The organism is Nocardia sp. bgisy134 (assembly GCF_057708325.1).
The window spans coordinates 275,712-327,997 of record NZ_JBYIRW010000006.1; the positions used below are offsets into that span (position 1 = coordinate 275,712).

Consider the following 52,286-nt stretch of genomic DNA (forward strand, 5'->3'; position numbering starts at 1 on the left):
ACAGCGATCCGCACCGGCGCGGACACGTGGGCGGCGAGGAGCTTCTCGAGCCTGCCGGGAGCGGCGAGATCGGAGGCGTGCGCCGCGTCGTCGAGACCGGCCCACGCCCACATCCCGCTGGCCCCGGAGGGCACGGTGAGCAGTAGCGCGCTGCCGAGTTCGGCGGCCACCCGCGCGGCTGCGCGGTCGAGCAGCCCGGTCGACTCCCCGTCACCGCCGGGTTCGGATTCGTCGGTCCACAGCACGAAAGCGAGATGCTGCCTGCCGAGCCGGTAACCGAGCCGGATCGAGGCCTGGTCGGCGTCGATGTCCTCCCCGGACAGCAGCGCGTGCACGGTCTCGGTGCGCCGGTTCAGCGCCGCGCGCAGCACCCGCTCACGCTCCTCCATATAGGTGTCGGTGAGCAGTTCCACCGACATGCTGACCCATTTGGTCGACCGGTCGAACAGCCGCAGCATGACGGCGCGCTCGATCTCCTGCGGTACGTCGCGCTGCTCGACGGCGTCGGTCATGTAGTCGAGCACCGCCTCCATGCCCGCGTGGTAGGTGCGCAGCAGCAGTCGCAGGTCGAAGCCGCGGCGGGCGATGGTGCGCGCGAAGGCGTGCGCTTCCTCGGGTAACGCGAATTCGAATGTGTCGCTGGTCAACCCGCTCAGCATGGTCCTGGCGTGCGCCCTCGTGCTCGCGGCGAGGTCGCGGCTCATGTCGCGATCGGCCAGTTCCGGCACCCGCGCGACGATCGCGCCGTCGAGCCGGTCGACGACCTGATCGAGCGTGTCGGTCCGCATCGTCTCGTAGACGTAGTCGGCCAGCCAGTCGCGCACCACCGCGCTGTTCGGCCCGACGCGAACGCCCGGTCCCGAAGCGCCGGACGCACCTTCGACATTTTGTACTTTCGACACAATTCGACCCGTTCCGCTTGACAAGATGGGCCAAGAAACTCGCTCACCATTGTGTCACGATCATAGTTCAGTGAGCTGGTTCACAGCGCCGAGCGACTGGGCGCACACAACGTCAGTGGGAGACAGCAGTGACCAACACCGAGTCCTCGCCGAGCACGGCGAAGAAGGCGTCCGCGCGCAAACCTGTCGCGAAGAAGGACGCGCCCGCCGTCATCGAGGTACGCAATCCCGGCACCGGCCAGATCGTCGGCACGGTACCCGCGCAGAGCGCCGACGAGGTCGCGGCGAAGGTGCGCGAACTGCGGCTCTACCAGCCGGAGTGGGAGGCCATCGGCGCCGAGGGCCGCAAGGAATGGCTGCTGAAACTCCAGGACTGGCTGATCGACAACACCGAGCATCTCGCCGACGTGCTCCAGTCCGAGACCTCCAAGCCGCGCGCCGACGCCCTCATCGATCCGTCCTTCGGCGCCGACCTGATCGGCTACTACGCGCGCCGCGCAGGCAAGTTCCTCGCCGACGACCACCCGTCGCCGCACAGTCCGCTGGCCCGCGTCAAGAAGCTCACCACCGCCTACCGGCCGTACCCGGTGGTCGGCGTCATCACCCCGTGGAACTTCCCGCTGGCCATGCCGGTGATGGATGTGATCCCGGCGCTCGCCGCGGGCGCCGCGGTGATCCTCAAGCCGTCCGAGGTCACCCCGCTGTCCGCGCTCGAATTGGCAAGGGGCTGGGCGGAGATCGGCGCGCCGCCGGTGTTCACCGTGGTCACCGGCGCGGGCGAGACCGGAGCCGCCGTGGTCGGCAATGCCGATTACCTCCAGTTCACCGGCTCCACCGCTACCGGCCGCAAGATCGCGGCGGCGTGTGTGGAGCGGATGATTCCGTACAGCCTCGAACTCGGCGGCAAGGATCCGGCCATCGTGCTCGCCGACGCGGACCTCGATCGCGCGGCGCACGGCATCGCCTTCGGCGGCATGTTCAACGCGGGTCAGGTGTGCATCTCGGTCGAGCGCGTCTACGTCGAAGCGCCCGTCTACGACGAGTTCGTCGCCAAGCTGACCGCCAATGTGCAGGCGCTGCGCCAGGGCATCGACGGTCGCGAGCTGAAGCACGACGTGGGCGCGCTGGCCAACGAGAACCAGGTGAACATCGTGCAGCGCCACGTCGATGAGGCGGTCGCGGCGGGCGCGAAGGTGCTCACCGGCGGCAAGCGCACCGGCCAGGGCACCTTCTTCGAGCCGACGGTGCTCGTCGACGTGGATCACAGCATGTCGTGCGTGGCCGAGGAGACGTTCGGCCCGACGCTGCCGGTGATGAAGGTCGCCGACGAGGCCGAGGCGATCCGGCTGGCCAACGATTCCGTCTACGGCCTGTCGGCCTCGGTGTGGACCGGTGACAAGGAGCGCGGCGAGCGCATCGCCCGCCAGCTGAACGCGGGCGCGGTGAACATCAACGACGTCTTCGCCAACCTGTTCAGCTACGCGCTGCCGATGGGCGGCTGGGGGCTGTCCGGCGTCGGCGCGCGCTGGGGCGGTGCCAACGGCGTGCGCAAGTACTGCCGCCAGCAGGCGATCACCAAGCCGATCCTGCCCACCCAGCAGAAGGAACTGTTCTGGTACCCGTACCAGAACATCAAGCTGCTCACCGCGCTGGGCGCCATGCGTGCCGCGGGCGCGCGCGGCCTGCGCCGCATCGACATCCCCGCACTGCTGAAGCTCAAGGGAGACAACAAGTGACCGACCCGGCGAAGATCCGAGGCAAAGTCGTCGTCATCACCGGCGGCGCTCGCGGCATCGGCCTGGCCACCGCCAGCGCGTTGCAGGCGCTCGGCGCCAAGATCGCGATCGGCGATGTCGACGAGACCACCGTCAAGGAATCCGGCGTCGCGCGCGGCTTCGAGCTGTACGGCAAGCTCGACGTCACCGACGCGAACTCGTTCGAGTCGTTCCTGGACGAGGTCGAGCGCACCCTCGGCCCGATCGACGTGCTCATCAACAACGCGGGCATCATGCCGACCGGCAAGCTGGTCGACGAGCCGGATCAGATCACCCGCCGCATCCTGGACATCAACGTCTACGGGGTGATCCTCGGCTCCAAGCTGGCGCTGGCCAGGATGCTGCCGCGCCGCAGCGGGCACGTCATCAACGTCGCCTCGCTCGCGGGCGAGACGCACATCCCCGGGCTGGCCACCTACAACGCCAGCAAGCACGCGGTGCTCGGCTTCACCGACACTCTCCGCGAGGAGTACCGCGACACGGGCGTGCGTTTCTCCTCGGTGCTGCCGACGCTGACCAACACCGAGCTCGGCTCCGGTGTGTCCGCGCCGAAGCTGCTGCGGCCCGCCGAGCCGGAGGAGATCGCCGACGCGATCGTCGGGCTGATCGAGACGCCGCGGTCCAAGGTCAGGGTCACCGCGGTGGCCGGGATCATCTCCCAGGTCGTCGGCCTGCTGCCGGAAGCCGTCGGCGACGGTATCGCGCGGGCGCTGGGCTCGAGTCGCGCGTTCCTCGACGACGTGGACGCCGACAAGCGCAAGGCCTACGAGGAACGAGCACGGGGCGTGTAAAGCCACCCGGGCGGGTCGGAAGGCGCTGTGATCACGGTTTGCCGTCGATCACAGCGCCTTCGTCATGTGTGCCGGATGTCGCACCCGGCGGGGTGGCTGGTGGCAGCCGCCGTCACTCGTTCTATGCAACCATACGGTCAAATTGTGACCAATATCACTCATTTCGGCCGTAACAAGATCCACCCGGTCAGCGACTGGTTTCTGTTCGGTGACTGAGTTAGCGGATCGCGCGGGGCCGTCCACAACGCAGATCACGGATCTGTAACATAAGCGCTGGTCAAGCGACCAAGGTATGCGGGCGGCGCCAATGCCGAGGCGGGTGCCGGAAATTCGCCGAGCCGATGGTGCAGATGACCACGTCAGGCAATATGCTGTCCCTAACAAACCTGCCGACTGTTTCGGCACCCGTATCCAAACTTTTCGGCCTGATAAGGCTGGAAATTGAGGACTGATTCTGATAGCAAGGGGCTATGGACCCGCATTTGCGCGACCTGCGGTATTTCGTCGCCGTCGCTGAGGAACTTCATTTCACCAACGCCGCTCAGCGGCTGCATATCGCACAACCGACTCTGTCGCGTCAGATCCGTCAGCTGGAACGCCAGCTCGACGTGGTCCTGTTCGACCGCAACCAGCGCAGTGTCGCGCTGACCGTCGCAGGCAAGGAATTGCTCGAAGGCGCCCGCAAGATCCTCGAACTCTGGGAGGTCACCAACGTCTCCCTGCAAGAGGCGGGCGAGGTGCTGCGCGTCGGCATCCAGTCCGCGCTCGGCCGCGGACTCCTCAACGACCTGGAGAGCGCCAGCGGCCACCGGCTGGCGCTGCACGCCGCCTCCTGGACCGACCCGTCCAGCGGTCTGGCCGGTCGGCAGGCCGACCTGGCCCTGGTCTGGCTGCCGCTGCCGGACCCGAACCGGTACCGCTGGGAAGTCCTGCGCACCGAGCCGCGCTGGGTGCTGCTACCGGAGAACCACCCGCTGGCCGATCAGGAGGCCATCGACTTCGCCGACCTGCTCGACGAGCCGTTCATCGCGCTGCCCTCCGAGGCGGGCGCGGTGCGCGACTTCTGGCTGGGCAACGACGCGCGCAACGGCCGCCAGCCCAAGATCGGCGCCGAGGCGGCCACGCCCGAGGACAAGCTGGAGGCCGTGAGCCTCGGTCTCGGTGTCTGCCTGCTCGCCGAGAACAACGTGCCGATGTACCGCTGGCCGGGCCTCACCGCGCGGCCGCTGATCGGACTCGCCCCGTGCGAGCTCGCGGTCGCGTGGCGGGCCGACGACGCTCGTCCGACCATCCTGGAATTCGCGGCGCGCGCCGTCGAGGGTGGCTTCTCCACCCAGCAGCCACTGGCCAGCTGACGTTTCCCGGCGCACCGTCAGCGCACGGTGCGCCGCCAGGGGTGCAGCAGTTCGAGTTGGGCGGAAAGGCGCAGCACGGTGGCTTCGCTGCCGGGCGGACCGGCCAGCTGGGCGGCGACCGGCGTGCCGGAGTAGGGGTGCATGCCCATCGGCACGGAGGCGGCGGGCCAGCCGACCAGATTCCAGATCGGCGTGAACGGCGAGAAGCGGAAGCCGGTGAGCACATTGGCGAGCCAGCCTCTGCGGTGCCAGGCGCGCGCCCGCGGGGGCGCGGTGGCCAGCGTGGGAGTGATCACCACGTCGTAGTCTTCGAAGAATTCGAGCAGCCGGGCTTCGATGCGGTCGACCTGGGCGGCCCGCACCAGCCCGAGCCGCTGGACGAAGCGGCCGATCGCCAGATGACGGCGGGTGCGCGATTGCAGACGTTCGGGATGGGCGAGGGTGGCGGCCTCGGGCAGCGCCACCGTCAGCCAGCGGAGCAGCAGTGCGAGTACGGCGTCGCCGTAGGGCAGCGCGGTCGTCTCCACCCGGTGTCCCGCGGCCGCTGCGACGGCCGCGGCTTTGCGCGCGGCGGCGGCCCAGTGCGGGTCGACGCGGGCCAGCCGGGAGGGCGGTGTGACGACCAGCGCGATGCGTAGTCGGCCGGGCGGTTCCAGGTCGGCTAGGTCCGGACGGGCGGCCATGACCGATAGCGCGAGCGCGGCGTCGCCGACGGTCGTCGCGAGCACGCCGTTCTCCACCATGCCGGCCCACGAGTCGACGCCGACCTCCGCGGGCACGGTGTGCCTGCCCGGCTTGATTCCGTAGACGCCACAGCTGGCCGCGGGGATGCGCACCGAGCCGAGGCCGTCGTTGCCGTGCGCCACCGGAACGAATCCCGCCGCGACCGCCGCGGCCGCGCCGCCCGAGGACCCACCCGTGCTGCGCGTGATGTCCCACGGATTCCTGGCGGTCCGGTGCTGGTCGTCGGTGGTCGCCCAGAGCCCGAGCTCCGGGGTCGTGGTGAGTCCGACGACGACGGCGCCCGCGTCGCGCAGCCTGCGCACCACCGGGTGGTCGGCCGTGGCCTCGCCGGTGTCGGTCGCGGCCGAACCGCACAGCACCGTTTCGCCCGTCACCGGGATGTTGTGCTTGATCGCCACCGGCACGCCCGCCAGCGGCAGCACGTCCAGATCCTCGCGCTGCTCCAGCGCGATGGCCTCGGCGACGGCGCGCTTGGCGCGCACCACGCTGAACGCGCCCGTTGTCGCGTCCTCGGTGGTGATGAGCTCGATAGCCGCGTCGACGACCTCGGTGGGCCTCAGCGAGCCCTCCCGCACAGCCGCGGCGATGACCGCCGCAGGCCCCCGCGGCGCCTCTGCTTCCCCGCCGGAATGCGGCCCCCCTGGCTCGCTCTCGCCCATGCGTACCTCCTGGGCGGACGGTTTTTCCGTACTAGCGGTTTCGGTGATTGCAGCCAAGCCCTCCGCTACCGCCGTAGCCTTGTTGTGCATGTGCTGATTCGCCCCCGTCGCATCGTCGTCGAAATCGGGTGATCCGCTGTTGTGGCGCAAGTTATCATTCCCGATACCGCTCGGGGGACGATGACGTCGGGTGTGGCGGATTTTATCCGGTACACCCAGCGATCGACAGTGCGGATTTCCCGATCATCCGCCACAGCTAGCAGGTCCGAGAATGAGTGCCGACTCCGATAGAAATACCCGTCCGGACACGGCTTCCGACACCGAGGCCGACGGCCGGTTGCGCAGATCCGATCTCGTCGCGGTCGAGGCCTTCGCCGCGGCGTGGGCCGCCGTGCTCGGCATCGCCCCAGATGAGGGGCCCGGACTACTCCCCGAGATCAGCGCGTTCCTCCCCGACGCGCGGACCCTGCGCCGTCAGGCGCTGATCGAACTGATCCGGGTGGATATGCGGTACCGGTGGCTGCGCAAGGCCGCGGCAGGACCGCCTCGTCCGGAAACACCCCCGCCAACGCCGCGGCGCAAACGATTGGCCGAATACTGCGCCGAATTCCCCGAGCTCGAACCACAGAACATACCAGCCGGTTTGGTGTACGAGGAATTCGTCGTCCGCCGTCAGAGCGGCGAGCGCGTCGACCCGCGGGAATGTCTGCTCGAATATCCGTCCCAAGCGGCCGAGTTACGCGATCTTCTGAATGCCGACGACATCGACCAGAGCACCCGCTGGGCCCCGCTGGAGGAATCGTTGCGAGCGCCGGGCGAGGACTTCGGCAGCACCGGCGGTGACGCCACCCGCGCCGCGCTCGACGACGCCACCCGCACCGCGCTCGCGTCCACCACTCCGCCTGATCGCACCGACGCGCTGAACCAAAACACCGCATCGGTTCGTGGTAGAGGCGTGAATCCCACGGCGGAGGCAACGAGTACCGCCGATCTGACCGGAACCGCAACCGCGATCGGCACCACGATGGGTACCGGGCCGGGTCGTCTCGACCCCCTGGACCGCATCGAGGTCGGCCAGCGCGTCGACGACTTCGACCTGCTGACCGGTCTGGGCAGCGGTGCGTTCGCCCGGGTCTTCCTGGCCAGGCAGCGCTCCATGCAGCGGCTCGTCGCGGTGAAGATCTCCGCCGACCGCGGCACCGAGCCGCAGACCCTCGCCCAGCTCGACCACGACTACATCGTGCGGGTCTTCGACCAGCGGCTGCTCGACGCGGGCGAAACGAGCGGGACCGCGCGGCGGTTGCGCCTGCTCTACATGCAGTTCCTCCCCGGCGGCACGCTGCTCGGCGTGTTGCGTTGGGTGCGCGCCACCTCGCCGGAGGAACGCAGCGGCCGGCTGCTGCTCGACGCGGTGGACGCGGCGATGGAGGAGAAGGGCGAGATCCGCCCGACCGATTCCAGCGTGCGCGCCGAGATCGCCACACTGAGCTGGCCGGAGACCGTCGCCTGGCTGGGCCGCAGGCTGGCCGAGGCGCTCGACTACGCCTCCGCGCACGGCGTGCTGCACCGCGACGTGAAGCCGGCCAACGTGCTGCTCACCGCCGAGGCCGTGCCGAAGCTCGCCGACTTCAACATCAGCTTCAGCCGCAATGTGGAGGGCACCAGCCCGGTCGCCTACTTCGGCGGCTCGCTGGCCTACATGTCGCCCGAACAGCTGGAGGCCTGTCATCCCGGCCGCGAGCGTTCCGCCGCCGACCTCGACACCCGCTCGGATATCTTCTCGCTCGGCGTGGTGCTGTGGGAACTGCTCACCGGCGCGAAGCCCTTCGACGACACCACCGCCGGCGCGGGCACCCGCGGCGACGACACCACGCTGGAGGCGATGCTGGAGCGGCGCAGCGTCGGGGTGGACGCCGCGGCGCAGGAGCGGATACCGAAGGACTGTCCCGCGGCACTGCGCCGCGTGCTGATGACCTGCCTGCGACCCGAGCGCAGCGAACGCTGGTCCGACGGCGCGACGCTGGCCAAACAGCTCGACCTGTGCCTGGACGAACGCGCGCGCGACCTGGTCGACCCGAAGCCGGGCAGCTGGCGGCAGCGGTTGCAGCCCTACATCATCCCGGTGCTGATCGTGGCGATCGCGCTGCCGAACATGCTGGCCTCGCTCTACAACATCCAGCACAACCAGAACCTCATCGTGGACCGAATGCCCGAGGACGCTCAGAGCACCTTCCTGATCATCACCGGTGTGGTGAACGCGGTGTTCTTTCCGATCGGGTTCTTCACCATCATCTACTCGTCGCGCTACGTACTCTCGGTGACCAAGGGGCTGCGCAAAGGCAAACGCTACGACCCGGACACCTTGCGCCGCGCCAGAACCGACACGTTGCGGCTCGGCGAGACAGCGGTGCTCATCCCGTTCCTGCTGTGGCTGCTCGCCGCGTTCACCTTCCCGATCGCGATGCAGCTGTCCACCGGCGGCATTCCCGCCCGCGCGGTAGTGCACTTCATGGCCTCGCTGCTGGTCTGCGGCGCGATCGCGGCGTCGTACCCGTTCTTCCTCGCGACCTTCTACCTGATCCGCAGCATCTATCCGATCTTCCTGCGGCACGGGGACATCAGCGTCGAGGACGCGGACCGGCTGCGCGGACTCGACCGGCGGGCCAACGGCTACCTGGCGATCGCCGCCTCGGTGCCGCTGCTCGCGGTGGCCGGGGTGACCTTCCTGCCGCCCGAAGACATCCCCATGGTGATCTTCGCGGTGCGTGTGCTGTGCGCGGGCGCCATCGTCGCCTTCGTCGGGTCGTATCTGCTGTTCCGTGCCCTCGAGGCGGACCTGCGCGCGCTGGAGCGGGTGGTCGCCAGCGGCGAGACCGGCCCGCAGCAGGGTGCGCAACGTCGCGCGCGCCGGTACGACAGTCGGCCGCGCGCCGCCGCGGAGCGGCCGTGACCGTCGCGCCCGTGAACCCGGTCGCCCGCTTCACCGCCGATTGGCAGCGCTGCCTGCGCGGTGCGGGCGCGAACCCACCGCGCCTGGCCGACTACGTTCCCGACGGCACCGAGGTCAGGGTCGCGGTGCTCGCCGACCTGGTCCGCATCGACCTGCGGCACCGCTGGGGCGGCCGCGGGCCCGCGAAGCGCATCGAGGAGTACCGCAAGGAATTTCCCGAGGTCGGCAACAGTCCGGAGCTGGTCGACCTGGTGTGCGAGGAATTCATCGCCCGGCGCGGCCGCGGTCCGCTCCCGCTGGAGGAGTTCCTCGCGGAGTACCCCGAACTGGCCGACGCGGTGCGCGACCGGCTCACCGGCGACCACTATCACTCGGGAATGGTGCACGTCGATCGCGACCCCGGCGAACTCGCGCCAGGGCAGCGGATCGATGATTTCGACCTGCGGACCGAACTGGGCCGCGGCCGCGCCGGACGGGTGTTCCTGGCCAGGCAGCGGTCCATGCAGCGGGTGGTCGCGGTGCGGGTGGCCACGGCGGGCGGCGCGGACCCGCAGCCGATGGTCCAGCTCGATCACCCCCATATCGTCCGGGTATTCGACGAGCGGGTGCTCACCTCCGGCGGCGAGATCAGCAGCCTCGTCTACATGCAGTACCTGCCCGGCGGCACCGCGGCGGAGTTGTTGCGGCGTCGCCGCGCGGCCGACGCGGAGATGGGCGGCGCGCTGCTGCTCGGCGCGCTGGACGCGGCGATCGAGGCGAAGGGCGAGATCCGGCCCTCGGACTCCCTGGTGCGCGCCGAGCTCGCCACGCTCAGCTGGCCGGAAACGGTGGCCTGGATCGGCCGCCGCCTCGCCGACGCGGTGGGATACGCCGACCGTCACGGCATCGCCCACCACGCCATCGACCCGGCCAACGTGCTGTTCACCAGCGAGGGCATCCCCAAACTCGCCGACTTCACCCCCGGCGAAAGCACCGCCGCGCCGCCCGATTCCTCTGCCGCGCTGCGCGATTGGCTGGCCTATCGGTCTCCGGAACAGCTCGCCGCCGCGCTCGATCCCGACACCCCCGCGCCCGACACCCGCAGCGACCTCTACGCGCTCGGCGTCCTGCTGTGGGAATTGCTGACCGGAACACGACCTTTCGCCGACGAACCCGCCACCGTCGAGGCCGCCCTTCGCACGCGCCGAGCGGGGGTGCTCGCGGCGGCGCTGGCGCAGCTGCCCGCCGACTGCCCGCCCGCACTGCGCCGCGTCCTGCTGACCTGCCTGGAGCCCGATCCGCGGCGGCGCTGGCCGAGCGGCGCGGTGCTGGCCGAGCAGCTGGATCTGTGCCTCGACCCGCGGGCCCGCGACCTGGTCGACCCGCCCGAGCGCAGCTGGCGGGTGCGGCTGCGGGCCTGGCGCGTGGTGCTGGTCGGCCTGGCCATCGCGGTGCCCAACCTGCTGGCCTCGGCCTACAACATCGACCACAACAACATGCTCATGCACAGCAGGCAGTCCGCACAGGCGCAGCGGCAGTTCGAGATCTACTCGGTGATCGTCAACGGCCTCGGCTTCGCCATCAGCACGGTGCTGCTCGTCTACCTGGCCAGATACCTGATCACGGTGCCGCACGGGTTGGCAGCCGGCGTCCGCTACGACAAGGACGTGCTGCGCAAGGCACGCGCCGAGGCCGTGCGACTCGGGGACCGGGCCGCGCTGATCATCTTCACGCTGTGGCTGCTCTCCGGCCTCGTCTATCCGCTCGCCCTGCGCGGCACCACCGACCAGGTATCGGCCAGTGACTACACGCATTTCATGATCCTGCACACGGTCTCCGGCGTCATCGCGATGACGTATCCGTTCCTGCTGATGAACTTCTACATCGTTCGCTGCATCTACCCGATGTTCTTGGGTCAGGGCGGAATCGAACGAGCCGAGGCCGAGGATCTGCGCGCGCTGCGCCGCCGCAGTGGCTTGTATGTGCTGCTCGCCGCATCGGTTCCGCTCATCGCGGTCGCGGGGTCGACCCTGTTGAGCACCCCGGACCTGACCAAGATCATCGTCTCGCTGCGGATAATGTGCATCGCGAGCATCGTCACCTTCGTCGTGGTCTACCTGTTGTTCCGCGCCATGGAACGGGATCTGGACGCGCTGCGGCGCGTGACGGCGCCGGGTCTGTAGCCACGCACCCAGGAGCGCGATGAAGCCACCGTTCGACAGGCTGGTCAGCCTGTCGCATGTGCACGATCCGGCGACCGCGCCGATCTTTCCCGGCGATCCGGAATTCCGAATTGACGTCGTCGCCACCGTGGCCGACGACGGCTACTACCTGCGGTACATCCAGCAGGGCGAGCACACCGGGACCCATTGGGGCGCACCGATCCACTTCCATGCCGACGGGCTCGCCGCCGACGAACTGGAACCCGCCGACCTGCTGCTGCCCGCCGTGCGCATAGACGTGCGCGAGCAGTGCGCGGCGGACCGCGATTACGCCGTCACGGTGGACGATCTGCGGCGGTGGGAGTCGCAGCAAGGCCGCATCCCGGACGGCGCCGCGGTGATCGCGTGGACCGGATGGGACGCCAAATGGGGTGGGCCGGAATTCGTCGGCACCGGCGAATCGGCAGGTCGCCAGCCGGGTTTCGCGGTCGAGACGATGGAATGGCTGCTGCGCACCGGGCGGCTCGGCACACGCGGCGCACTCGGCATCGACACCTTCGGCCCCGACCTCGGCGCCGACGACTCCTACACCGTCTCCAAGCTGCTCTACCGCGAGCGCCGGATCAGCCTGGAGTGCCTGGCGAATCTGGCGGAACTGCCGACGACGGGCGCGTGGATCCTGGTCGGCGGCCCGCTCTACCGTGGCGGATCGGGCTCACCGGCAACGATTTTCGCGCTGCTGCCCTGAATCGACCAGGACCCGTCGACTCAGGACCCGCCGTACACCTTCGGGTCGAGCGTGCCGATGTAGGGCAGGTCGCGGTAGCGCTCGGCGTAGTCGAGGCCGTAGCCGACGACGAACTCGTTCGGGATGTCGAAGCCCACGTGGGCGACCTCGACGTGGGTGCGCAGCGCGTCCGGCTTGCGCAGCAGAGTGACCACCTCGAGCGAGGCCGGGTTGCGGGTGGACAGGTTGCGCTTGAGCCAGGACAGGGTCAGGCCGGAGTCGATGATGTCCTCGACGATCAGCACGTTGCGGCCCGCGATGTCCTTGTCCAGGTCCTTCATGATCCGCACCACGCCCGACGACGAGGTGGACGAGCCATAGGAGGAGACGGCCATGAATTCCATCTGGGTCGGAATGGGCAGCGCCTTGGCCAGATCGGTCATGAAGAAGATCGCACCCTTGAGCACGCCAACAAGCAGCAAATCGCCCTCGGGTGCGTCGGCCGGATAGCGCTTGGCGATGAGCTCGGCCAATTCCTGCGTCTTGGCGGCGATCTGTTCCTCGGTGATCAGCACCGACGCGATGTCGTCCCCGTACACGTCAGTTGGTTTCCCTTCCTGTGCGCCGCTGGTTTCGATCGATCCCGCTCGGCATCAGTCACTTGCGCGGGCATCGGTCGTGTCCACGCAATGTCAGCCTGCCATGTTCGCGCGCCGCAACCAACCTCGTGTCCGGTGACCCGCCGCCGACGGCGACGCCGCCCTGCCCGCGCCACGCCGTCACCAGGGCGTCCACCGCACGTAAATGCTTGTCGGTCAGGTTTTTCGCACCGCTGTCCAACAGCCAGGACCGGATCGCCCTGCGGCGCAGCGCGGCGGGGGCAGTGGCGAGCGTCTCGATGGACAACGCCACCTCATCACCGACGGTCCCGGGCACCCTGGCAGCCTCCAGCAACTCATCGGCAAGCACGTCGAGCAGCGCGCCGTCCTCGCGCAGCTGCTCGGCGGTGCGGGCCAGCGCGGCCGCGACACCGCCGCCGAGCACGTCCTCGAGCAGGGGCAACGCCTCCGTGCGCAGCCGGACCCTGGTGAACTCGGGCGACAGGTTGTGCGGGTCCTCGTGTGGTGTGCGACCGAGGTCGGCGCACATCTGCCTGGTCGTGGCCCGCCGGATGCCGAGCAGGGGCCTGCCCCACGGTTCCGCGTAGGCCGCCATGCCGTGAATCGAGCGTCCGCCGGAACCGCGCGCGAGGCCGAGCAGCACCGTCTCGGCCTGGTCGTCGAGGGTGTGGCCGAGCAGGACGGGCGCACCCTCGCGGGCGGCGTCCAACGCCCGGTACCTGGCCGTCCTAGCCGCCGCTTCCACACCGCCCTCGACGCCGACGTCCACCGCGAGCACCCGGGCCGACCGGCAGCCGAGCGCGAGCGCCGCCGCCGCGGCGTCCGCCGCCACCTGCCCCGAGCCGTCTTGCAGGCGATGGTCGACGATCAGCGCGTGGACGTCCCCGATCTCGACGACCGCCGCGGCCGTCAGCGCGAGCGAGTCCGCCCCACCGGACAGGCCGACCGCGACCGCCGCACCGGCGGCCAGGTACTCCCCCGCCCAGGCCCGCACCGCGCGCCTGACCTCGAGCACCGCCGCGGTTTCCGGCAGCCTGCGCGGCTCGCCCGAACCAGGGTTGCCCGCGGTCGACCCGGTCGCCTCGCGCGGCCCGGGCGTCGCTCGTACGGCACGGCCCATGCCGAGGACATTACCCATCCTCTGCTCGACACGATGCCGGGACCGAAGCGCGAATCCGGCCGTTCACCCCGCGAAAAGCAAGCAGCACCGAAGTTTCCGTTCGCCGGGCCCCGATCGCGCGGCCTGCCCGGCGAACGCTCAGCCCAGCACGCGGGCGATCCAGCGGTCCGGGTTCTCGATCTCGTCCGGCAGGGGCAGGGTCTCGGGGTTCGTCCACACGACGTTGAACCGCTCCATGCCGACGCGGTCGACGACGTGATCGACGAAAGCCTTGCCACGGACGTACTGGGCGACCTTGGCGTCCACGCCGAGCAGGGCGCGCAGCAGGCGTTGCAGCGGGTTGGTCGGGCGCTTGCGGCGCTTGTCGAAGGCCGCGCGGATCTGCCCGACCGACGGGATGACACTGGGGCCGACGGCGTCCATCACGTGGTCGGCGTGGCCTTCGAGCAGGGTGCCGAGCATGAGCAGCCGATCGAGCGCCTCGCGCTGCGGCGGCGCCTGGGTGGCGCGCAGCAGACCGACCACGCCGCGGGTGGCCGGGTCGTCGTGCGCGGTGCCGCGGCGGCGGTCGCGCAGTTCGTCGACCAGTCGGCCCAGCATGTCGGCCACCGGCTCGTCGCCCACCTCGGAGAGGACATCGACATTGGTCCGCATGTAACCGGCCAGCCAAGGGGCGGAGGAGAACTGCACCCGGTGGGTCACCTCGTGCAGGCACACCCAGAAGCGGAAATCGCTCGGCGGGACGCCGAGCGCGCGCTCGACGGCCATGATGTTCGGCGCGACCAGCAGCAGCGTGCCGTCCGGTCCGGTGAAGGGGTCGTACTGGCCGAGGATCGCCGTGGAGAGGAAGGCCAGCATGGCGCCCGCCTGCACGCCGGCGGGTTTGCCCGCGAGCAGGCCGCGGCCGTGCGGATCGCCGCCGGTGCCGGTGAGCTGGGCCATGGAGTCGGCGGCCGCGCCGATCCAGCCGGGCCGGTCGACGATGCGCGCCGCGGGCACAGGCTGGTCGTCGAGCAGGCCGCTCACCTGGCGGACCGGAATCTCGGCCCGCACGGACGCCTCGGCCAATTCGGCGACTACCTGTTCGGCCGAATACCGCGAGGTGCGCGGCCCCGGCGGAACCAGGGCCGATCCGGTGCGGGCGGCCAGCCGCCAGTCGACGGCGCCGGACAACCCGGAGTGACGCCGCTGCGCCTTGCCGTCCGATACCGAATCGGCGAGAGCGGATTCGCGAGTATTGTCAGCGCCTTCGAACATGGTCAACCACCCGTCACGAGCATCCACAGTTGCGCAGCGTGCCTGCGATGGCGTCCAACGCGGGCCTGCTCACCTCCGGCGGCCGATCGTTCGACATCAACGCGAAGGCCAGCACCCGGCCATCCCGGTCGAGCACATACCCGACCAACGTGCTGGCCACCGTGAGAGTTCCGGTCTTGGCGCGCACCCACCCGGCGCCGCCCCTGTTCTGGGTGACGTACCGGCTGGCCAGCGAGCCCGTCGCGCCCGCGACCGGCAGATCGTCGAGCATCGGCGCCAGCGTGGCGGAGAGCTTGTCGCCCGCGGGCCGTGCCTTGGTGCCCGCGGGCGTGTCACCGGCCGACTGGGCCGCGGTGGCGACGATCTTGCCGAGCAGGCGCGCGGGGATGCGGTCGTCCGTCGAGAGTCCGCTGGTGTCGTGCATCACCACCCCGTTCGTATCGAAGCCCGCCTTCACCAGTGTGGCGGCCACGGCGGCGACCGCGCCGTCGAACGACGGTTCGTACCCGGTCGCCAGGGCGATTTCCCGGCCGATGGTCTCGGCGAGCACGTTGTCGGAGTGGACCATCATGTCGCGCAGCCGGTCACGCAGCGGCGCGGACTGCACGCTCGCCACCTCGGCCGCGTCCGGCGCGGCCTTGCCCGGGCGCACCCGGCCGGGGTCGAGCCCGAGTTCGGCGGCCAGCCTGCGTCCGGCGTCCAGCGCGGGCGTCGCGGTGCGCGGGGAGTACTCGACGAGCGGGTCGAGGCGGCCGCCGTCGATCATCACCGATTCGATCGGCGCGATGGAGCCGCCGGGGATGTCGGCGTCCTCCCAGCCCTTGGCCATGGTCGCGCCCGCGAAGGCGGTGGTGTCGACGACGATGGTGTCCACCGCGCTTCCGGAGAAGCGGATCTGCGCGACCAGGTCAGCCAGGCGCGGCCCGTTCGGGTAGTAGCCCTTGCCGTCGGCCTGCGCAGTGAGCGTCGGATCGCCGCCGCCGACCAGAACCAGTTCGCCGGGCGCCGCACCGGCGACCACCCTGGTGGCGACCCGCTGGTCCGGGGGCAGCGCGAGCAGCGCGGCCGCGGTGGTGAGGATCTTGGCGGTGGACGACGGGATCATCGGCGTGCCGGGATCCTGGCTCCACAGCGTGGTCCCGCTGTCGGCGTCGGTGACGATGCCCGCGAACGCGCCCAGATCCGGATTGCCCAGCGCGGGCCCGAGTGCGGCGACGACCCCGGCCGGACTGGGCGCGGGCGCGTCCGACGGCGCGGGCGCCACCTGTGGGAACGGCTCGACAAGGGCGGGCGGCGCGGCGACGGTCAGCCCACCGTGCCGGAATTCCGGCGTCCACGGCTCGATGACGACCAGCGCGCCCGCGGCGGCGATCAGCAGCACCGCGAGGGTGACCCCGAATCCCATCCATGTCCTGCGGCGTCGCCGCGCGGCCAAGTCACCGATATTCCTCTTGTTCCCACCAAACACGTGCCCGTCGTCTCCCTGACTCGGCTGACGCGCACCACCGTGGCGCATGCCCTTCGAAACCTCGGCCCCACCGATCACACTATCCTCGTTTCGCTACCGTTCCCCCGAACAACCTGGCGAGTCGGCGGTCGTGCCTGCTCGAGCCACCGGATGCAGCACAGAAGGAGATGGCGTGGAGTTCGACGTCACCATCGAGATCCCCAAGGGTTCTCGCAACAAGTACGAGGTCGATCACGAGACCGGGCGGGTCCGCCTCGACCGATTCCTCTACACCTCCATGGCCTACCCGGCCGACTACGGCTTCATCGAGAACTCGCTCGGCGAGGACGGCGACCCGCTGGACGCGCTGGTCCTGCTGCCCGACTCGGTGTTCCCCGGCGTGATCGTCGAGGCGCGTCCGGTCGCGATGTACAAGATGGAGGACGAGGCGGGCGGCGACGCCAAGGTGCTGTGTGTGCCCGCGGGCGATCCGCGCTGGGACCACATCCAGGACCTGGCCGACGTGCCGGAGTACGAGCTCTCGGCGATCAAGCACTTCTTCGAGCGCTACAAGGACCTGGAGCCTGGCAAGTTCGTGAAGGGTTCGGAGTGGGTCGGTCGCGCCGAGGCCGAAGCCGAGGTGGCGGCCTCCTTCAAGCGCCTGGAGGAGAAGGGCGGCCACTGAGCCACACGACGAAGGCGGGAGGTCCGTACGGACCTCCCGCCTTTTTCGTTGTCCCGCATCGTGCCGCCCCCGAACGCGAAGGGGGACGCCCGGCTTGTGCCGGACGTCCCCAGGAATCCGATCACGGTGCGGCAGCGCCGTTTACGGATGGTCTCGTGAGCCGTCAGTAGTAGATGTAGAGGTCCCAGCCGTCCCAGGCCTCGACGCACTCCCAGTAGTAGCCGCCGGTGCTGGGCGAGACGCCGTCGGCGCGGCAGGCTTCGAAGGTGGCGTAGGTGCCGATGTAGGTGGCGCCGTAACCCGCGGCCTGGTAGGTCGGCGCGGCGTTCGCCGTGGCAGCCGTCGACACCCCGGCGACGGCTGCGGTGGCAAGAAGGCCAGCGGCGAGGAAGGACTTGATTCGCATTTCACTGCTCCTGGAAAGCGAGGTTTGAAGTTGACTCCTCAAAAGGTAGGCGGGAAAACGACCGCGAACAGCCACCCCTAGGGTTCGATCACCCCAGCCCTCGGGCGATTCCACCTTCTCTACCCTTCGCGGCGTTTCCCCCGCTACGGCCGACCGGAGACGTACGCGACCGGAGGCCGAGGTAGTGCTGGCACTACCTCGCGGATCCGGTACGCACCACCGCGAATACGGGTGCGCGCGTCATAGGCGCGCCGAGCTCGCGTTCCTATGCTCGGAAACGCAAGGCGCACAAGCGTTGCGCCGCGCACTGAGGAGAGGAACGCACAGCTCATGACCGTTTTTCGACACAACGGCCTGCGCGCGGCCGCGGCCGGGATCTGTCTCGGCGCGCTGTTCGCCGCCGCGGCGTGCGCCACCGACACCGTGCCGGCCGACGCCGACCGTACCGTGGCGATTCAGCGGGCGCTGGACGCGACGGTGCACGGTGGCTTCCCCGGCGCGCAGGCGGTGCTCACCACCGATGCGGGCGACCGCACGGTTACCGCGGGCGTCGGCGATATCGCCATGAGCGCACCGTTTCCCGGTGACGCACGCGTGCGAATCGGCAGCAACACAAAGACATTCGTCGCTACGGTCGTGCTGCAACTGGTCGCCGAGGGCAAGGTCGAACTCGACGCGCCCGTCGAGCGGTACCTGCCCGGCGTGGTGCACGGCAGCGGCAACGACGGAAACCGGATCACGGTGCGGCAGCTGCTTCAGCACACCAGCGGCCTGCCCGACTACCTGGCCGGAGGCGATCCCGAACTGCGCGCCGAGCGCGGCACCGCGCAGCTGGAGGTCGACACCGAGGCAGTGCGCCTGCGGCGATACGACCCGGCCGAACTGGTGCGCCTGGCGATGACCATGCCGCCGAACTACGAGCCCGGCGCTCGCGCGGTGTACACCAACACCAACTACGTGCTGCTCGGCATGCTGATCCAGCAAACGACCGGACGCAGCGCGTCCGCCGAGATCACCGCGCGGATCATCGAGCCGCTCGGCTTGCGCGACACCTGGTTCCCCGCGGTGGGTGAGACCGGAATCCGCGGACCGCATCCCGTCGGCTACCACGAGATCGACGGCGTGCGCGCGGATTTCACCGACCTCGACCCCTCCTGGGCCGACGCCGCGGGCGCGATGATCGCGACCGGCGCCGACCTGAACCGCTTCTTCCGCGCGCTGCTGAACGGCAGGCTGCTGCCCGCCGCGCAACTCGACGAGATGCGGCGCACCGTGCCCTTCGACCGGATGCCGGAGGCCGGCTACGGATTGGGGCTCATCCACCTGCCGAATTCCTGTGGCAAAGAGGTGTGGGGACACGGCGGCAGCATCCCGGGATTCGAGACCCGCAACGGCGTCACCGCCGACGGGCTCGCGGTGACCGTCACCGTGAATCAGCTGCCGACCAGCGAAGAGACCGCCGAGTTGGTGCAGCGAGCGTTCGACGCCGCCGTGTGCTCGCGGTGATCCACGCCCGACGCCCTACCCGCACCGCGCCGCTCCCGGCGCTGAACGAAATCGGAGACTCCACAGTGCATCCCACGAAGGCGATCGCGGCCGCGACGGCCGTCCTCGCCGGATTCCTCATCGCCGCACCGGCATCCGCCGACGAGCGACTCGACCGCTTCCACGACCAGCAACTGTCGTGGCAGTCCTGCGACGACCCGCGACTCGATCCGCTGGGCGCGCAGTGTGCCGAGGTCACCGTCCCGCTGGATTACGCCGCACCCCAAGGGCAGACACTCACCGTCGTCGTTTCGCGCATCCCCGCCGCGGACCCGGCGCAACGGCGCGGGATCATGCTCTCGAACCCCGGCGGTCCCGGCGGCGCGGGCCTGGACGCCATGGTCGACGTCCGCGAAGCGATGACCGAGGAGGTGCGCGCCCGCTACGACCTCATCGGCATGGATCCGCGCGGCGTCGGCCGCTCCACCCCGGTGAATTGCCGCTGGCCGCGCGGGTTCGGCCTGCAATCGGCGGGCCTCGACGCCGCGAGCTACGCGGAATCCGTTGCGCAGCAGGCCGAGCTCGCGGCGCGGTGCGCGGCGAACGAGGGCGAGCGGCTGCGCCACATCACCACCCGCAACACCGCACGCGACATGGACGTCGTCCGCGCCGCCCTCGGCGAGGACCGGATCAGCTACTTCGGCACCTCCTACGGCACCTACCTCGGCGCGGTCTACACCCAGATGTTCCCGGAGCGCGGTGACCGCATCGTGCTGGACAGCGTGGCGGACCCGCACCGGTACGGCCCGGTCGGCATGATCCAGGACATGGGCCCGGCCAACGAGGCGGCCTTCGACCGATGGGCCGACTGGGCTGCGGGCCACGACGCCGAATATCGCTTCGGCGCCGACCGCGCCACCGTCCGTGCCACCGTGCTCGAGCTGGTCCGCCGCGCGAACGAGCGGCCCGTCCGGCTCGGCGAGTTCGAGCTGGACGACCACAGCATTCCCATGGTGCTGTTCCTCGGCCTCGACGATCCGCGGCAGTACCCGCAGGTGGCGAACCAGCTGCGCAGCATCCTCGACGCGGCCGCGGGCATGCCCGCGGAGCCGAGTCCGGAACTCGCCACCGTCCTCGCCTTCATGCTCGCCGCCCGGCCGGGCGACAACTCGGCGCAGATGGCGATCATGTGCGGTGACGTGGACGCCCCGCGCGACCAGAACTGGTACTGGCGCAATATCGAGGCGAGCAGGGCGAGTCAGCCGTTGTTCGGCGCGTTCGCCGACAACATCACGCCCTGCGCGTTCTGGCCGACGCCGATCGAAAGTCCCACCGCCATCGGCAATTCCGTGCCGAGCCTGATCGTGCAGGCCACCGGCGACACCCGCACCACGCACGGCGGGGCGCTCGCCATGCACCGCGCGCTGACCGGCTCGCGCATGGTCACCCTGCGGGACGTGCCGATCCACTCGATCTTCGGGCGGTACCCGAACGCCTGCGTCTACGCGGCGGTCAACACCTACTTCCGCGACGGCACGCTGCCCGAGAGCGACCTGATCTGTCAGGACGATCCTGGGCGGGCGTTGAGGTAGGCGAGCACGGCAAGCACCCTGCGGTGCCCGGCCTCGTCGGCGGACAGGCCGAGCTTGGCGAAGATGTTCCGAATGTGTTTGTGCACCGCGCCTTCGGTGACGACGAGCCGTTCGGCGATGGCCGGATTGGCGTGGCCCTCGGCCATCAGCGCGAGCACCTCCCGCTCCCGCGCGGTGAGCGCGGCGAGCGGGTCGTCGGCCCGGCGACGTACCAGCAGTTGCGAGATCACCTCGGGGTCCATCGCGGTGCCGCCCGCGGCGACGCGGCGCAGCGATTCCAGGAACCGGTCCACCTTGCCGACCCGCTCCTTGAGCAGATATCCGATGCCGCCCGCGCCGTCGCCGAGCAGTTCGGCGGCGTAGCTGTCCTCCACGTAGGACGAGAGCACCAGCACCGGTAGCCCCGGATGGATCGCGCGGGCGCGCACCGCGGCGCGCAACCCGTCGTCGGTGTAGGTGGGCGGGAGCCGGACGTCGACCACCACCGCGTCGGGCCGGTCGGCGGCGACGGCGGCCAGGAAGTCGTCGGCGTTGTCGACGGCCGCGGCCACCTCGATGCCCGCGGTGTTCAGCAGCAGCGCCAGACCCTCGCGAAGGAGGGCGTCGTCCTCGGCGATCACGACCCGCACGGCAGCTCCACGCGCACCACAGTAGGCCCACCGGGCGGACTGTCCAGCGTCATCCGGCCGTCGAGCGCCTCGGCCCGGCGCCGGATGCCTGCGAGTCCGCCGCCCTCGGCCGGCTCCGCCCCACCCACGCCGTCGTCGCCGACCTCGATGACAAGCAGTGCGGCCGTGCCGCCGAGGGTGATCGAAAGGCGTTCGGCCCGTGAGTGTTTGGTGGCGTTGGTGAGGGCTTCGGCGATCACGAAGTAGGCCGCCGCCTCCACCGCCATCGGGCGGCGGCCCGCGGATCCCACCTCGACGACGCACGGGATCGGGCTGCGCGCGGCCAGCGCCGAGACGGCGCTGGCCAGGCCACGGTCGGAGAGCACCGGCGGGTAGACGCTGCGCACCACGTCGCGCAGTTCGGCCAGCGCCGCGGCGGCGGTGTCCTGCGCGGTGCGCACCATGCCCGCGGCGGCCTCGGGGTCCCGCTCGCGCAGCTGCTCGGCCAGACCTAGCTGCATGATCACCGCCGCGATCCTGGCCTGCGCGCCGTCGTGCAGGTCCCGTTCGATGCGGCGCAGTTCGGCGCCGTGCGCGTCCAGCGCGGCGGCCCTGGTCGCGGTCAGTTCGGCGACCCGGTGGGCGAGCACCGCGCCCTCGTCGGGGGCGAGCAGCGCCCTGGCCGCCCGCGCTTGCGCCTCGGCGACTGCCGGGATGCGCAGCGCCAGCGCGCCGACGGGAATCGCGATCAGCAGGCTGAGCACCGTCCTCGGCCAGGAGTCGACCACGAAGCCGTAACTGGTGAGGGCGCCTTCGGGAAGCAGCCGCCAATACGCCGGAATCAGCGCCTGATTCACCGCACTCACCGGCAGCACTACCGCCAACGCGGCCAGCGGGAACCCGGTCAGCGCGTGCACCACCAGCCAGGCGAGGTCGCGCCGGTTGGCCGGATCGGCGACGAGCGTGGCGAGCCGCTCCCGCAGGTCACCGGTCAGCGGACGGTAGACCTGCTCGATCGGCGTGCCGAGTCGCGCCGCCGCCCTTCGCCTTTCGAACGCGGCCAGCGGCCGCAGCACCCGCGCCGCCTCGGGCAGCGCGGGTATCCCCACCCCGATCAGGCTCAGCACCGCCACGAGGAACAACCCCATCGCCCCGAACAGCGCGAACAGGCCGGTGACGCCGCCGATCACCAAGTAGCCGACGGCCGCGGGCAGTCGCCGCAGCCGTTCCGCAAAGCGGCGCCACCGGCCGTCGTTCACGAATCGGGCCCGTCGACGCCGCGCCGCGCGGGCTCGGGCCGCGCGCTCTGCTCCAGCGGCGGCTCCACGGTGGCGCCGCCCGGCAGCGGCAGGCCCGCTTGCTCCACCACGCGCGTCTCGGCCTGCATCGCCGATTCGGCCTTGTCGTTCGCCGCCTGGATGCCGCCGACCGTGCGCAGCGGCACCTCCTTCCAGAACAGCACCAGCACCAGCGCGACCAGCGCGAGGCCGGTGACCGCGAGGAACACCGTCGACATGGAGTCGGCGAAGCCCACCTGGAAGGGCCTGGCCAGCTCCGGGCTCAGCTGCTGGACGATCGAGCTGTCCCGCAGCACCTCCCCGGCGGCCGAAGTGTCCTGGGCGAGCAGGCCTTTCGCCAGCGCCGCGTCGGCCGGGTCGGCGCTCTGCACACCGGCGAGCACCGCCTGCCCGAACTTCGGGTCGCTCGCGGCGCTGCGCAGTTCGTCGGTGATGTTCGGCGTCAGCTGCGCGAACAGGATGGAGAGGAACACCGCGACGCCCAGCGTGCCGCCGATCTGCCGGAAGAAGGTGGCGGCCGCCGTCGAGACGCCCATGTCCTTGGGCGGCAGCGCGTTCTGCAACGCCAAGGTGAGCGGCTGCATGAGGTTGCCGAGGCCGAAGCCGGTGCAGCCCATGTAGAGCATGGCCAGCCACAAGGGGGTGTCCGCGTCGAGGAAGTGCAGCAGGAACAGGCCGAGGGTGAGCGTGCTCGCCCCGATGATCGGGAAGATCCGGTAGCGCCCGGTCCGCGAGATCAACTGGCCCGAGACGACCGAACCGACCATCATCCCCAGCACCATCGGCAGCATCTGCAGACCGGCCAGCGTCGGGCTCGCCCCGCGCACCACCTGGAGGTACTGCGGCAGCAGCGAGATACCGCCGAACATGGCCGCGCCGACCACGAACGAGATGACGACGCCCAGTGCGAAGGTCCTGTTCGCGAAGATCCGCAGCGGGATCAGCGCCGCGTCCTTCAGTCCCTTCTCGACCACGACGAATCCGGCGATGCCGAGCGCCCCGATCACGTAGCAGGTGAGCGAAGCAGCGCTGCCCCAACCCCATTCGCGCCCCTGTTCGGCGACGACGAGCAACGGCACCAGCCCGACGGCCAGTACCAGCACGCCCAACCAGTCGATCCGATTGGTCGAGTGCGGCTTCTTCGGCAGGCGCAGCACCCGCGACACCACCGCCAGCGCGACCAGACCCAAAGGCACGTTGACCAGGAACACCCAGCGCCAGCCGCTGACGCCGAGGATGGTGTCCTCTCCGGCGAGCACGCCGCCGAGCACCGGGCCGATCACGCTGGACGTGCCGAACACCGCGAGGAAGTACCCCTGGTAGCGGGCGCGCTCACGCGGGCTGACGATATCGCCGAGGATGGCCAAGGCCAGCGACATCAGACCGCCCGCGCCCATGCCCTGCACGGCGCGGAAGGCGGCCAGCTGGTACATCGACTGCGCGAACGTGCACAGCAGCGAACCGGCCACGAAGATGCTGATGGCCGCCATGAAGAAGGGCTTGCGGCCGAACATGTCGGACAACTTCCCGTACAGCGGCGTGGCGAGGGTGGCCGTGATCAGGTAGGCGGTGGTGGCCCATGCCTGCAGCGCATAGCCGTCGAGGTCGTCGGCGATGGTGCGGATCGCCGTCGAGACGATCGTCTGGTCCAGCGAGGCGAGCAGCATCCCGAGCATGAGCCCGCTGAGGATGGTCATGATCTGCCGGTGGCTGAACCCAACGGGCGACGCCACGGCGGTCGGCGCTGTCACGAATCGTTCTCCGTTCCACTGACCTTCGCGCCCACGTGCGGCAGGCTCGCGACCATCGCGGGCCGCGCGCGTTCGAAATCGTCGACGAACTGGCTCAGCAGGCCCGCGAACAGCGCCCGGTTCTCCGGCGTCCATTCGGCCATCACACGGGTGAGATTGTCGTGGCGGCGCCTGCGGATCTGCTCGGCCACCTCGCAGCCGCGCTCGGTCACCTCGAGCACCGTGGCGCGTCCGTCGGCGGGGTCGGCCGTCCTGCGGACCAGCTCCCGCTCGACCAGCTGGGCGACCTGACGGCTGATCGTCGACGCGTCCGAGTACACCGCCTCGGCCAGCGCGCCGGAGCGCATCGGGCCATCGCAGAGCAGCCGGAACAGCACCGCGAACACGGCAGGGTCCACGCCGTCCTTGGTATGGATCTGCAGGGCGGTCCTGTCCCGGATGCGCTGCAGCCGGGTGAGTTGCACCGCGATGGTGTCGATCGACAGGTCGTCCGTGTCCACGCGCCGCCACCTTTACTTGCGTCAATCAATTAGTTGTTTATCGCAAGTATGTCGGTGCGTGGACGGTCGGGGCAAACGAAATTGCCGGCGCGGGCGACCTTCGAGTCACGCCGGCGACCTTCGAACTGCTTCAGCGACCCTTGAACTGCGGATCGCGCTTCTCGAAGACGGCCTGGATGGCCTCGGTCAGGTCCTCCGAGGGCAGGAAGGCCGCGTTCCACGCCGACACGTAGCGCAGGCCCTCGGCCACCTCCGAGGCGCGCTTCTGGTCGAGCACGTCCTTCACGCCCTGCACCACCAGCGGCGGGTTGGCGGCGATCTCGCGGGCCATGGCGTGCGCCGCGTCCAGCACCGCGTCCTGATCCGGGAACACCTCGTTGACCAGGCCGATCTTCTCGGCGCGCGCGGCGTCGATGTCCTTGCCGGTGTAGGCGAGCTCGCGCAGGTGCCCCTCGCCGATGATGCCGGGCAGCCGGTGCAGCGAACCGATGTCGGCGACGATCGCGACCTTGGCCTCACGCAGGCTGAACTTGGCATCCGCGCTGGCCAGGCGGATGTCGACGGCCGCGATCAGGTCGAGGCCGCCACCGATGCACCAGCCGGAGATCGCCGCGATGACGGGCTTGGTGCACTCGGCCACCGCGGTGACCGAAGCCTGCATCCGCCGGATCTCCTTGAGGAAATCGGTGCGCGGGGCGGCCAGCGCCTTGTCGGCGAGCAGCGGACCGAAGGTGCCCGCCATGGCGGGCAGGTCGAGCCCGTAGGAGAAGTGCTTGCCCGAGCCGGTGAGCACGATGGCGCGCACCTCGGGATCCGCGTCGAGCTCGCGGAAGATCTCGGGAAGTTCCCGCCAGAAGTCCGGGCCCATCGCATTGCCTTTGCCGGGACCGGTCAGCGTCACCTGCGCGACGTGGTCCTTGGTCTCGACGGTGAAAGCCTGCCAATCAGTCATTTGTACAGCGTATACGCTCCGCGCCCGTCCGCTCCGGCGGATCCGCGGCGGCAGTGGGACGAGGCCCGGCGCGGTCTGTAAATCCTGTGCAAAACATCTGCATCGCACTGGTTCCCGCCTCGAAGAGAGGCGGATCATTGTCACGTCAGCAAACCAACGCACCGGGTTGGGAGGCAATCATGCTGATGCATCATGGAATCGGCCTCGACCGCTTCAACACCCTGTCGCACAATCGCGCCGTACACGCCATGTTCGAATGCTGCGGCAATGTCACCTGGGCGGTCACGCTCGCCGACGCGCGTCCCTATCCGGATCGGGACGCGCTGCTGGCCAAGGCCGACGTCGAGCTGCTCGCGCTCTCCCCCGACGATCTGGATCGCGCGCTGGAAGCCGTTGTCCACGAGGGGATCTCGCCCGGCGATCCGCATTGCGTCACCGAGCTGGCGCGGATAACGAGGGAGCGGATCACCACCATGCTCGGACCCGCCGAGGGCTATCCGGAGTACTGACCGATGCGCCGGCCCCGCGTACCGCCCGCAATCGCGCCCCGGCCACGGCCGGACGAAGTCCGTCGAGAATTCGCGCATGGCCGGAACGGAGCCGCCGGTCCGCTTACCCTGGATCCATGAGCAGGGCCCAGCTACCTCCGGTCGCCTGCCGAGTCGCGGACACACTGATCGCGCGCGGCCATCACGGCGTCATCCTCAGCCAGCCGACACCCACCCCCACCGCCGCCGACGCGGCGCGCGCCCTCGGAGTCGAGGTGGGCGCGATCATCAAATCGCTGGTGTTCCTGCTCGACGAAGACCCGGTGCTGCTGCTGGTCTCCGGCGCGCACCAGGTGGATCTGGAGCAGACCGGCGCGCGGCTGGAAGGCACGCTCACCCGCGCGTCCGCCGAATTGGTGCGCCAGGTGACCGGACAGCCTCTCGGCGGCGTCGCGCCGGTCGGGCATCCGGCGAACCTGCCCACCTGGGTGGACAATGCGCTGGCCAGGCACCCGGAGGTGTGGGCGGCTGGCGGGCATCCGAACACGCTGTTCCGCACGTCGTTCCGCGAGCTGATCCGGATCACCGCGGGCCTGCCCATCGATGTGGACTGAGTCTCACATCCTCCCGCGACCTGCGGGTTTCCCGGGCGAACGGCAATCGAACAACAATTGCCCGGCCCGGCGCGGGCGGATCGGGCGTAGCTTCGTCATGTGACCGAAGCACCGCCCCCGCCCACCGGCGTCCGGATCCCCGACGATCTGAGCGGAATCACCGCCGAGCAGTACCGCGCGTCCATGCGCCACTACCCGGCGGGTGTCACCGTGGTCACGCTCTGCTCCGAGAAGGGACCGGTCGGCTTCACCGCCACCTCGTTCGCCTCGCTCTCGCTGGAACCGCCGCTGGTGTCGTTCAACATCGCGCACACCTCGTCCAGCATGGCCGCGATGCTCGACGCCGATTCGGTGGTCATCCACTTCCTCGGCGAACACCAGCAGCACATCGCCAAGCGCTTCGCCCGCTCCGCCGAGGAGCGCTTCACCGACCGCTCCCTGTGGACCACCCTGGACACCGGCGAACCCGTCCTGCACGGCACCCCGATCTGGATCCGCGCCCTGGTCCAGCAGCTCATCCCCATCGGCGACCACACCTTCGTCGTCGGCCTGGTCACCCGGGTCCACGACAACACCGACGAAAAACCGGCCGCCGCACCGCTGCTCTACTACAACGGCCGCTACCACCGCCCGTCCTCGCTGGAGGACTGAGCGGATTCAGTCACCGTCCAACTCCTTGAACGCGACCTCCATCGGGAACGGACCCGTCAGTCGCAAGGCGTCCTGATGCGTTTCGGCGAGCCGATAGGTGCGACTCGCCCAGTCCAGTCGGTACTCCTGAACGATCTTCACGCGACGCTCGGCGTCGAGGTGCACCACCAGATAGAGCGGAATCCCCTCGTGCGCGTACTCGGCCCGCTTGTCGACGGTGTCGGTGTACTCCGAACCCGGTGACACGACCTCGACGACCAGCAGCGCGTCGGCGGTGGTGAGCTTGCGGTCCTCCTCGACGCACCGGTGCAGTACCACATCGGGCCTGCGGAAGGAGAACCCAGGACTACCCGGCCTGCCGTTGACGTAGTGCATCTCGAAATCGGTGACGACTCCGGTGCACGGTTCGGCCGGGCGCGCCCGCTCCAAAGCGTTGGCCAGCCGCCGAGCCACATTGTTGTGCTGGAAACTGCCACTGCGGCAGAAGATGACATGACCGTCGAGCACTTCGATCTGACGCTGCACATCCTCCGGCAGCGCGTCGTAGCCCGCCTCGGTGATGAGCAACGCACCCGGATCGGTCGCCCACGCAGGCAGATTGCTCATGCCTGCGCCTCGCTGACGCTCGGCTCCGGCATGCGCATAGCGCGCTGGCACATGATTCGCTCACTCCGTTCGCTCAACGGCCAACCTCAGGTCGGGAAACGGTCTCGCCGATACTATCCCGCCGAGACCGCTCCCAACCGGCCGCGAAGCCGCGCCGCAGCGCCCCTAGGCGACGAGGCAGGGGGCGGCGCCGGTGGCGGGGTCGGCGGTGAAGGGTCGGGTTTCGGGGTCGGGGTTCCAGAGGCCGTCGGTCTGGGCGTAGTTCCAGGAGGGGCCGTGGTGGACGAGGGTGGCGACGGCGGCGACGAGGCGGTCGACGTCGGCGGAGGTGGTGCCGAGGCCGATGCTGGCGCGCAGCGCGCCGTCGAGGCCGAGGCGGGCGAGCAGCGGGTGCGCGCAGAAGCGACCGTCGCGCACGCCGATGGCGTGCTCGGCCGAGAGATAGGCGGCGACGTGACCGGGCGCGAAACCGGCGACGGTGAAGGCCACGATGCCGACCGAGTCGGGGCCGTCGGACCAGATGCGCAGCGTCTCGACGCCGGGGATGGCACACAATCCGTCGCGCAGACGGTCGGCGAGCAGGCGCTCGTGGGCGGTCAGCGTCTCCGGGCCGATCGCGGCGAGCGCGTCGCAGGCGGCGGCGAGCGCGGCCACGCCGAGCACGTTCGGCGAACCCGCCTCGTGGCGTTGCGGCGCGGGCGCCCACTCGGTGCGCTCGGCGCTCACCGCGCGGACCGCGCCGCCGCCCGCGAGATAGGGCTCGGCCTTGTCGAGCCAGTCGCGGCGGCCGACGAGCACGCCCGCACCGAACGGGGCGTACAGCTTGTGGCCCGAGAAGGCGAGGTAGTCGATCCCCTTTTCGCGCAGACTGATTCGCCGGTGGGGGGCGAGCTGGGCCGCGTCGACCAGAATGCGCGCGCCGCACTGGTGCGCGATGTCGGCCAGCCGCTCCAGCGGCAGCACCTCGCCGGTGACATTCGACGCCCCGGTGACCGCCAGCAGCGCAGCGGGCTTGCTGCACAGCTCGGCCACCAGCGACCGGATGGTCTCGGCGACGGTGTCGGCGGCGCGCACCACGCGGCGACCGTTTCGCGTCCAGGGCAGGAAGTTGGCGTGATGCTCGATATCGAGCACCACCGTGTCACCGGGCACACACGCGGCGAGCAGGTTCAGCGAGTCGGTGGTGTTGCGGGTGAACACCACCACCTGATCGTCGGCGGCGTCGAGGAAACGGGCGACCGAACCGCGCGCGGCCTCGTAGCACTCGGTGGAGATGCGGGAGGCGTAGCCCGCGCCGCGGTGCACGCTGGCGTAGTAAGGCAGCAGCCGCTGAATCCGGTCGGTGACCGGGGCCAGCGCGGGCGCGCTGGCGGCGTAGTCGAAGTTGGCGTAGGTGCGGGTTCCGCCCTGGACGAGCGGCACCGGCAGGTCGTCACCCGACACGCGGGCGAGGGCGGCACAGGTCTGGCCCACAACAGCAGTCATCACGTGATCCCGTCGGGTCAGGGACTCGCAATCGGGAGATTCGCCGAGTCCGCGCTTGCCGCGCCCGGTCGGACGGCGGCCAGGTCGTCACCCGGAGCACCCCACCGCGGAGGAGGGTTGCCGACCAGCTAGCCGGGGCTTTGCGCTGATACTCGTGACCTGTTCCGAGACTGACAGACCGCCCGCCGCTCTGTCAACCGCCGGATTTCGCGGCCGAAAGTCGGTTGCGCCGGGCAGCGAACTGCGTTCCACTCGAGGGGTGACGCCCTCCCTGCTGATCGGCTTCGTCGGCTTGTGCGTCCTGCTGTCGCTCACGCCGGGGCCGGATTCGTTTCTGGTGCTACGCTTTTCGATCGTGGACGCCCGTCCCGGCATCGCCGCGGCGGTGGGTTCGGCGCTCGGTGGCCTGGTGTGGGCGGTGATGGTGGCCGCGGGGGTCGCCGCACTGCTGGAGCAGTCCGCGACGGCATATCGCGCGCTGAAAGTCGTCGGCGGAATCTATTTGGTGTACTTGGGAATTCGCACGCTGGTGGAGTTGCGCAAGCGACGGGCGCGCTCCGATGCCGAGCTCGATTCCGGCGCGTCGGCAGGCGGCGCGAAAGCCGGTGCGCCGACGGTTCGCTCGGCGTTCACGGCGGGCGTCGTCTCGTGTCTGTTCAATCCCAAGGTCGGCCTGTTCTACCTGGCCGTGCTGCCCCAGTTCATGACCGAAGTCACGTTCCTGAACACCCTCGCGCTCGGCGCGGTCGAATGCACCGTCGCCGCCGTCGAAATGATCCTGCTCGCCCTGCTCGCCTCCCGCGCGGTGGCGTTCTTGCGCAGCCCGAAGGTCAGCGATCGGCTCGAGCAGGCCAGCGCGGGCATTCTGACCGCGCTCGGTCTCGGGACCGCGGCCTCGGCGGCCTAGCGACGTGCCGATCGCAGGCACACCGCGCGCCGCTGCCGCGCCCGGGGATTCACCGATACCGCGGGTACCGTGGTCAGTTGGTCACCGTGGCGTTTGCCAATCGGTAACCCTCATGTGAAACAACCGTCGGGAAATGCAAGGCAGGTCTATGAGAGGTGGGCCGGACGTGATGCTCCAGCCGCAGGTAGAAGCCGCGGCGGGCGAGAGCCCGACGACCGGAAGGTCGCAGTCCGACCCCCTGCTGCGTGGCGCGGCAACGCCCCCGCCGCGGACTCTCGTCGACATCCTGACGGCGACCGCGCACACCCATCCCGACGCGCACGCCCTCGACGACGGCGAGATCCTGATCACGTATCGCGAACTGCTCGCCGCGATCGAGGCCCGCGCGGCCGAGCTGTCCGCGGCAGGCGTGCGCGCCGGCGACCGAGTCGGCGTCCGAATGCCCTCGGGCAGCAGCGATCTCTACGTCACGATCCTGGCCGTGCTGTGGGTGGGCGCGGCGTACGTCCCCGTCGACGCCGACGATCCCGACGAGCGGGCCCGGCTGGTCTTCGGCGAGGCGCGAGTCAGCGCCGTCGCCACCGCCGACGGTATTCGCTCCGGCACCGAAACAACTACCACCGCAAAGCAATCCGATATCGCGCCACCCAGCCCCGAAGACGACGCCTGGATCATCTTCACCTCCGGCTCCACCGGCACTCCGAAGGGCGTGGCGATCACCCACCGCAGCGCCGCCGCCTTCGTCGACGCCGAGGCGCGACTGTTCCTGCGGGACGCGCCGATCGGGCCCGGCGACCGGGTGCTCGCCGGTCTCTCGGTCGCCTTCGACGCCTCCTGCGAGGAGATGTGGCTGGCCTGGCGGCACGGCGCCTGCCTGGTGCCCGCGCCGCGCGCGCTGGTGCGCACCGGCGCCGATCTCGGCCCCTGGCTGGTTCGCCGCGAGATCAGCATCGTCTCGACGGTGCCGACGCTGGCCGCCACCTGGCCCGCCGAGGCGCTGGAACCGGTCCGGCTGCTGATCTTCGGCGGCGAGGCCGTGCCGCCGGAACTCGCCGAACGCCTTGCGGGCAACGCGGATTCGGTGCGCGAGGTGTGGAACACCTACGGCCCCACCGAGGCGACCGTCGTGGCGTGCGCGGCACTGCTCACCGGCGAGCCGCCGATCCGCATCGGACTGCCCTTGGACGGCTGGGATCTGGCCGTGGTCGACGCGCAGGGCAACCCCGTCGGCGAGGGCGAATCCGGCGAACTCGTCATCGGCGGCGTCGGTCTCGGCCGCTATCTCGATCCGGCCAAGGACGCCGAGAAGTACGCTCCGCTCGCCACGCTCGGCTGGGAACGCGCCTACCGCAGCGGCGATCTGGTCCGCAACGAGCGCGCCGGTCTCGTCTTCCTCGGCCGCGCCGACGACCAGATCAAGCTCGGCGGCCGCCGCATCGAACTCGGCGAGATCGACAACGCGCTCCAGCATCTGCCCGGCGTCACCGGCGCGGCCGCCGCGATCCGAACCACCAAGGCGGGCAACAAGATCCTGATCGGCTATCTCACCGGGCCGGACGGCGATTTCGACGTGCACGCCGCGCGCGAGCTGCTCGCCGACCAGCTGCCCGCACCGCTGGTGCCGCGCCTCGCGGTGGTCGGGGAACTGCCGACCCGCACGTCGGGCAAGGTCGATCGCGACGCGCTGCCGTGGCCGCTGCCCAAGGCCGCGCCCGTCGAATCCGACGACGACGGTCTCTCCCCCACCGCGCGCTGGGTCGCCGGACTGTGGGACGCCATCCTCGGCGCCGAGGCGACCGGTCCCGATACCGATTTCTTCGACCTCGGCGGCGGCTCCCTCGCCGCCGCCCAGTTGGTCACCGCGCTGCGCGAGCGCTATCCACGCATCGCCGTCGCCGATCTCTACGACCACCCGCGCCTCGGCGCGCTCGCCGACCTGCTCGATGCCAGCGCACCGGCCGCCGCGGTCGAGGAACGCACGGTGCGTCCCACCCCGCGCCTGGCCCAGTGGGTGCAAGTGCTCGCCACGGTGCCGCTGACCACCCTGACCGGCTTGCAGTGGCTGACCTGGCTGGCCATCGTCGGCAATGTCGCGGCCTGGTCGGGATCGCTGCCCTGGCTGCCCCGGCTGTCCTGGTGGTGGGCGCTGATCGCGTTCCTGCTGTTCATCACCCCGCCCGGCCGGATGGCGCTGTGCGTGGCGGGATCGCGCGCCCTGCTGCGTGGCATCACGCCCGGCAGCTATCCGCGCGGCGGCTCGGTGCACCTGCGGCTGTGGGCGGCGGTGCGGCTGTCCGAGGCGAGCGGCGCGGAGAACCTGTCCGGCGCACCGTGGATGGTGCCCTTCGCGCGGGCGCTCGGCGCGCGCATCGGCAAGGGCGTCGACCTGCACACGCTGCCGCCGGTGACCGGGATGCTCGAACTGGGCGACGGGTGCAGCGTGGAACCCGAGGTCGACCTCTCCGGCTACTGGATCGATGGCGATCTCGTGCACATCGGCCCGATCGTCATCGGGCAGGGCGCGGTGATCGGCGCGCGCTCGATCCTGCTGCCCGGCACGAAGATCGGCAAGAACGCCGAGGTCGCCCCGGGCTCCGCGGTCTCGGGCAAGGTGAAGGCCGAGCAGGAATGGGCGGGCTCCCCCGCGGTGAAGGTCGGTCGCGCGCGGCACCGCTGGCCCGCGCAAAGACCGGCGCGCGCCCCGCACTGGGTCGTGATCTTCGGCATCACCTCGATGGCGCTCGCCGCCCTCCCGATTCTCGGTCTCGGCGCGGGCGGCGCGTTCCTGGCCTGGTGGGTGCGGGAAACCGTGACGCTCACCGGCGGACTGGTCCGCGCCTTCGCGATGCTGCCGGTGGCCATGCTGGTCACGCTCGGCGTGTACGCGGCGGCGACCGTCGTCCTCGTGCGCCTGTTCGCCATCGGGCTGACCGAGGGCTACCACCCGGTGCGCAGCCGCGTCGGCTGGCAGGCCTGGGCCACCGAACGGCTGCTCGACGCGGCCCGCAATTTCCTGTTCCCGCTCTACGCCAGCCTGCTGACGCCGCTGTGGCTGCGCCTGCTCGGCGCGAAGGTCGGCAAGCACGTCGAGGCGTCGACCGTGCTGCTGCTGCCGAAGTTCACCACGGTCGCCGACGGCGCGTTCCTCGCCGACGACACCATGATCGCGAGCTACGAACTCGGCGGCGGCTGGCTGCGCATCGGCGAGGCCAAGGTCGGCAAGCGCGCCTTCCTCGGCAACTCGGGCATGACCGCGCCGGGCCGCAGGGTGCCGAAGAACGGTTTGGTCGCCGTGCTCTCGGCCGCGCCGTCCAAGGCCAAGGCGGGCTCCTCGTGGCTCGGCAGTCCGCCGGTGCGGCTGCGCCGCGCCTCCGAAACCGCCGACACTCGCCGCACCTTCGATCCGTCGTGGCGGCTGCGCGTGGCGCGGGCCGTGGTGGAGACGTGCAGGCTCGTCCCGGTGCTCGTCACCTTCGGCATCGGGCTGGGCGTGCTCTTCGCGCTGGCCTGGCTGGCCCAGCGGATCGGTCATTTGCCCACCGCCCTGCTCAGCGGTGTCGTGCTGTTGGTCGCGGGCGCGGTGGCTTGCGGCAGCGCCGTGGCCGCGAAGTGGTTGCTGGTCGGCCGGATCCGGGCCGAGGAGCACCCGCTGTGGAGCTCGTTCGTGTGGCGCAACGAGGTCTCGGACACGTTCGTGGAAATGGTCGCCGCGCCCTGGTTCGCCCGCGCGGCGACCGGAACGCCGGTGCTGAATCTCTGGCTTCGCGCACTCGGCGCGCGCATCGGTCGCGGGGTATGGTGCGAGTCCTACTGGTTACCTGAGGCGGATTTGGTGACACTCGGCGACGGCGCCACGGTGGAGCGTGGCTGCGTGGTGCAGACCCATCTGTTCCACGATCGAATCATGGCCATGGACACCGTCACCCTCGGCGCGGGCGCCACCCTCGGGCCGCACTGCGTCGCCCTTCCCGCCGCCGGACTCGGCGCGGGCGCGACGGTCGGCCCTGCCTCGCTCGTCATGCGCGGCGACACGGTGCCCCCGTCGACCAGGTGGTGGGGCAACCCGATCGCACCGTGGACCCGGCGCACGGACGACCCCGGCGAGGAGGGCTGATGGGTGAGAAGTTCTACGCGGCCCCCATCGACGACTACCTGCCACAGAACGGCAACCGGGGCTATCGCGTCTCGCGGTACGAGCTGGAACTGGTCTACAAGGTCGCCAGCAATCGGCTGACCGGCCGCGCCGAGATCACCGCGGTCACCACCGCGGTCCAGCCGCGCTTCGGTCTGGATCTCTCGCAGGCGCTGACCGTGTCGAAGGTGTTCGTGAACGGCGCCAAGGCCGGCAAATACGTGCACCAGCACGGCAAGCTCGTCGTCACGCCGCAGCAGCGGATTCCGGCGGGCGGCGTGCTCTCGGTGGTCGTCCAGTACGCGGGCGTACCGAAGCCGGTGCGCGGGCCCTGGGGCGAGGTCGGCTGGGAGGAGTTGTCCGAGGGCGCGCTGGTGGCCAGCCAGCCCAACGGCGCGGCGTCCTGGTTTCCCTGCGACGACCACCCCAGTTCCAAAGCCAGCTACCGCATTTCGGTGACCACCGACAGCCCGTACTACGCGCTCGCCAACGGCACCCTGGTGCGCAAGCAGACCAAGGCGAGCCAGACCACCTGGGTGTACGAACAGCCGGAGCCGATGTCGAGCTACCTGGCCACCATCCAGATCGGGCCGTACCGCAAGTACCGCGTCGGCGCGGTGCACGGACCGGTGCCGATGCACGCGATCGTGCCGCCCCGGCTACGCGCGGAGTTCGAGCACGACTTCGCGCGGCAAGGGCGGATGATGGAGGTCTTCACCGAACGGTTCGGCCCGTACCCGTTCGGCGGGTACACGGTGGTGATCACCGACGACGACCTGGAGATCCCGATCGAAGCCCAGGGCATCTCGGTGTTCGGCGCCAACCACTGCGACGGCCGCCGCGGCTCCGAACGGCTGGTCGCGCACGAACTGGCGCACCAGTGGTTCGGCAACAGCCTGACCTTGCGGCAGTGGCGCGACATCTGGCTGCACGAAGGCTTCGCCTGTTACGCGGAATGGATCTGGTCGGAGGCATCGGGAGGGCCCTCCGCCGATCAACTCGCCCGCGCCGCCCGGCACAACCTGGCGAGAGAACCGCAGGACATCGTCATCGGGGACCCGGGGCCCAGGCACATGTTCGACGACCGGGTGTACAAGCGCGGCGCGCTCACCTTGCACGCGCTGCGCCTCGAACTCGGTGAGCCCGGCTTCGCCGACCTGCTGCACGAATGGGTGCGGCGCTATCGGCATTCCTCGGTCACCACTGAGGAGTTCACCGATCTGGCCGGGCACTACAGCCTGGTGCCGCTGCGCCCGCTGTGGGACAGCTGGCTGCGCGACGAACCGCTGCCCCAGCTGCCGCCCCTCGGTGGGCAGGCCGGCGCGCGCTGAGCTCAGAACACGAGGTAGCGGGTAGCGAGCTCCTCCACGAGCGGGTCGTCCTCGGCGACGCTGTCCAGGGCGTCCAGGTCGGCCGCCACCGAAATCTGCCTCGGGTCGTCGTGTTCGTTGTCGGGAGCGTCCTCGGCCAGCTGGCGCAGCAGCTTCGCACGCACCCGCGTCTTGAGTGAATCGGTCATATCGAGAGCTTGCCCGTTGCCGAGCGGGGGAATCCGGCCAGCCGGCGCAGCAGCTTCGCACGCACCCGCGTCTCGAGTGAATCGGTCATATCGAGAGCTTGCCCGTTGCCGAGCGGGGGAATCCGGCCAGCCGGCGCAGCAGCTTCGCACGCACCCGCGTCTCGAGTGAATCGGTCATACCGAGAGCTTGCCCGTTGCCGAGCGGGGGAATCCGGCCAGCCGGCGCAGCAGCTTCGCACGCACCCGCGTCTCGAGTGAATCGGTCATACCGAGAGCTTGCCCGTTGCCGCGCGGGGGAATCGCGTAGACCGTCGCACGCTCAGTCCGTCATCAGCGCAGGCCAAGGCTCCGCTCAAACGGGCGCCAGCCAGGTGCCCCACGGAGTGTTGCGCAGCACCGAGTACACGACGAAAAGCGCGAGCACCGTCCACATGAACGTGCGCGGCAGGTCGGGGACGCGGGGGCGTTCGCCGCGCCACGCGCGCACCGCCCAGTCGCCGACGAACACCGCGAAGGCGAGCAGCAGCGGAATGGCGAGCAGGTTGCTGTGCAGCGAGTCCAGCAGGCGGCCGTCGGTGAGGTTGTGCACGGCGCGCATGCCACCGCACCCCGGGCAGTACAACCCGGTCAGGCCGTAGACCGGGCAGATGCCGTAGGAACCCTCCACGTGCGGATCGCGGAAGTGCAACAGGACCACCGCTCCGATACCCGCTCCCGCGGCGAGCGCAGGCAACCCGAGCGCGCGCCACCCCGTGCGCCGCACCCGCTGCTGCGGCGGGAACGGGGGCTGGGCGGCGAGGTGCGTGGTCTCCACGAGAATCCACGGTAGCCGGGGCGCGCGGCTTCCCGCTACCGGCAGCGGAAGGCACGAAAGCCGGTGTCACACGGTGCCGCGACGGGTTGCCGTCGACAGCGAGCGGAACGCCGAGCTCGGCTATCGCGAGGCGGCGTCCGCCAGCACCGCCGGGTCGACGAAGGACGGGTCGCGCGGCGCGGCCGTGCGGTAGGGCCCATCGGAATCGTCGCCCCAAGACTCTTCCTCCTCGGCCAGACGCTCGACCATGCCGAAGAAGCGGTTCTCGACCGGACGCAGGCCCGTGACGGCTGCGGTCAGGTCGATCGCTCCGGAAAACCGTGCCCCGCTGTCGCCCACCGACAACACGGACAGCCACCCGTCCCAGTCGGGATCCGGCAGACCGCCGCTGGTCTCCGCCCAGAACAGCACCGCGTCTTCGCCGGGTTCGGTCCTGAACGCCCCGGCCGCGGCGAACATCAGCAGCGCCGTGTGCACACTCGACTCCACGTAGCCGAGGTGGAACAGGTACGCCTCCAGCGCGCCGTCGCGGTGCAGCAGCACGGTGTCGTGCGGGCGCCCGGCGCAGGACTCACGCACCCGCCCGGCGAAGAACCTCCGCGGTGTCCGACCGACGACGGCGCTCTCCCATTCGGAGCCGGCTCGGCGGCCGTCCCAGAACCACCCGTCGAACATCGCTTCCGGATTGGCGATGGCGTCCGGTCCCGGCGCCGGGGTGTCCAACCACCTCTCGAAACCCTCGCGCGACATCGGGATTCTGGTGGCCAGCATGAAGCTGTCGGTCACACCTCTCTCCTCACCCATCCGGGAATCTCCCTGTGCGCGTACAGAATGCCCCGCGCCGGGGACATCCTGGCGACAGTCGATGGGTGCGGCGGCCGTCGTCGGCGCGCATCCATCCGGATCGGGCGGACCGCGCCGAACGAAGCCGGGCTTCGGACTGATAACGATCGGATACCGCCGATAGCGACGCGCGTCCGGACTGCGATGTACCGGATGTGACCGTTCGATCCGTGTGCACTCCGGGAGAGACTTCGCTCGCGCGCGATGTTTCTCCCCTCGAGCAGAGTTCACCGGACCGAATATTGGGTATCCACAGATATGCGCCAGGATTTCCGCCATAAAGCGCTTGCACTTGCAAGCACTTTGCTTGCACCGTACTGTGGCGGATGACACAAAGGAGTGCACAATGCTGGTGACGTCGATGAAGACACTGGCTGGGATACGCGGCGCCGAACCGCTCACCGCGGCCTATCGGGCCGGACTGCGATCCCGTAAGTTCGCGACAACTTCGCTGAACAAGCCGACAGTGCCCTGCGAAACGATTCCGGTCACCACCGTCGACGGCGCCCAGCTCCGAGTGCACGCCTACGGACCTGCCGACGGCGAAATCATCGTGCTCATCCACGGGTGGAGCTGCTGCATCGAGTACTGGAACCCGCAGATCAACGCACTCGCGGACCGTTACCGCGTCATCGCCTACGATCAGCGCGGCCATGGCGAGAGCACACTGGGACGAATCGCGCCGAGCGGCGAAACCCTCGCCGACGACCTGGCCACCGTCCTCGACGCCGCCTTGCCGCGCGGCAAGCGCGCCACCTTGGTCGGCCACAGCATGGGTGGCATCACCTTGCAGGCTTGGGCCGCCCGTTACCCGGAGCAAGTGTCTGCGCGCGCCAACGCCGTGGTGCTCGCGAACACCGCCGCCCGCGAGATCCGCCACGAGACGGATCTCCTTCCGCTGCTGAACAAGCCGCTCACGATGGCCAGCCGTCCGGTCACCGTCTTCGGCGCGGGCGTCCGCCTGCCGCTGGTGGTCGCCGAGACGCTGCTGAACGCGCCGGTGCCGCTGCCGGGCGGTCCGGTCGTGACCTCGCTCATCAAGGCCAGGTTGATGACCAAGAACGCGACCGCCGACGAGGTCGCCTTCTCGCTCGGCATCGTCCGCTCCTGCCGTCCGCTGACCCGCGGCCTGCACGCCGCCGCCCTGGCCGCGCTCGACCTCGGCGACTCGGCCAAGCACCTGACGGTCCCCACCACCGTCATCGCGGGCGAGCACGACCACCTGCTGCCCGCCCGCATGAACCGCCCCATCGTCGACGCCCTCACCGCGACGGGCTCGCTGGCCGATTACCAGATCTGGCCCACCGGTCACCTCGGCAACATCGAGGCCGCCGACCGCTTCAACGCCGAAATCGACAGGATCGCCCAGAGCGCGGGCAACCACCGCGCCACCGCGGTCTGATCCGCAGAGTTGCTCCCGGGCCGGTCAACGGCGCCCGGCCCGGGAGCAGCGCCCCCGTCACGCCTGCTTGAAGCGCAGGCAGCTGCGAACGAAGTCCTGGACGGGCGCGTTGCCGTCATCGATCGGATTCCACGCGACGCCCACCTGGCTGGCGGCGATGCCGACCACCGGACGGAACACCACACCGGGCCGCTGGTAGAAGCGGGCGGTGGACTCCGGAGCCAGGGCCACGCCGTATCCGTTCGCGATCGCGTTGAGCCAGTCGTCCGGATGCTTGGTGACCGCGCCGATGCGCGGCGGAACGCCCTCCCGCTCGTCGACGGCCAGCCAATAATCACGCCACCGACCGGTCGCTTGCGGGGCCGCGATGAAGGGCTCGTCGAGCAGTTCGCGGAAGGGGATCTCGTCTCGATCGGCAAGCCGGTGCGTATTCGGCAGCACCACACAGCGCGGCTCGGTGAGCAGCACCTCGACCCGCCACGATTCCTGGTCCGGAATCGGCAGCCGCAGCAGTGCCACATCCACGCTGCCCTCGGCCAGCCCCGCGGTGGGGTCCGACCATGGGCTCTGGCGCATATCGACGCGCCAGCCCGGCCTGCGCTCGCCGAACGCGGCGATGATCTCCCGAGTGGCCTCGTTGGCGGCGCTGGCGAGGAAACCGACACGCAGGACGCGGGCCTCCCGCGCGGCCGCGGCATGGGTTTCGGAGAGCGCGCGATTCCAGTCGTCGAGCAGGGCGGGCACCCGCAGTGCCAGCGCGCGCCCGGCTTCGGTCAGCGTCATCCCCGCCCGCGAACGGGTGAAAAGTCGCGCCCCCAACAAGGTTTCGAGCTGCTTGATCTGCTTCGTGAGCGCCGGTTGCGACACGTAGAGCCGTTCCGCCGCGCGCGTGAGGTTCCCCTCCTCGGCGACGGCGGCGAAGTAGCGCAGCAGCCGAGTATCGACATCCATGCCGTCAGGTTATGGATACAGGTATTGGTGCGACAACGACCGCCGAATCGAGACTGAGGGAACAAGGTCGTCGCCGCCAGGAAGGTCCCCTCGTGTTCGCCCTCTATGTCACCCTGACCGCGCTCACCGCCCTCGGCGCGGCGACCGGAGCTTGGATGGACTTCGTGCACCACCCCATTCCGGTCGCGGCGTCGAAACAGGTGCAGGTGCCGGAGTCGTGGATGCTTCCGCTGGGCGTATTGCTCGGCGCCGGAGCGCTCGGACTGGTCGCGGGATTCGTCATTCCGCCGGTCGGCATCGCCGCGGCGACCGGTTTGGTGCTCTACTTCGTCGGCGCGATCATCGCGCACCTGCGGGTCCGCGATTACCAGCTCGGCATGGCCGCGACCGCCTTCGCACTGACCGCGGCCACTCTCGCCGCCACCCTGGCGTACCGATTCGGCTGAGCCCCGCGAATACGGCGAAATCTCCTTCCGCACCGCGCGCGGAGGGAGCCTCCGGTGCCGAACCGGCCTCAGGCCTCGCTCGGAGCGGGCAGCAGACCCAGCTGGGTCAGGAATGAGGCGTTGTCCGAGTAATCCCGCCCGCGCGGTCAGCGCTCGATCACCGGCAGCAGTTGGGGTCTAGAACGACGCAGAGCGCGGACAGGGAGTCGCGGCGGGCGCGATGGACGGTGTTCATGCCACGTCGCTCGGATTCGATCAGTCCCGCTTTGCGCAGTTGCGTGAGGTGATGGCTGGCGGTGGATTCGGAGACGCCGACCGCCGCGGCGAGATCGCCGCCGTTCTCCTCACCGCCGGGACTGGTGAGGAGAAGCGACAGCAGGCGAACGCGAACCGGGTCGGCGATGGCCTTGAGGCGCAATGCCACCTCCAGGGCGGCGGACTCGCCCACGGGCGCGGCGGCCACCGGGGCGCAGCACACCGGGGCGGACATGTCTATCACGGGAAGCGCCTTCGGCATGCCCCAATCGTACGCACCTTATTGACATATGTCGAAGAAGGTAGAAGACTCGGGTTGTCAGCTATTCGACATATATCGAATTACTTGGAGGTTCTGATGTCCCGCGTTCAACTCGCCCTCAATGTCGACGACCTCGATACCGCGGTCGCGTTCTACTCCACGCTGTTCCAGGCCGAACCGGCCAAGCGTAAGCCCGGTTACGCCAACTTCGCCATCGCGGAACCGCCGCTGAAACTGGTCCTGATCGAGAATCCAGGCCACGGCGGCAGCCTGAACCACCTCGGCGTGGAGGTCGAGTCCCCCGAACAGGTGCACTCCGAAATCGCGCGCCTGTCCGAGGCCGGGCTGTTCACCGAGGAGCAGATCGCCACGACGTGCTGCTTCGCCACCCAGGACAAGGTGTGGGTCAGCGGCCCCGGCACCGAACGATGGGAGGTCTACACGGTGCTCGCCGACAGTGAAACCTTCGGCGCCGCACCCGAACTCGACAGCGCCGAGGCCGTGGCCGAGTGTTGCGCGGACACATCCGCCGAGGCCGCAGCGGACTCGTGCTGCACCCCGGCGGCCAAACAAGAGGCGATCGCCTCCGGGGCCACCTGCTGCCGATAACCGAACCAGTCGAAATTGTCGACGAAGTCGTAGCGACGGCAGGGCTTGTCGCTGTGATCTTCTCGCTCGCCGTGCGCCCGATCCACGACGAGATCCGCAAGCGCGTCGCGGAGTTGGTCGGCGAGTTGCTACCGGTGCGTTGAACAGGCGGTGAGGGGCTCACAGCAGCCTCCGCCAGGAAAAAAATGGAGCCGCCTGGGGGAATCGAACCCCCGACCTTTTCATTACGAGTGAAGCGCTCTACCGACTGAGCTAAGGCGGCGTGCCTTTCGGCGACGCGAGTCTATCGTCTCCGTGGCCGGATCGCGAAAACGGGTGGTCCCGAGGGGTGCGGTCAGGCGGATTGGGCGGCCATGATGGCCGCGACCATGGCGGCGAGGGCGAAGCGGGGCTTGACGTTGAGGTCGAGGGCCTCGCGGCAGGCGAGCACGGCCTCGATGGAGCCCAGCAGGCCTTCCGGGCGAACGCGGTCGGCGAGGTCGTGGATCTGGTCGGACAGGTCGGGATGGGTGAGGACGACGCCCGAGCCCGCGCGCGCGGCGCCGAAGCGGACGGCGAGCGCGTCGCGGTACACCCCTGCTACGTCGATCAGTGCGCGATCGAGGGCGTCGCGACCGGTGCGGGTGGCGCGGGACTTCTGACGGCGCTCCAGGTCTTTCAGCACGCCCGCGGACCCTCGGGTCGCGCTCGCCGCGCCCTTGCCTGTCCCGCCCGCGCCGAGCGCGGTGGCCAGCTCCTCGCGTTCGCGTTCGTCGCGGGCCGCGCTCATCTGTTTGGCCTCGTCGTCGGCGGCCTTCACCAGTTCGTCGGCGGCGGCGTAGGCCGCGCCCGGTCGCGCGACGGCCGACACCAAGGCCAGCGCCCGCTGCCTGCGCGCCCTCGACTCTTCGTCGGTGGCCAGCCGCCTGGCCCGCCCGACGTGACCGCCGCTGACCGAAGCCGCCCAGTTCGCGGTCTTCTCGTCGAGCTTGTCGCGCTCCTTCAACACCTGCGCGATGGCCGGGACCGAGGGCGTCACCAGGTGCACGTGCCTGCATCGCGAGCGCAGCGTCACCGAGATGTCCTCGGGATCGACCGACGGCGCGCACAGCAGGAACACCGTGCGGTCCGGCGGCTCCTCGACCACCTTGAGCAGCACGTTCCCTGCCGCCTCCGTCAAACGGTCGGCGTCCTCGATGACCACCACCTGCCAGCGCCCGGTGCTCGGGCGACGCGAGGCGACCTGCACGATCTCGCGCATCTCCTTGGTGCTGATGCTCAGCCCCTCGGGCACCACCCGCCGCACGTCGCCGTGCGTGCCCGCCATGGTCGTGGTGCAGGCGTGGCACTTGCCGCAGCCGGGCGTGCCCGCGTCGGTGCACTGCAAGGCCGCCGCGAAGCACAGTGCCGCAATGGATCTGCCGGATCCGGGCGGTCCGGTGAACAACCAGGAGTGCGTCATCGCGCCCTCGACCACCCCGGCGCGGGCCGCGATCGCGGCAGCCGTCAGCTCGGACTCGACCGCATCCTGGCCGACCAACCGATCGAAGACTCCCGCCACGGCATACACCCTAGCCGTCCGATCCGACACGTTCCCTCGGCCGGTCACGGCCTGTCCCCGCGCGACACGCGGCATCGATCGCGAAGTCGTTGACCCGGCTCACCACGCTGACGGATGCTCGACGCGGAGGTGGAATCATCGTGAGAATCCTGTTGATCGCCGGGGACGCCGCCGAAGACCTCGAGGTCTTCTACCCCTACCAGCGCCTGCTCGAAGAGGGGCACGAGGTGGACATCGCGGCGCCGACCGTGAAGAAGCTCCAATTCGTCGTCCACGACTTCGCGGACGGTTTCGACACCTACACCGAGAAGCTCGGCCACAGCTGGCCCGCCGACCTCGCGCTGGCCGACGTCGCCCCGGAGAACTACGGCGCGCTGGTGGTGCCCGGCGGCCGCGCACCGGAGTACCTGCGCAACAACCCGGACTGCCAGCGCGTCGTCCAGCATTTCGCCGAACAACGCAAGCCGATCGCCGCCCTCTGCCACGGCCCGCTGATCCTCGCCGCGGCAGGCGTGCTCACCGGCCGCTCGTGCAGCGCCTACCCCGCCCTCGCCCCCGACATCGAGGCCGCGGGCGGCAAGTTCGTGGACAGCGAGGCGCACGTGGAGGACAACATCGTCACCGGCCGCGCCTGGCCTGACCATCCCGCCTGGATGCGCGAGTTCGTCCGGCTGCTGCGCGAATAGGCGTACCTGCGCGTTCGCTGCGGCCGTACGCGAGCTGAGGACGAACTGCGTCCGGCTGCGCGAATAGTCGTTCGCTCCGGCCGCCGACTCTCAGGAGGCCCTGGAGTAGGTGCTGTTCTGCCCGTCCAGTTCCTCGCGGATGATGTCGGCGTGCCCGGAGTGGTGCGCGATCTCGCGCAGGATGTGCAGGATCGTGAAACGCACCGTCTGCCAGATTCTTTCTGGCGTCCACGGGGCGGTCGGGGTGGGGATGGAGGTGTCGAGGCTGTCCACGGTCCGGATCACTTCGGCCGTGGCGGCCGCCACCTCGTCCCAGGTGTCGAGCAGCTCCTGCACGGTCTCGTCCGGCGCCATGACGTACTCGCCGTCGAACTGGGAGACGTCCAGTACGGCGTGCTCGTCGCGCGTCACGATCACCGAGGTCCAGTGGCGCTCGCAGTTGATCAGGTGATGCAGCAGCCCGCCCAGGGTCAGCTCGCTGACCGTGGTGCGTTTGCGCGCCTGATCGTCGTCGATGCCTCGGACGGTGATCCGGAACAGCTCGCGCTGATCCGCCAGCATCGCGATCAGATCCTCGCGCTCCCGATCGGCCATGGTCGGTCCTTTCCCGGATACGGGCCGTACCGACCGAGGCTAACCCACGCCGAGCCCGCGCTCAGGACTTCTCTGCGGCCGTCTTCTTCGCCGCGGTCTTCTTCGCGGTGGTCGTCTTCTTGGCCGCGGCTTTCTTGGCGGTGGTCTTCTTCGCCGGGGTCTTCTTGGCCGCGGTCTTCTTCGCCGCCTTCTTCACCGGGCCACGAGCGCGCCGGTCGGCCAGCAGCTCCGAGGCGCGCGCGTCGGTGATGGACTCGACCTCGTCGCCCTTGCGCAGGCTGGCGTTGGTCTCGCCGTCGGTGACGTAGGGACCGAACCGGCCGTCCTTGATCACCATCGGCTTGCCGGTGGCCGCGTCGTTACCCAGCTCGCGTAGCGGGGCCGCGCTCGCGGCCTGCCTGCCGCGGCGCTTCGGCTCGGCATAGATCTTCAGCGCCTCGTCGAGCGTGACGGTGAAGATCTGGTCCTCCGACGCCAGCGACCGCGAATCGGTGCCCTTCTTCAGATACGGGCCGTACCGGCCGTTCTGCGCCGTGATCTCCTCGCCGGACGCCGGATCGGAGCCGACCACCCGCGGCAGCGACAGCAGTTTCAGCGCGTCGTCGAGGGTGATCGTGGCCAGGTCCATCGACTTGAACAGCGAACCGGTGCGCGGCTTGGGCGCGGCGGCCTTCTTCGCGGTCTTCTTGGCCGGCGCCTCTTCGGCGGCGGGCTCGGGCAGGATCTCGGTGACGTAGGGACCGAAACGTCCTTCCTTGGCGACGATTTCGTTCCCGGTCTCCGGGTCGGCGCCCAGCCTGCGCCCTTCCTGCGGCGTCGAGAACAGCTTCTCGGCGGCCTCGGGGCTCAGCTCGTCGGGCGGAAGATCGTCGGGCAGGTTCGCCCGCTGCGAAATCAGATCACCTTCGGGGTCATCGGGATTGACGACCATCCGCTCCAGATACGGCCCGAAACGGCCGACCCGAACCACGACGTCGCGGCCCTCGGCGTCGGTGAAGAGCTTGATCGAGTTGACCTCGCGGGCGTCGATGTCGTCGAGCTGCTCGCCGACCATCTTCTTCAACCCGCCGGAGCGCGCGACCGAACCCTCGACGCCGTGCTCGCCGCCGAAGTAGAAGCTGGACAACCAGTTTCCGCGCTGCTCCCGGCCGCCCGCGATGGCGTCGAGATCGTCCTCCATGGCGGCGGTGAAGTCGAAGTCGACCAACCTGCCGAAGTACGCCTCCAGCAGCCCGACCACCGCGAACGCCACCCACGACGGCACCAGCGCGCTACCGCGCTTGTACACGTACCCGCGGTCCAGGATCGTCTTGATGATCGAGGAGTACGTCGATGGGCGGCCGATGCCGAGCTCTTCGAGCGTCTTGATCAGCGAGGCCTCGGTGTAGCGCGCGGGCGGATTCGTGGTGTGCCCATCGGGATTCAGCTCGACCGCCGTGACGCCCTGGCCCTCTTCCAGTGCGGGAAGCCGGGATTCGGCGTCGTCGGACTGGCCGCCCGCCTCCTCGTCCACGCTCTCCACGTACGCCTTGAGGAAGCCGGGGAAGGTGATCGTGCGACCCGACGCGGAGAACACGCACTCCTCGCCGGTGCCCGCGACGCCGGTGATGCGCAGCGTCAGCGTGGTACCGCGCGCGTCGGCCATCTGCGAGGCGACGGTGCGCTGCCAGATCAGCTCGTACAGCCGGAACTCGTCATTGTCGAGCCGCGCGTGCAGCTGTCCCGGCGTGACGAAGGTGTCGCCCGACGGGCGGATCGCCTCGTGCGCCTCCTGCGCGTTCTTCACCTTGCGGGTGTACTGGCGCGGCGTGGGATGCACGTACTCCGCGCCGTAGAGCTGGGTCGCCTGCGAGCGGGCCGCGGCGATCGCCGACTCCGACAGCGTGGTCGAGTCGGTACGCATGTAGGTGATGTAGCCGTTTTCGTAGAGCCGCTGCGCCACCCGCATGGTTCGCTCGGAGGTGAAACGCAGCTTTCGACCCGCCTCCTGCTGGAGGGTGGACGTCATGAACGGCGCATATGGCTTGCGGGTGTACGGCTTGGCCTCGGCCGAGGACACCACCAGATCCGCGCCGTCGAGCGCCTCCGCCAACCGCCGCGCGTAGCCCTCGTCGAGGACGATGACGCCGTTGGTGGACTTGAGCTGCCCGTCGGGTCCGAAATCCCGGCCGGTCGCGACCCGCGCGCCGTCGACGTTCACCAGCCGCGCGCCGAAGGTCCGCGGATTGGTCGCGTCGGCCGCCTCGCCCGTGCCCGCGTCCAGCTTGGCCGCGATGTCCCAGTACTCCGCGGAACGGAACGCCATCCGCTCCCGCTCGCGCTGGACGATCACGCGGGTCGCGACGGACTGCACCCGGCCCGCCGACAAGCGCGGCATGACCTTCTTCCACAGCACCGGGCTGACCTCGTAGCCGTACAGCCGGTCCAGGATGCGCCTGGTCTCCTGCGCGTCGACCAGATCAGGATCGAGCTCGCGGGTGTCCGCGGCCGCGGCCTGGATGGCGGGCTCGGTGATCTCGTGGAACACCATCCGGCGCACCGGCACCTTCGGCTTCAGCGTCTCCAGCAGATGCCAGGCGATAGCCTCGCCCTCGCGGTCGGGGTCGGTGGCCAGATACAGCTCGTCGGCGTCCTTGAGCAGGCTCTTGAGCTCGGTGACCTTGGCCTTCTTGTCCGGGCTCACCACGTAGATGGGCTCGAAATCGTTGTCCACGTCCACGCCCAGGCGCGCCCACGGCTGCCCTTTGTACTTGGCGGGCACGTCCGCCGCACCGCGCGGCAAGTCCCGGATGTGGCCGACGGAGGCTTCCACCGTGTAGTTGCGGCCCAGATAGGGCGCGATCTTGCGCGCCTTGGTCGGGGACTCGACGATCACGAGACGACGCAGGGGACGGCCCTGGTCGGCTGCACCGCGGTCTCGTGTTGCCACCGGCGAAAACACCTTTCCTTCTCGACCCGCGCGGCGCGCTGGTGCGCGTTTGTGCACGGTTTGGGGCAAGCGGCGGCGACGCTGACATCGCTACCAGTCACGTTTATACCTTGACGCTGGCTGTGGTCGAGGCTTGCGACCCGAACCACTGAGCGTACGTGATCACTGCCGATCAGTATGCCCTGTTGTTTGCCGCGCTGGTACGCGTGCATTCGGCTGGTGCCACTCGTCCCCCGAGTAATGGGGACGCGCGGCTGTTGGATGGTTTCTCCGTTGTATACGGAGTGAGGGGGCGACCGGATGTGTGGTCGGGCGCCAATCCCTATGGACGTCAAGCGGCTTCGGCGCGTTTCGGGGCTGGGGCTGATGCGCGCGGTTCCGTTCGCGACCGGCGTGCCGGCGCTCGGCCGTGGGGCGAGCCGAAGCCGATGAACTCCGCTGCGGCGAACATGCGGCACCGTGCAGCCAACAAACCGATCGACCAGGCGCCGAACGGAGGTCGGCCACTCGGTCGGCGGACGACCCCGAGGCGCCGATCGGGTTGCCGTTAGGTCCTCGAGCTGCGGTTTTGCGTCACCGACCGGCTCCACGTGGGAATGCGCGCTTCCTCCGGAGCGGCGCGAGGGTTCGCGAACCGCCCCTTTCGGGCGCCAGCCGATGGGAAGTCGTACCGATTGGTACGGCGGGGCATTTTGTTCATATTTTTCACGAACAGAATGCCCTTTTCGACCTACCCCGGATATAGCTCGTCCCCCACCTCCGGTCACCGGTGGTGGGGGACGAGCTGTGGATCAGCGTCGCTCAGCTGAGCGCGCGAACTCCAGTGGCCTGAGGGCCCTTGGTGCCCTGGCCAACCTCGAACTCGACCTTCTGGTTCTCCTCGAGGGTGCGGAAGCCCGTCCCCTGGATCTCGGAGTAGTGGACGAAGACGTCAGCGGAGCCGTCCTCCGGCGCGATGAAGCCGAACCCCTTCTCCGCGTTGAACCACTTCACAGTTCCCTGTGCCATTCTGTTCCTTCTCTTTTCTTACCGGAACGGCGGACAACTGGGTTCGTCCACCGGGTCCGTTCCGACCGCTGTACTCTTGGTTCCCCCTGCAGGAAAGCACCAAGCACACCGTTCGCAACATCGATCCTGCTGACGGTTTGGACTTTGGATCCGTCCCTCGAACACAGAAGCTTGCGACCAGGAACTAGTGAACCATGTCTTCGAGCAATTCAACAGTCGAGTTACCGACAATTTGCAAAAAAGTTGATCTTGCGAATGCGCAGGTGAGGGACACAATGCTCGAATCCGTACTTCAGGTTCGTTTGCCCTTGGATAACCGGGACGGCATCTGGCAAACCAGCTGTGACCCAGGTCGCTATTTGGTATCGAAATGGCTGGTGAGCCTTCCCAACCACACACGTTTCACACTTTCCTCGCGTGTCGGGATCGCCACACCGTGAATCCAACCGACCAGGTGGCGCGAAACGGGCGCGGCAGCGGCCCCGGATACGGGCGATCGTTGCTGAACCGTGTCCAAACAGAGGGCCTGGATGCCGATCCCCGGCTGACGCACGTCGTAGAGCTGCCCGCGCGGCCCGCGGGCGTCACCGCGTGGCCGGATTGGGCGGCTCCTGACGTCGTCGAGGCGCTGCGTAACACCGGGATAGCGGCGCCCTGGACACATCAGACCAAGACCGCCGACCTGGCGGCGTCGGGGCGGCATGTCGTGGTGAGCACGGGAACCGCGTCCGGTAAATCGCTCGGCTACCAATTGCCCGTGCTGACCGCACTACTGGAGGACCCGAAGGCAACCGCCCTCTATATCTCTCCCACCAAGGCGCTCGGCGCTGATCAACTGCGCGCGATCGGCGCGCTCACGCACGAAGGCCCGCTGCGGGATGTGCATCCGGCGACGTACGACGGCGACACACCCGCCGAGATCCGCCAATGGGTGCGGGCGAACGCGCGGTGGATCTTCACCAACCCGGACATGCTGCACGTCGGCATGCTGCGTTCCCATCAGCGCTGGGCCAGGGTGTTCCGCAGGCTGCGCTACGTCGTCGTCGACGAATGCCACGCCTATCGGGGCGTCTTCGGCTCGCACGTCGCCCTCGTCCTGCGCAGGCTGCGGCGGATCGCGGCCCGCTACGGCGCCGATCCGGTCTTCGTGCTGTGCTCGGCGACCACCGCCGAACCCTCGGCCGCGGCGTCCCGGCTGATCGGCGCGCCCTGTGTCGCCGTGACCGAGGACGGTTCGCCGCAGGGACCGCGCACCGTCGCGCTGTGGGAGCCGCCCCTGCTCACCGCGCTGACCGGCGAGAACGGCGCACCCGTTCGCCGCTCGGCGACCTCGGAGGCGGCGCGGATCATGGCCGACCTGGTGGTCGAGGGCGCGCGAACGCTGACCTTCGTCCGTTCCAGACGCGCCGCCGAACTCACCGCGATGGAAGCACGCAGGCTGCTCGCGGAGGTGGATCCGACGCTCGCCGAGCGGATCGCCGCCTACCGCGCGGGCTACCTGGCGGAGGACCGGCGCGAGCTGGAGACCGCCCTCTCCGACGGTTCTCTGCTCGGCGCGGCCAGCACCAACGCGCTGGAGCTCGGCGTGGACATCGCGGGCTTGGACGCGGTGGTGATCTCCGGTTTTCCCGGCACCGTCGCCTCCTTCTGGCAGCAGGCAGGCCGGGCGGGCAGGCGCACCCAGGGTTCGCTCGTCGTGCTGGTGGCCAGGGACGATCCGCTCGACACCTTCCTCGTGCACCATCCCGAGGCGTTGCTGGACAAGCCGGTCGAGGCCACCATCACCGACCCGCGCAATCCCTATGTAGTGGGACCGCAGCTGTTGTGCGCGGCGCTCGAACTGCCGCTCACCGACGCCGAAGTGGACGAACTCGGCGCACGAGAGGTCCTCGCCGACCTCGCGGCCGAGGGCCTCATCAGGCGTCGCGTGGCAGGTCGGGACGGCGCCGCGCGCTGGTATGTGACCGCGGACGCGCACCCGCACGACAACGTCGACGTGCGCGGCGGCATCGGCGCGCCGGTGGCCATCGTCGACGGCGAGACCGGCAGGCTGCTCGGCACCGCCGACGCCGGGCGCGCCCCCGCCACCTTGCACCAGGGCGCGGTCCACCTGCACCAAGGCGAGACCTACGTGGTCGACGAGCTCGACCTGGACGGCGGCGTCGCGTTCGTGCACGCCGCCGAACTCGGATGGACCACCAGCGCGCGGCAGGTCACCGACATCGCCGTCGAAGCGCTCACCGAACAGCACCGGCACGGGGCCGTGACCAGCGCGTTGGCGCAGGTCACCGTGACCAGTCAGGTGATCGGCTATCTGCGCACCCTGCCCACCGGCGAGGTCCTCGACCTGGTCGAGCTGGATCTCCCGCCGCAGACCCTGCCCACCCGCGCGGTGTTCTACACCGTCACACCCGAGCTCCTCGCCGCCGCAGGCATCGACCCACGGCAAGCGCCCGGCGCGCTGCACGCCGCCGAGCACGCCGCGATCGGCCTGCTGCCCCTGGTCGCCACCTGCGATCGATGGGATATCGGCGGCGTCTCCACCGCCGAGCACCCGGACACCGGTCTGCCGACCGTCTTCGTCTACGACGGCCAACCCGGGGGCGCAGGTTTCGCCGAGCGTGGCTTCGCCCAGCTGCGCCGCTGGCTCTCGGCGACCCTGTCGGCCATCGACTCCTGCACGTGCACCGCGGGCTGCCCTTCGTGCGTGCAGTCGCCCAAGTGCGGTAACGGCAACCATCCACTCGACAAGGGAGCCTCGGCACGACTGCTGGCTGCCGTACTGGCCGAGCTGAACGGGCCCGCCGAGACCGGCATTCGCGCAGGTGAAGACGCAGATCTCGGTTCGTGACGGCAGCGTCCTCCCGGCGTGACCGAAGCGCCATCTACGCGGCGGTCACCGGCTGTCGGCTGCCTCGCTCGACCCGTCCCGTCCCATACCGTCGGGGCACGCCGCCCGCCCGAATAAAGAGGATTAGATTCATGTTAACTAGGGCATTGCCACGCCCCATACCACTCGACGTGCGGATTCATCGCCAAAGAATTTCCGTACCCGTGCGTAAAATAGATATCGCATCGTAATTATTCGATTATTCCTATGGCTGAATTCGTGGTTCGGAACTAACACTGACCAGTGTTCGTACACATCGGTCACTGTTCCTCTGCGACCGGTCCCGCCCGAGCAACCGCATGAACAGTCCGCACTCCGAACAGACCCATTGGTATATTCCGCGCCACCGCCACGGTCGCGTGCCATCCATCGATCCGGCACTCACTAATCCGCGATCCCATCCGCCGCGCCACCTCCTCCCCCGCCGCGCATCCCGCCTCGGCCCCGCCGTCCAATGCCCCGGCCGCCGCCAATGCCGCCAGATCCGCCCCCGCCTGCGCCCGATGCCGCGCGACGACGACCATCCCTACCTGCCCGATCACCAGCGCCGCCGCGATCAACCCGATCAGCGCCACGCAGGCGAACACCGTCGCTCCACCCCGCTCCCCTGGCTCACGACGCGATCGATCGCTCCCTTTACTTCCGCGCCCCGCCCCCAGCCCTGGCCATGACGGCGGGCAACGCAGCGCCGACCCGGTCTGAGGCACACCGACCGCCGACCGACAGCCCAACACCACGCCAGGCCGACACACACCTACAGCTGACCGGCAGCCCAACGTCGAGCCGGACCAAGGCACACCGACCCTCGACCGGCAGCCCAATACCGCGCCGGGCCCACGCACACCAACAGACGACCGCCAGCCCAACGCCGCATCAGGCCGACACACGCG

At 69.6% G+C, this 52,286-nt stretch carries 44 protein-coding genes, 1 tRNA gene and 1 riboswitch (1 of these 46 only partly in view); of the genes, 20 read left to right on the forward strand and 25 right to left on the reverse strand.

Annotated elements, in window-relative coordinates; genetic code table 11:
- A protein-coding gene (locus AC3ERS_RS13935; protein WP_431967326.1) for a PucR family transcriptional regulator crosses the window boundary here: on the reverse strand, positions 1–902 show its 5' portion. It extends 412 nt beyond the left edge of the window; only the first 902 of its 1,314 coding nucleotides appear in the window; its start codon is at positions 900–902; its stop codon lies beyond the left edge, outside the window.
- Between the two features lie 128 nt (positions 903–1,030).
- Here AC3ERS_RS13935 and AC3ERS_RS13940 point away from each other — a divergent pair, with 128 nt between their 5' ends.
- The 3 genes from AC3ERS_RS13940 (at position 1,031) to AC3ERS_RS13950 (ending at position 4,823) form a co-directional block, all read left to right on the forward strand.
- The gene (locus AC3ERS_RS13940; RefSeq protein ID WP_431967328.1) at positions 1,031–2,638 is read left to right on the forward strand and encodes an aldehyde dehydrogenase family protein; all 1,608 of its coding nucleotides are present in this window, start codon (positions 1,031–1,033) and stop codon (positions 2,636–2,638) included.
- The gene (locus AC3ERS_RS13945) at positions 2,635–3,468 is read left to right on the forward strand and encodes an SDR family oxidoreductase (protein WP_431967330.1); all 834 of its coding nucleotides are present in this window, start codon (positions 2,635–2,637) and stop codon (positions 3,466–3,468) included. The genes AC3ERS_RS13940 and AC3ERS_RS13945 overlap by 4 nt, the downstream gene beginning before the upstream one ends.
- Positions 3,469–3,938: 470 nt before the next feature.
- The gene (locus AC3ERS_RS13950; RefSeq protein ID WP_431967332.1) at positions 3,939–4,823 is read left to right on the forward strand and encodes a LysR family transcriptional regulator; all 885 of its coding nucleotides are present in this window, start codon (positions 3,939–3,941) and stop codon (positions 4,821–4,823) included.
- Positions 4,824–4,840: 17 nt separating this feature from the next.
- Here AC3ERS_RS13950 and AC3ERS_RS13955 read toward each other — a convergent pair whose 3' ends face one another.
- The gene (locus tag AC3ERS_RS13955) at positions 4,841–6,226 is read right to left on the reverse strand and encodes an amidase (protein WP_431967334.1); all 1,386 of its coding nucleotides are present in this window, start codon (positions 6,224–6,226) and stop codon (positions 4,841–4,843) included.
- A gap of 271 nt (positions 6,227–6,497) precedes the next feature.
- On the opposite strand from AC3ERS_RS13955, the gene AC3ERS_RS13960 reads away from it, so the two are divergent.
- The 3 genes from AC3ERS_RS13960 to AC3ERS_RS13970 are packed head-to-tail and all read left to right on the forward strand — an operon-like array spanning position 6,498 to position 12,065.
- Positions 6,498–9,176, forward strand: a complete 2,679-nt coding sequence (locus AC3ERS_RS13960; RefSeq protein WP_431967336.1) for a serine/threonine-protein kinase — start codon at positions 6,498–6,500, stop codon at positions 9,174–9,176.
- Positions 9,173–11,338: a serine/threonine protein kinase gene (locus tag AC3ERS_RS13965; RefSeq protein WP_431967338.1), complete on the forward strand. Its 2,166-nt coding sequence runs from the start codon at positions 9,173–9,175 to the stop codon at positions 11,336–11,338. The genes AC3ERS_RS13960 and AC3ERS_RS13965 overlap by 4 nt, the downstream gene beginning before the upstream one ends.
- 19 nt (positions 11,339–11,357) lie before the next feature.
- On the forward strand, positions 11,358–12,065 hold the full coding sequence (locus AC3ERS_RS13970; protein WP_431967340.1) for a cyclase family protein: 708 nt from the start codon (positions 11,358–11,360) through the stop codon (positions 12,063–12,065).
- A 20-nt stretch (positions 12,066–12,085) separates the two neighbouring features.
- Here the strand turns inward: AC3ERS_RS13970 and hpt are convergent, their stop codons facing one another.
- The 4 genes from hpt to dacB all read right to left on the reverse strand — a co-directional run bounded on the left by hpt (position 12,086) and on the right by dacB (position 16,446).
- Entirely contained in the window at positions 12,086–12,643 is a 558-nt protein-coding gene (hpt, locus tag AC3ERS_RS13975) for a hypoxanthine phosphoribosyltransferase (RefSeq protein ID WP_431967342.1), read from the reverse strand.
- Between the two features lie 58 nt (positions 12,644–12,701).
- The gene (gene tilS / locus AC3ERS_RS13980; RefSeq protein WP_431967344.1) at positions 12,702–13,784 is read right to left on the reverse strand and encodes a tRNA lysidine(34) synthetase TilS; all 1,083 of its coding nucleotides are present in this window, start codon (positions 13,782–13,784) and stop codon (positions 12,702–12,704) included.
- A 138-nt stretch (positions 13,785–13,922) separates the two neighbouring features.
- Complete coding sequence (locus tag AC3ERS_RS13985) at positions 13,923–15,041, reverse strand: zinc-dependent metalloprotease (RefSeq protein WP_431967346.1); 1,119 nt, start codon at positions 15,039–15,041, stop codon at positions 13,923–13,925.
- 13 nt (positions 15,042–15,054) lie between these two features.
- Positions 15,055–16,446: a D-alanyl-D-alanine carboxypeptidase/D-alanyl-D-alanine endopeptidase gene (gene dacB / locus AC3ERS_RS13990; protein ID WP_431967348.1), complete on the reverse strand. Its 1,392-nt coding sequence runs from the start codon at positions 16,444–16,446 to the stop codon at positions 15,055–15,057.
- A gap of 235 nt (positions 16,447–16,681) precedes the next feature.
- On the opposite strand from dacB, the gene AC3ERS_RS13995 reads away from it, so the two are divergent.
- On the forward strand, positions 16,682–17,173 hold the full coding sequence (locus AC3ERS_RS13995; RefSeq protein WP_431967350.1) for an inorganic diphosphatase: 492 nt from the start codon (positions 16,682–16,684) through the stop codon (positions 17,171–17,173).
- 163 nt (positions 17,174–17,336) lie between these two features.
- Here AC3ERS_RS13995 and AC3ERS_RS14000 read toward each other — a convergent pair whose 3' ends face one another.
- Positions 17,337–17,579, reverse strand: coding sequence for a hypothetical protein (locus AC3ERS_RS14000; protein WP_431967352.1), 243 nt, complete (start codon positions 17,577–17,579; stop codon positions 17,337–17,339).
- Positions 17,580–17,909: 330 nt separating this feature from the next.
- On the opposite strand from AC3ERS_RS14000, the gene AC3ERS_RS14005 reads away from it, so the two are divergent.
- A complete protein-coding gene (locus AC3ERS_RS14005) occupies positions 17,910–19,085 on the forward strand; it encodes a serine hydrolase domain-containing protein (protein WP_431967354.1) in 1,176 nt (391 codons plus the stop codon).
- Between the two features lie 65 nt (positions 19,086–19,150).
- On the forward strand, positions 19,151–20,656 hold the full coding sequence (locus tag AC3ERS_RS14010; RefSeq protein ID WP_431967356.1) for an alpha/beta hydrolase: 1,506 nt from the start codon (positions 19,151–19,153) through the stop codon (positions 20,654–20,656).
- Here the strand turns inward: AC3ERS_RS14010 and AC3ERS_RS14015 are convergent.
- The 5 genes from AC3ERS_RS14015 to AC3ERS_RS14035 form a co-directional block, all read right to left on the reverse strand.
- Entirely contained in the window at positions 20,626–21,285 is a 660-nt protein-coding gene (locus AC3ERS_RS14015; protein ID WP_431967358.1) for a response regulator, read from the reverse strand. The two genes, AC3ERS_RS14010 and AC3ERS_RS14015, sit on opposite strands and share 31 nt — an antisense overlap.
- Positions 21,273–22,523 carry a sensor histidine kinase gene (locus AC3ERS_RS14020; protein WP_431967360.1) on the reverse strand — a complete coding sequence of 417 codons (1,251 nt, stop codon included), beginning with the start codon at positions 22,521–22,523 and terminating at the stop codon, positions 21,273–21,275. The genes AC3ERS_RS14015 and AC3ERS_RS14020 overlap by 13 nt, the downstream gene beginning before the upstream one ends.
- Positions 22,520–24,259, reverse strand: a complete 1,740-nt coding sequence (locus AC3ERS_RS14025) for an MDR family MFS transporter (RefSeq protein ID WP_431967451.1) — start codon at positions 24,257–24,259, stop codon at positions 22,520–22,522. Before AC3ERS_RS14025 ends, AC3ERS_RS14020 begins: the two co-directional genes overlap by 4 nt.
- A 50-nt stretch (positions 24,260–24,309) precedes the next feature.
- The gene (locus tag AC3ERS_RS14030) at positions 24,310–24,813 is read right to left on the reverse strand and encodes a MarR family winged helix-turn-helix transcriptional regulator (protein ID WP_431967362.1); all 504 of its coding nucleotides are present in this window, start codon (positions 24,811–24,813) and stop codon (positions 24,310–24,312) included.
- 130 nt (positions 24,814–24,943) lie between these two features.
- Entirely contained in the window at positions 24,944–25,765 is an 822-nt protein-coding gene (locus tag AC3ERS_RS14035) for a crotonase/enoyl-CoA hydratase family protein (protein WP_431967364.1), read from the reverse strand.
- Between the two features lie 179 nt (positions 25,766–25,944).
- Between AC3ERS_RS14035 and AC3ERS_RS14040 the strand changes: the two genes are divergently transcribed.
- The 3 genes from AC3ERS_RS14040 (at position 25,945) to AC3ERS_RS14050 (ending at position 27,518) form a co-directional block, all read left to right on the forward strand.
- Positions 25,945–26,274, forward strand: a complete 330-nt coding sequence (locus AC3ERS_RS14040) for a 2-oxo-4-hydroxy-4-carboxy-5-ureidoimidazoline decarboxylase (RefSeq protein WP_431967366.1) — start codon at positions 25,945–25,947, stop codon at positions 26,272–26,274.
- 116 nt (positions 26,275–26,390) lie between these two features.
- Complete coding sequence (locus AC3ERS_RS14045; protein ID WP_431967368.1) at positions 26,391–26,867, forward strand: YbaK/EbsC family protein; 477 nt, start codon at positions 26,391–26,393, stop codon at positions 26,865–26,867.
- Positions 26,868–27,050: 183 nt separating this feature from the next.
- Entirely contained in the window at positions 27,051–27,518 is a 468-nt protein-coding gene (locus tag AC3ERS_RS14050; protein ID WP_431967453.1) for a flavin reductase family protein, read from the forward strand.
- 6 nt (positions 27,519–27,524) lie between these two features.
- Here the strand turns inward: AC3ERS_RS14050 and AC3ERS_RS14055 are convergent, their stop codons facing one another.
- Both AC3ERS_RS14055 and AC3ERS_RS14060 read right to left on the reverse strand, forming a co-directional pair.
- A complete protein-coding gene (locus tag AC3ERS_RS14055) occupies positions 27,525–28,124 on the reverse strand; it encodes a Uma2 family endonuclease (RefSeq protein WP_431967370.1) in 600 nt (199 codons plus the stop codon).
- Positions 28,125–28,289: 165 nt separating this feature from the next.
- A complete protein-coding gene (locus AC3ERS_RS14060; protein ID WP_431967372.1) occupies positions 28,290–29,609 on the reverse strand; it encodes an aminotransferase class V-fold PLP-dependent enzyme in 1,320 nt (439 codons plus the stop codon).
- Between the two features lie 46 nt (positions 29,610–29,655).
- Positions 29,656–29,769, reverse strand: a riboswitch (SAM riboswitch).
- 99 nt (positions 29,770–29,868) lie between these two features.
- Here AC3ERS_RS14060 and AC3ERS_RS14065 point away from each other — a divergent pair.
- From AC3ERS_RS14065 to AC3ERS_RS14075, 3 genes are all read left to right on the forward strand, one after another.
- Entirely contained in the window at positions 29,869–30,516 is a 648-nt protein-coding gene (locus AC3ERS_RS14065) for a LysE family translocator (protein WP_431967374.1), read from the forward strand.
- A gap of 148 nt (positions 30,517–30,664) precedes the next feature.
- Positions 30,665–34,630, forward strand: a complete 3,966-nt coding sequence (locus AC3ERS_RS14070; RefSeq protein ID WP_431967376.1) for a Pls/PosA family non-ribosomal peptide synthetase — start codon at positions 30,665–30,667, stop codon at positions 34,628–34,630.
- The gene (locus tag AC3ERS_RS14075; protein WP_431967378.1) at positions 34,630–35,979 is read left to right on the forward strand and encodes a M1 family metallopeptidase; all 1,350 of its coding nucleotides are present in this window, start codon (positions 34,630–34,632) and stop codon (positions 35,977–35,979) included. The genes AC3ERS_RS14070 and AC3ERS_RS14075 overlap by 1 nt, the downstream gene beginning before the upstream one ends.
- A 2-nt stretch (positions 35,980–35,981) precedes the next feature.
- Here the strand turns inward: AC3ERS_RS14075 and AC3ERS_RS14080 are convergent, their stop codons facing one another.
- The 3 genes from AC3ERS_RS14080 to AC3ERS_RS14090 form a co-directional block, all read right to left on the reverse strand.
- Entirely contained in the window at positions 35,982–36,167 is a 186-nt protein-coding gene (locus AC3ERS_RS14080) for a hypothetical protein (protein WP_431967380.1), read from the reverse strand.
- 352 nt (positions 36,168–36,519) lie between these two features.
- Positions 36,520–36,981, reverse strand: coding sequence for a DUF2752 domain-containing protein (locus tag AC3ERS_RS14085; RefSeq protein ID WP_431967382.1), 462 nt, complete (start codon positions 36,979–36,981; stop codon positions 36,520–36,522).
- Between the two features lie 120 nt (positions 36,982–37,101).
- A complete protein-coding gene (locus AC3ERS_RS14090) occupies positions 37,102–37,767 on the reverse strand; it encodes a hypothetical protein (protein WP_431967384.1) in 666 nt (221 codons plus the stop codon).
- 403 nt (positions 37,768–38,170) lie between these two features.
- On the opposite strand from AC3ERS_RS14090, the gene AC3ERS_RS14095 reads away from it, so the two are divergent.
- Positions 38,171–39,226 carry an alpha/beta fold hydrolase gene (locus tag AC3ERS_RS14095; RefSeq protein WP_431967386.1) on the forward strand — a complete coding sequence of 352 codons (1,056 nt, stop codon included), beginning with the start codon at positions 38,171–38,173 and terminating at the stop codon, positions 39,224–39,226.
- A gap of 57 nt (positions 39,227–39,283) precedes the next feature.
- Here the strand turns inward: AC3ERS_RS14095 and AC3ERS_RS14100 are convergent, their stop codons facing one another.
- A complete protein-coding gene (locus AC3ERS_RS14100; protein WP_431967388.1) occupies positions 39,284–40,177 on the reverse strand; it encodes a LysR family transcriptional regulator in 894 nt (297 codons plus the stop codon).
- 92 nt (positions 40,178–40,269) lie between these two features.
- Here AC3ERS_RS14100 and AC3ERS_RS14105 point away from each other — a divergent pair, with 92 nt between their 5' ends.
- On the forward strand, positions 40,270–40,623 hold the full coding sequence (locus AC3ERS_RS14105; protein ID WP_431967390.1) for a DoxX family protein: 354 nt from the start codon (positions 40,270–40,272) through the stop codon (positions 40,621–40,623).
- Positions 40,624–40,780: 157 nt separating this feature from the next.
- On the opposite strand, the gene AC3ERS_RS14110 is transcribed toward AC3ERS_RS14105, so the two are convergent.
- Positions 40,781–41,140 (reverse strand): Rv2640c family ArsR-like transcriptional regulator, encoded by a 360-nt coding sequence (locus AC3ERS_RS14110; RefSeq protein ID WP_431967392.1) that lies wholly within the window; start codon positions 41,138–41,140, stop codon positions 40,781–40,783.
- Between the two features lie 96 nt (positions 41,141–41,236).
- Between AC3ERS_RS14110 and AC3ERS_RS14115 the strand changes: the two genes are divergently transcribed.
- The gene (locus AC3ERS_RS14115; RefSeq protein WP_431967394.1) at positions 41,237–41,749 is read left to right on the forward strand and encodes an ArsI/CadI family heavy metal resistance metalloenzyme; all 513 of its coding nucleotides are present in this window, start codon (positions 41,237–41,239) and stop codon (positions 41,747–41,749) included.
- A 186-nt stretch (positions 41,750–41,935) separates the two neighbouring features.
- On the opposite strand, the gene AC3ERS_RS14120 is transcribed toward AC3ERS_RS14115, so the two are convergent.
- Positions 41,936–42,011: transfer RNA gene (locus AC3ERS_RS14120), tRNA-Thr, on the reverse strand.
- A gap of 72 nt (positions 42,012–42,083) precedes the next feature.
- Positions 42,084–43,289 carry a DNA polymerase III subunit delta' gene (locus tag AC3ERS_RS14125; RefSeq protein ID WP_431967396.1) on the reverse strand — a complete coding sequence of 402 codons (1,206 nt, stop codon included), beginning with the start codon at positions 43,287–43,289 and terminating at the stop codon, positions 42,084–42,086.
- 140 nt (positions 43,290–43,429) lie between these two features.
- Between AC3ERS_RS14125 and AC3ERS_RS14130 the strand changes: the two genes are divergently transcribed.
- The gene (locus AC3ERS_RS14130; protein WP_431967398.1) at positions 43,430–43,975 is read left to right on the forward strand and encodes a DJ-1/PfpI family protein; all 546 of its coding nucleotides are present in this window, start codon (positions 43,430–43,432) and stop codon (positions 43,973–43,975) included.
- A 90-nt stretch (positions 43,976–44,065) separates the two neighbouring features.
- Here the strand turns inward: AC3ERS_RS14130 and AC3ERS_RS14135 are convergent, their stop codons facing one another.
- The 3 genes from AC3ERS_RS14135 to AC3ERS_RS14145 form a co-directional block, all read right to left on the reverse strand.
- Positions 44,066–44,569, reverse strand: coding sequence for a mycothiol transferase (locus AC3ERS_RS14135; protein ID WP_431967400.1), 504 nt, complete (start codon positions 44,567–44,569; stop codon positions 44,066–44,068).
- A gap of 61 nt (positions 44,570–44,630) precedes the next feature.
- On the reverse strand, positions 44,631–47,444 hold the full coding sequence (gene topA, locus AC3ERS_RS14140; protein WP_431967455.1) for a type I DNA topoisomerase: 2,814 nt from the start codon (positions 47,442–47,444) through the stop codon (positions 44,631–44,633).
- Positions 47,445–48,299: 855 nt separating this feature from the next.
- On the reverse strand, positions 48,300–48,506 hold the full coding sequence (locus AC3ERS_RS14145; RefSeq protein ID WP_019044597.1) for a cold-shock protein: 207 nt from the start codon (positions 48,504–48,506) through the stop codon (positions 48,300–48,302).
- A 436-nt stretch (positions 48,507–48,942) separates the two neighbouring features.
- Between AC3ERS_RS14145 and AC3ERS_RS14150 the strand changes: the two genes are divergently transcribed.
- Complete coding sequence (locus AC3ERS_RS14150; protein ID WP_431967404.1) at positions 48,943–51,357, forward strand: DEAD/DEAH box helicase; 2,415 nt, start codon at positions 48,943–48,945, stop codon at positions 51,355–51,357.
- A 299-nt stretch (positions 51,358–51,656) separates the two neighbouring features.
- Here the strand turns inward: AC3ERS_RS14150 and AC3ERS_RS14155 are convergent, their stop codons facing one another.
- A complete protein-coding gene (locus tag AC3ERS_RS14155) occupies positions 51,657–51,983 on the reverse strand; it encodes an Rv3654c family TadE-like protein (RefSeq protein ID WP_431967406.1) in 327 nt (108 codons plus the stop codon).
- Between the last annotated feature and the right edge of the window lie 303 nt (positions 51,984–52,286).

What these genes read in the sequence shown, in the direction of transcription:
- AC3ERS_RS14070 (WP_431967376.1), top strand. Translation starts at nt 30,665, where the DNA reads ATGAGAGGTGGGCCGGACGTGATGCTCCAGCCGCAGGTAGAAGCCGCG.
- AC3ERS_RS13960 (WP_431967336.1), top strand. Translation starts at nt 6,498, where the DNA reads ATGAGTGCCGACTCCGATAGAAATACCCGTCCGGACACGGCTTCCGAC.
- AC3ERS_RS14080 (WP_431967380.1), bottom strand. Translation starts at nt 36,167, where the DNA reads ATGACCGATTCACTCAAGACGCGGGTGCGTGCGAAGCTGCTGCGCCAG.
- AC3ERS_RS14055 (WP_431967370.1), bottom strand. Translation starts at nt 28,124, where the DNA reads ATGAGCAATCTGCCTGCGTGGGCGACCGATCCGGGTGCGTTGCTCATC.
- AC3ERS_RS14000 (WP_431967352.1), bottom strand. Translation starts at nt 17,579, where the DNA reads ATGCGAATCAAGTCCTTCCTCGCCGCTGGCCTTCTTGCCACCGCAGCC.
- AC3ERS_RS14095 (WP_431967386.1), top strand. Translation starts at nt 38,171, where the DNA reads ATGCTGGTGACGTCGATGAAGACACTGGCTGGGATACGCGGCGCCGAA.
- AC3ERS_RS14035 (WP_431967364.1), bottom strand. Translation starts at nt 25,765, where the DNA reads ATGACTGATTGGCAGGCTTTCACCGTCGAGACCAAGGACCACGTCGCG.
- AC3ERS_RS14110 (WP_431967392.1), bottom strand. Translation starts at nt 41,140, where the DNA reads ATGCCGAAGGCGCTTCCCGTGATAGACATGTCCGCCCCGGTGTGCTGC.
- AC3ERS_RS13955 (WP_431967334.1), bottom strand. Translation starts at nt 6,226, where the DNA reads ATGGGCGAGAGCGAGCCAGGGGGGCCGCATTCCGGCGGGGAAGCAGAG.
- AC3ERS_RS14045 (WP_431967368.1), top strand. Translation starts at nt 26,391, where the DNA reads ATGAGCAGGGCCCAGCTACCTCCGGTCGCCTGCCGAGTCGCGGACACA.
- AC3ERS_RS13970 (WP_431967340.1), top strand. Translation starts at nt 11,358, where the DNA reads ATGAAGCCACCGTTCGACAGGCTGGTCAGCCTGTCGCATGTGCACGAT.
- AC3ERS_RS13950 (WP_431967332.1), top strand. Translation starts at nt 3,939, where the DNA reads ATGGACCCGCATTTGCGCGACCTGCGGTATTTCGTCGCCGTCGCTGAG.
- tilS (WP_431967344.1), bottom strand. Translation starts at nt 13,784, where the DNA reads ATGGGCCGTGCCGTACGAGCGACGCCCGGGCCGCGCGAGGCGACCGGG.
- AC3ERS_RS14060 (WP_431967372.1), bottom strand. Translation starts at nt 29,609, where the DNA reads ATGACTGCTGTTGTGGGCCAGACCTGTGCCGCCCTCGCCCGCGTGTCG.
- AC3ERS_RS14145 (WP_019044597.1), bottom strand. Translation starts at nt 48,506, where the DNA reads ATGGCACAGGGAACTGTGAAGTGGTTCAACGCGGAGAAGGGGTTCGGC.
- AC3ERS_RS14025 (WP_431967451.1), bottom strand. Translation starts at nt 24,259, where the DNA reads ATGACCATCCTCAGCGGGCTCATGCTCGGGATGCTGCTCGCCTCGCTG.
- AC3ERS_RS14100 (WP_431967388.1), bottom strand. Translation starts at nt 40,177, where the DNA reads ATGGATGTCGATACTCGGCTGCTGCGCTACTTCGCCGCCGTCGCCGAG.
- AC3ERS_RS14115 (WP_431967394.1), top strand. Translation starts at nt 41,237, where the DNA reads ATGTCCCGCGTTCAACTCGCCCTCAATGTCGACGACCTCGATACCGCG.
- AC3ERS_RS14135 (WP_431967400.1), bottom strand. Translation starts at nt 44,569, where the DNA reads ATGGCCGATCGGGAGCGCGAGGATCTGATCGCGATGCTGGCGGATCAG.
- dacB (WP_431967348.1), bottom strand. Translation starts at nt 16,446, where the DNA reads ATGGGATTCGGGGTCACCCTCGCGGTGCTGCTGATCGCCGCCGCGGGC.
- AC3ERS_RS14005 (WP_431967354.1), top strand. Translation starts at nt 17,910, where the DNA reads ATGACCGTTTTTCGACACAACGGCCTGCGCGCGGCCGCGGCCGGGATC.
- AC3ERS_RS14050 (WP_431967453.1), top strand. Translation starts at nt 27,051, where the DNA reads ATGCGCCACTACCCGGCGGGTGTCACCGTGGTCACGCTCTGCTCCGAG.
- AC3ERS_RS13985 (WP_431967346.1), bottom strand. Translation starts at nt 15,041, where the DNA reads ATGTTCGAAGGCGCTGACAATACTCGCGAATCCGCTCTCGCCGATTCG.
- AC3ERS_RS14040 (WP_431967366.1), top strand. Translation starts at nt 25,945, where the DNA reads ATGCTGATGCATCATGGAATCGGCCTCGACCGCTTCAACACCCTGTCG.
- AC3ERS_RS14075 (WP_431967378.1), top strand. Translation starts at nt 34,630, where the DNA reads ATGGGTGAGAAGTTCTACGCGGCCCCCATCGACGACTACCTGCCACAG.